The following is a 56,737-nucleotide window of genomic DNA, read 5'->3' as shown; positions in this document are numbered from 1 at the left end:
CGTCGACCTCCACGAGGCGGATGCCGGGGGACTCCAGCCAGCGCAGGATGCACTCCGTCTCCTCGGCGGTGGCGGCGTGGGTGGGGCCGGGGCCGGGGATGACGGTTTCGGCGGTGGCGACCAGTGACTCCACATAGGGGACGGGGTGGGTGCCGCGGGCCATGACGCCGGCGGCGGCGAGGCGGCCGTAGCGGATGACGTGGATGTCCCAGCCGCCGTCGAACGCGGGGCTCGCGGCGACCATCTGCGGGATGCCGGTCAGCGCGGCCAGGCGTTGCATGCGCGCGGCGGCGCGGATGAACGTGGCCAGGCGGTCGCGGTCGACGGAGGCCTCCTCGTAGCGCTGCTCGACCGACAGACGTTCCATGCGGGCGCTGACGGCGGTGTAGACGGCGCCGGCGTCGTGTTGCATGGCGCGTCTGGCGGCCTCGGTGTGCAGGGAGTAGTCGGCGGGGCTCTCGTGGCCGGCGCACGGGGCGCCGCAGCGGCCCATCTCGTGCAGGGCGCAGGCGGCGACGCGGGTGGAGGCGGTCAGGCGCTGGGTGCACTGGCGCAGGGGGACGGCCTCGTGCAGGGCCGTTCTGGCGTCGTCGGCGGCTCTGGTGCTGCTGAAGGGGCCGAGGTAGGCGGCGTCGTCGTCGCGTACCTCGCGCACGATCGAGAGCCGGGGGAAGGGCTCCTGGGTCAGCTTCAGCCAGACGACCTTCTCGGGGAAGCGGGAGCGGCGGTTGTAGCGGGGTTTGGCGCCGCCGATGAGGCGCAGCTCGCGTACCTCGGCCTCCAGGGCGGTGGCGCAGACCACGTGGCGCACGCGTTCGGCGATGCCGATCATCTCGCGCACCCTCGGGCGGGTCTCACTGGCGGTGAAGTAGGAGCGGACGCGGTTGCGCAGGTTGTTGGACTTGCCGATGTAGAGGACCTCGCCGCGCTCGTCCTCGAACAGGTAGACGCCGGGGGCGTGGGGCACCGACTCGGCGAGGTGGCGCTTGCGCTGCTGCTCGGGCGTGGGGGCGCGGACGAACGACTTGAGCTCCTCCAGCGTGTGGACCTGGAACGAGCCGGCCCGGCCGATCAGGCCGTGCAGGACGTCGACCGTGGCCCGCGCGTCCTGGAGGGCGCGGTGGCAGGGCTCGGTGGGGCTGCGGAAGAAGCGGGCGAGGGTGCCGAGCTTGGCGTTGGGCACCTCGTCGCGGGTGAGCACGCGGCGGGCCAGGTCGACGGTGTCGACCACCGGGTTGAGCGGGGGCGGATAGCCGAGCGCGGCGCAGGCGGCCTTGATGAAGCGGGTGTCGAACCCGGCGTTGTGCGCGACCAGGACGGCGCCGCTGACGAACTCCAGGAAGCTCGGCAGCACCGACTCGATGCGTGGCGCGGCCACGACCATGGCGTCGGTGATGCCGGTCAGCACCGAGATGAACGGCGGGATCGGTCCACCCGGGTCGACCAGTGTGGAGAACTCGCCGAGCACCTCGCCCGCCTTGACCTTCACCGCGCCTATCTCGGTGATCGCGTGCTCGGCGGGGGAGCCGCCGGTCGTCTCAAGGTCGAAGACGACGAACGTGACTTCGCTGAGGGGAGTGCCTAGCTCGTCGAGAGTGCCTTGAACCGCGTCCACGAACCAAGACCATAGAAGGGGGGACCGACAGTTATCCGCCCGCATCCCCTGTCCAGCCGATCGGATCGGGGTTCGGGAGCGTACCTGACCGATAAATCCTGATCTTTCGTTAGTCTCCTACCTATGTCCGGGGGACGACTCGCCAACAGGTACGCCCTGATCCGGCCGCTCGGCAGCGGCGGCATGGGCCGCGTCTGGCTGGCGCGGGACGAGATGCTTGATCGCGAGGTCGCGGTCAAGGAACTCACGCTGCCCGAACACCTGGCCCCGCGCGAGCGCCACGAGGCCGTGACCAGGGCGGTACGCGAGGCGCAGGCCACCGCCCAGCTACGCCACCCCGGGATCGTCGCGCTGCACGACGTCATCGTCGAGCACGACCGGCCCTGGCTGGTGATGGAGCTGCTGCGCGGCCGCGACCTCGGCGCGCTGGTGGCCGCTCAGGGGCCGTTGCCGCCCGCCCAGGTCGCCCGCATCGGCGCCGAGACCCTCGACGCGCTGTCGGCCGCCCACGCCCGCGGCCTGCAGCACCGGGACGTGAAGCCGGGCAACGTGTTCCTGACCGACTCGGGCCGCGTGGTGCTGACCGACTTCGGCATCGCCCGCCAGGAGGGCCAGGCCACGCTGACCGAGCAGGGGCTGATGATCGGCTCGCCCGGCTTCATCGCGCCGGAACGCCTGGAGGGCCACCCGGGCGGCCCCGCCAGCGATCTGTGGTCCCTGGCCGCCACGCTCTTCCTGGCCGCCGAGGGCAGCCCCGTGTACGACGGGCCGGTGGCCGAGCGGATCAAGAACACGCTCACCAGGCCGCCCAGGCCCGCCCGCGGCCCGATCGGCCTCCTCCTGGCCGCCATGCTCGCCCGCGACCCCGCCGCCCGCCCCGACGCGGCCACGGCCCTGCACGCGCTGCGGCAACTGGCCGCCGGCCAGAACCCCGAGCTGCCCAGGGGCCACGACGCCACCGTGCCCACGCGGCGCAAGGGCCGCGGCCGGGCCTGGATCTGGATCGCCGCCGCGGCCGCCGTGCTGCTGGTGGCGGGCGTGGGCGGCTTCTTCCTGCTGCGGCCGGGGGACAACGCGCCGCCGAGCGCGTACAACGTGCCGCTCGACCTGTGCAAGCTGCTCACCCCCGAGGAGGTGGGCACGCTGCTCGACACCCGCCAGGCGCCGGCGGTCAAGCCGTCCGCCGACGAGGTGGGGCCCAAGTGCGGCTGGACGCTGCAGGGCGCCGGTCTCGGACTGCAGGTGCAGAAGGACTCCGACACCCCCGACCCCTGGCGGATGACCCCCGCCACGGCCGGTCGCCTCCTGACCAACCAGGAGCGCTACTGGAACCGTTCCGCCAAGCTCCAGTGGACCTGGCCGGAGATCGGGGTCAAGCAGAGCCTGCCCGCCAGCCGCGGCGCCATCAGGAAGGTCGCCGCTCCGGGAGAGGGCGGCTTCGCCTTCGAGCTGTCCGGCAAGACCGGGAGGGTCCACAGCTCGTTCGTGTTGTTCCGGACGGCGAACCTGGTCGTGCAGGTCGAGTACACCACGATCAACAACAAGCCCACCGACGTGGAGATCAGGAACACCGCGCAGAAGGCCGCGCAGCTGATCGAACAGGGGCTGCGCCGTGCGGGCTGACGGCTCCGGCTCCTATCTCCTCGCCGGCCGCTACCGCCTGCTGGAGCGGCTCGGCGAGGGCGGCGCCGGCACGGTCTGGCGGGCGCTCGACGAGACCCTGCACCGTTCCGTCGCGGTCAAGCAGGTCAGGGTGCCGGGCGGGCTGAGCCCGCACGAACGCGCCGAGTTCGCCCACAACGCCATCCACGAGGCCAGGGCCGCGGGACGGCTGCGCGACCCGGCCATCGTGCTCATCCACGACGTGGTGCTCGACGGCGACCAGCCGTGGATCATCATGGACCTGTCCACCGGCCGCTCGCTCGACAAGGTCGTCAAGGAGCACGGCCCGCTGCCGCCCGGCCTGGTGGCGGCGATCGGGCTGCGCGTGCTGTCGGCGCTGGAGACGGCGCACGCCGCCGGGATCGTCCACCAGGACGTGAAGCCGGCCAACATCCTGCTCGACGCCGACGGCACCGCGATGCTCACCGACTTCGGCATCGCCGCCCCCGTCGGCGGGCGCGGCGACCGCTACGGCAGCGCGGGCTCGCCCGGCTACATGGCGCCGGAGCGGCTCAACGGCCACGCCTCCGGGCCCGCCTCCGACCTGTGGTCGCTCGGCGCGAGCCTGTACACCGTGGTGGAGGGGCGCCCGCCGTTCGAACGGGCCATGCCCGCCGCGGTGGCCGCCGCCGTACTGCTGCACGAGCCGCCCTTCCCCACGCGCGCGGGCAGGGATCTGGGCGGGCTGCTCATGGCGATGCTGGCCAAGGAGCCCGCCGCCCGGCCCACGGCCGCGCAGGTCCGCGCCGCGCTGTCGGGTGGGCCGCCGCCGCGGGTCCAGGCCTCCGGGCCGCGCCGGCGCCGGTGGGCGTTGCCGGCCGCGCTCGCCGCCGTTCTCGTGCTGGGGGCCGGGGCCTGGTACGGCGTGGCCGTCCTGACCGCTCCGGACACCGGAAAGTACGCCACCTCCCCCGACCCGTGCACCCTGCTCCCCGCGGCCCAGGTGGCCGAACTGCTGAAGACGGCGGCCAAGGCCGAGCGCACCCGCGAGGGCGAGTGCCGCTGGCGGGTCTGGCGGGGTTCGCGGCCGGCCCGCGAGCTGACCGTGCGCACCCGTGCCGAGCAGCCCCGCGGGGGCCTGGACGGGCCGGGCGCGGCCCGCACGCTGTTCGACGCCGACCGGGTCAACAGCAGCGCCTCGAAGGGGACCACGTTCCGGCTGACCACCGGCGACGTCGCCGACGTACCCGGTGTGGGCGAGGCGGCGTTCGCGCAGTCGACGTTCAAGAAGCACCTGACGGGAAGCAACGGGCAGGGCACCGCGCGGGTGCTGTTTCGCGACAGCAACCTCATCGGGGAGGTCCTGGTCTACGAGCAGGACGCCCGCGAGGTCGGCGCGGAGGACAAGGACCTGGCCGCGCGGGCCGCGAAGGCCGTCGCGGGCGCCCTGAAGGGCTGATGCGTATGGGACGGAGCGTAAGGGGCTGATGCCTGCAAGTGCCTTGCAAGCCCCATGACTAGCATGTTTCCCCACCGTTCCCGGGCAAGTCAGGAGTGACGCAGTGAACCCCGGTAGCCAGTTCGAGCCGCCGACCAACCCGTACCGCGGACCGTTCGAGCAGCCGACCATGCCGCCGGCCCAACTGCCGCCGCCCCGCCGCAGGGGCTGGATCGTCGCGCTGGTCGCCGCCGTGGTCGTGGTGGTCCTGGGGGCCGGGGCCGTGGCGGCGCTCGTGCTCACGGGCAAGGCCTCGCTGCCCGGCACCCGGCCGCCCGCGGCCAAGCCCACGGGCGTGCCTTCCGGCTCGGGCTCGGGCAAGCCGGCGGCGCCGGCCGCGCTCGACGTGTGCGCGATGGTGCCGCGGAAGGAGGCCGAGCGGCTGGTGCCCGGCGCCACGGTCAGCGGCGACTCGCGCGACGCCCCCGACTCCTACACGATCTCCTTCACCTGCAACTGGACCAACCGCCGCATCTCCTACAACGAGTTCTGGCGCAGCCGCGAGATCGACATCCGTGTCGAGCAGCACAAGGGCGAGGGCGCCAAGACCGGCCGTGCCATGGCCCAGAGTTCCTACGAGCTTGACCTCAGCGGCGCCAAGTACCGCGAGACCGCCAAGCCGGAGCTGCGCAAGGACGAGAAGGAGTACATCTCTCCGATGCGGGAGATCCCGGGTGTGGGCGAGGGCGCCTTCGTCCAGTACACCTGGCGGCGCTCCGGTGACCTGCTGTGGTACTCCTTCGGCGAGGCCCAGGCCAGGAACGGCGACATGACCGTCAAGGTCAAGTTCCAGGCCAGCCAGCAGCCCAAGGACGCCAAGATGCTCACGAACGAGGGCACCAAGTCCATCAACGAGGAGAACGCGCTGCGCGAGGCGAGCGCCCTGGTCGGCCACGTGGTGAAGGGCATGGCGGCCTGGCAGGCGGCCAACCCGAACGTGCTCGCCCAGCCCAAGCCCAAGGTCTCCGCGTCGCCGACCGCCCGGCCCACGCTGTCGCCCACCCCGGTGGCGGTCTTCCCGCCGGTGTGCCAGAAGGTCGCGCAGGTCGCGCTGGAGCTCGTGCCGGAGGGCGAGACCCGCGCCCGCGGCGCCGAAGCAGGCCAGGAGCGCCAGAGCGAGTGCCGCTGGCTGAACAAGAAGATCCCCATGGAAGGCGCGGGCTACAAGCTGCGCAGCGCCATGATCACGGTCCACGAGTTCACCAACCGGGCGGGCGCCGAGGACCAGGGCGCGGCCAGGGGCATGTACGCGCAGAAGCGCGGCGCCAACCAGGAGATGGGCTTCGGCGGCATCACCTGGAGCAAGATGACGGACATCAAGGACCTGGGCGACGGCGCCTTCAGCCAGTACGTCAAGTACAAGAAGGGGCTGCTCCACAACGGCAGCGGCACGATCGTGCTGCGCGTCGGCGCCAAGGTGGTGCTCGTGGACTACGCCGGCGTGGACGTCCCCGAGGGCGCCGCGCCCAACACCGCCAAGGCGCGGCTGCTGGCCGACCAGGAGGCCCGCGAGGGCGCGCTCAAGCTGGCCCGCGCCTTCGTCGCGGCGATGAAGGAACAGCCGATCGGCAGTTGAGGTTCCTGCAACTGGGTTGCAAGTGCGATGACTACGGTTGTCAGTCAAAAGTCACGCTTTGCCCAGCACAGGGGCCTGGGCAAAGCGTGACTCGTCTCATCGCCTGACGACGAAGGGCTCCAGCAGCCCCGGCACCGCGACGGACGCCGTGCGCAGGCCCTCGTCCTGGGCGACGTCCAGGACGTCGTAGTGGCCCTTGCCCGCCGCCGTGGTCGCCGAGACCGTCAGCAGCCCGGCCCGGCGCTGGAAGAACGACTGGCGTACCGTCCACCCCACGATGCCCGAGCGGTCCAGCGCCACCGTGCTGCGCAGCGCCGAACCCGACCGGGTGAGCAGGTGCCTGGGCCCCAGCCCGTGCCCCAGCCCCCGGTACGCGTCCACCGCGAGCCCCAGCGCCACCGGCAGGGCCGCGACCGGCGCCGCCCAGGCCCAGACCGGCACCCACGCGAACACCGCGTCCAGGACGCCCACAGCGGCGGCCAGCACCACCACGTACGCCACGGCCCAGCGCAGCCGCCTGAGCCTGGCCGCGCGCGGGTGACGCAGCAGCACCGGGTGCTGCTCGCCGGGGAGCGCGCCGTAGACGGCCGAGGCCACCAGCCAGGCCAGTTCGCGCGGCATGGGCGGGGTGAGCGCCGCCACGTCCTCGGTCTCGTTCTCCTCGGCCTTGCGCAGGCCCGTGGCCACGGCCTTCACCTTGGCGCCGCCGCCCAGCCTCAGCAGCAGCGGCTCCGCCACCTCCACGCCGCGCAGCCGCCGCTCCTCCAGCGTCAGCGAGCGGGTGGTCAGCAGGCCGCGGTGCAGGCGCAGCCGTCCGGGCTCGCGCTCCAGCCGGTAGCGTCCCCACGTCTCGGCGAAGAGCCCCAGCGCCCCCACGACGCCCACGAACGCGTTGGCGCCCACGAAGGCCAGCGCGGCCGGCCACGGGTGCTCCCGTACCCACGACCACGCCTCCTTCAGCGTGCCTTCCTTCACCAGGTCGAAGCCGAGTACGTCGAGCAGCTTGTAGAGCGCTCCGGCCACGATCGCGCCGCCCACGAACGTCCAGATGCTCAGCGGGGCGTACCTGATCCAGGCCCAGTCCAGCCGCGCCACCGCCACGTCGGGCCCCGCCGTCTCCGCCGGGCGCTCTCCCTCCAGCAGGGTACGGCGCAGCGCCTCCGCCTCCGGCCTGACCAGCGGGTCGAGGGTCAGCTCCTTGGTCTCGCCGGTGTGCTCGCCGGTGCCGACCTTGACCACGGCCAGCCCGAACGCCCGCCGTACCGGATCGGCGGTGATGTCCACGCTGCGCACGCGCTCGAGCGGCACCGACCGGTGGCGGCGCTCGGCGATGCCCGAGCGCAGCTCCAGGCGCTCGCCCGTCAGCCGCCAGCGGGTCGTGCGCAGGCGCAGCACGTCGTAGACCGCCACGGCGGCCATGATGACGACGGCGGCGAGCGCGCCGACGCCGGCCACGGCGCCGAACGACCAGTCCTGGCCGAGCAGGATCCGGCCGAGCACCACGACCACGGGCACGATGATGGCCACCGACATCACCGTCGAGGCGGCCACGCTCCTGCCCGCCAGCTTCCGCCAGCCGTCCTGCTCGGGCAGCACGTCCTGCTCCTGCGCGGTGGTCATGTGGCGTCTCCCGGGGTGGCCTGGGTGATCGCGGTCAGGCGCTCGGCGAGCCGCGCCGCGAGCTCGTGGTCGAGCGCCTCGATCTTGATGTGGCCGGCGGCCGAGGCGGTGGTCACCGTGACGTCGGCCAGCCCGAACAGCCGTTGCACCGGCCCCCGCGCGGTGTCGACCGTCTGGATGCGCGACATCGGCGCCACCCGCCAGGTGTGGGTCACCCAACCCTGGCGGGTGTAGACCGCGTCGTCGGTGACCTCCCAGCGCTGCACCCGGTAGTACGCACGCGGCGCCACCAGGGCCAGCACCAGGCAGATCAGGACGAACGCGGCCACCACCAGCCCCAGCCACAACGGCCGGTCGGAGAAGAACCAATACGCGGCCCCGGCGGCCGCGGCGATCGGCACCGCCAGCAGCAGCGACTGAACCGTCCACCAGGAGACGGCCCTCGGGTCGGCCTGGTGGCTCGGCGGGCGCAGGGCGAGCGTGCTCATCTCACGCCTCCCTCTTCTTGGCCGCGCTCGTGGCGGCCAGGAGCGCGCCGCCGAGCACGCCGAGGACGATGCTGGCGAACACCTCGTATCCGCTCAGGAACGACAGCCTGTTGACCAGCAGCAGGTCGTGCGCCCAGCTCCACCAGCCGAACAGGGTATTGATCACGCCGCCCGCCCCCTGCAGCAGGAGGAGCCAGCCGGCAATCTCGAGGACCACTCTCATGGCTCCAGCCTGGCCCCGCGCCCGTTGACGCCGCCTCGGCCGTAGGTTGAGCGAGACATCGACTTTGGTCGCTGTCTTTCTGTCGTAGGAAGGCTCTAACCTCGGGAAACGATGAAGGAGTCGGACGTCGCCCGGGCACCCGGGCAGGAATATCGATGGGCGCTGCCCTCGGTCCTGCTCGGCGACGGCGAGGAGGGGCGGCCGGTCAAGCGCTCGACGCGCGACTGGATCGTCGACACGCTCATGTTCGTGCTGGCCTGCGGCCTCACGCTGCTCACCCTGCCCGAGATCAGCCGGCTTCCCGAGCCGCTCCAGGCCACCGAGCAGGTGCTCGGCGCGCTGGCGTGCGCGGCGCTGTGGCTGCGGCGGCGCTGGCCGGTCACGCTGGCGCTGGCGCTCACCCTGCTGTCGACCGGGCTCGTGCTGGTGGGCGGGGCCTCAGCGGTGGCGCTCTTCACCGTGGCCGTGCACCGGCCGTTCAAGATCTCCGGTCCGGTGGCGCTGGCGAACCTCGTCACGCTCTTCCCCTTCGCCTACTTCCGGCCCAGCCCCGACCTCGGCTTCTGGGGCAACTTCATGCTCGGCGCCTCGATCGTGACCGTGCTGTTCGCGTGGGGGCTGGTGGTGCGCGCCAGGCGGCAGCTCGTCTGGTCGCTGCGCGTCCAGGCCGACACCGCGGCCGAGCAGGCCAAGCATCTCGAACGCGAGCGCATCGCCAGGGAGATGCACGACGTGCTCGCCCACCGCCTGTCGATCCTGAGCCTGCACGCGGGCGCGCTGGAGTTCCGCCCCGACGCCAAGCCCGCCGAGATCGCCAAGGCGGCCGGCGCCATCCGCGAGAGCGCCCACCAAGCCCTGCAGGACCTGCGCGGCGTGATCGGCGTGCTGCGCCACGCCGCTGGCGACGACCCCGTCCCCGACCGCCCACAGCCCACGCTCGCCGACCTCAACGCCCTGGTCACCGAGTGCCGCCAGGCCGGCATGGACGTCGCGCTGATCCTGCCCGACCGGGAGGGCGTCCCCGACGCGCTGGGCCGCAACGCCTACCGCATCGTCCAGGAGGCGCTCACCAACGCCCGCAAGCACGCCGCCGGCGCGCCGGTGACGGTGCGGGTCTCGGGCGGTCCCGGCGACGGCCTCACGGTGGAGGTGCGCAATCCGGTCGGGGTACGGCTCGGCCCGCGCATCCCCGGCGCGGGGGCCGGGCTGATCGGCCTGACCGAGCGCGCGGAACTGTCCGGCGGCCGTCTGGAGCACGGCCCGCGACCCGATGGGGATTTTCTGGTGAAGGCATGGCTACCGTGGACGACATGACCACCGCACCGATCCGCGTCCTGATCGTCGACGACGACGCCCTGGTCAGAGCGGGGCTCTCGATGATCCTTTCGGGGGCGGGCGACATCGAGATCGTGGGCGAGGCGGCCGACGGCGCGCAGGTGCCGCCGAGCGTGGCCGAGCACCGGCCCGACGTGGTGCTCATGGACATCCGCATGCCCGGCGTCGACGGCCTGGCCGCCACCGAGGCCCTGCGGGCCACCGCGTCGCCGCCGGAGGTGGTGGTGCTGACCACCTTCCACGCCGACGCCCAGGTGCTGCGGGCGCTGCGGGCCGGGGCCGCCGGGTTCCTGCTGAAGGACATCCCGCCCGGCGACCTGGTGTCGGCGATCCGCAAGGTGGCGGCCGGGGAGCCGATCCTGTCGCCGGTGGTCACCCGGCAGCTCATCTCGCATGTGTCCGACGGGGGCGTGGGGCAGCGTACCGACCGGGCGCGGGTCCTGCTGGCGCGGCTGAGCGAGCGCGAGCGGGAGGTGGCCGTCGCGGTGGGGCAGGGCAGGTCCAACGCGGAGATCGGGGCGGAGCTCTACATGAGCGTGGCCACGGTGAAGGCGCACGTGTCGCGCATCCTCACCAAGCTGGAGCTGAACAACCGGGTCCAGATCGCGCTGACCGTCTACGACGCGGGCCCCTGATCCCCGGCGAGTATCCGCTCGATGGCGGCGCGGTGCATGACCAGGTCATCGGGGTTCTCGGGGTCGGCCTGCTCGCCGAAGTGGATGCGCCGCTGCCAGACGCGGGCCATGATGATGCCGTGCCGGAGGGCGGCGTACATCTCGTAGAAGTCCATGTCGCGAGGCTCGTAGCCGGTTAGTTCCTGATATTTCCGGCAGACGTCGTCGCGGCGCATGAAGTCTGGCATGCCGGGCAATTCCAGCATCTCGGCGATGTCCTGGAAGAAGCGGTGCAGGAAGATCATCCAGCCGAGGTCCAGCTCTCGCGGGGCCGCGGCGGCCATCTCCCAGTCCAGCACGGCCACCGGGCGGAAGTCCCGGTACATCGCGTTGCCCGGCCGGGCGTCGCCCCAGGTCAGCACGTCGGGGCCGGGGTCCTTCGGCCAGTGCGCCTCCAGCCAGTCGAAGGCGCGTTCCAGCACGGGGATGCGGCGCCTGCCGTGCGCCCAGGCGTAGTAGGCGCGCTGGTCCTCCACGTGCGCCCGCAGCCCGGCGGCGCCGAGGAAGGCCAGTTCGGCGGGGCGGATGGGCGCCTCGTGCACCGCCGCCAGGATGGCCACGGTCTCGTCCTGAAGCGTCCGCGCCCTCTCGGGGCCGGCCTCCAGCAGCCAGCCCTCGCAGGTGTACGGCATGACGTCGGGCGGGACCAGCCCCTCTTCGCGTTCCATCACGAAGAACGGCATGCCGAGCGGCGCCGGGTCCGGCTCGAACCACAGCGCCCGGGGCGCCGGCACCCCCGCGCGCTCGCGGACCAGCCGCATGACCTCGAACTGGGCGCCGAGATCGTAGGCGGGGAAGACGGGCACCGCCTCGGTGGTGGGCGCCATGCGAGCGACGCACCGTGTGGGCTTTTCGGCCCATTGTGCTGTGAAAAATAACGTTTCGCTGGACATTCCGTTGCCCGAGGGACGCTCCAGCCCCGACACCGGTACGGCCCGGCCGAGCTTGGCCCCGAGCCACGCGGACACCCGATCGTGCAGTTCCTCCAGGTCACGCGTGGAGGTACGCATCTGCTCCGTCACCCTGGACCTCCCTGGCCTGGCACAGTCGTATACCGCCAACCAAGCGCTTGTCCAGATGCAACGCACAGTTACGGTTAGGTACGCGGCAGCCGTACCCTTGACTGAAAGAGCAAGGCGCGAAGGGACACAACGGGATGAGTTCAGCCGGTGAAGGCCTGTCTCGCCCGCTCCCTGAGCAGGTAAGACTGAACGTCGTCGACCTCGCGGCGCAGGTCCTGGGGTCGATGCCGGCCGCCATCGTGCCTCCGCCGCTACGCGGGATCGCCAGGTTCGATCCGCGCAAGCGCGCGAAGCTCGGCAGCGCGCCCATCGCCGCTCAACTGGAGAGCGACAAGGAGTTCCGCGAGGCCGTGGCCGAGTCGGTCGCGGCCGGCTGGCCCGAGCTCGTCGCCGCGCTGGCCGAGGGCAACGTGCCGCCCGCCGCCGACCCCGTGCTGGTGGCCGCCGCCGCCTACCTCACCCGCCCGCCCGGCTGGGCGGAGATGGTGGAGATGGCGCGGGCCGACCTGGAGCAGTCCGCCGTCGCGGCCGAGGGCTCGGCGCAGGAGCAGCAGGTCGTACGGCTGCGCGAACAACTCGCCGGGGCGAAGACCGCCGCCAAGGAGGAGTCCGACCGGCTGCGCGAGCAGCTCAAGACCGCCCGCGCCGAGAACTCGGACCTGCGCCGCAAACTCCACGAGGCCCGCGAGCGCGCCAAGGCGGCCGAGCAGCGCGTGACCGCCGTGGAGCAGGCCGCCGTCGAGGTGAAGACGGCCGCCACGGCCGCGGGCAGCGCGGGCGAGGCCGAACTGCGCCGGGTGCGTGAGCGGCTGAGCGACGTGGAGAAGCAGCTGGAGGCCTCCCGCCGGGCCGCGCGCGAGGGCAGAAGCATCGAGGACGCGCGCATCAGGGTGCTGCTCGACGCGCTGCAGGACGCGTCGGCCGGTCTGCGCAGGGAACTGGCCCTGCCGACCACCATCAGCCGCCCCGCCGACTCGGTGGCCGCGGTCTCGCCCGGTGCCCCCGGGGTGCGGGGCGTACCGGCGCGTGCCCTGGCCGACGACGATCCGCAGCTGCTCGACCAGTTGCTGGCGTTGCCGCAGGTGCATCTGATCATCGACGGCTACAACGTGACCAAGACCGGCTATGGCAACTTCACCCTCGCCGACCAGCGGGCCCGCCTGATGACCGGCCTCGGCGGGCTGGTCGCCCAGACCCGGGTGGAGGTCACGGTGGTCTTCGACGGCGCCGAACTCAACTCGCCCGTGCAGGTGGTGGCTCCGCGGGGGGTCCGCGTCCTGTTCAGCGCCCCGGGCGAGATCGCCGACGACGTGATCCGCCAGCTGGTCCGCGCCGAGCCGCCGGGGCGCGCCATAGCCGTGGTGTCGTCGGACCGTGAGGTGGCCGAGTCGGTCCGCCGCATGGGCGCCCGCCCCGTCCCCTCCGCCCTGATCCTGCGCCGCCTCGGCCGCGTCTGACCCCTCCCAAAGCCGCTCGCGCCCGCGCGCTCCGGGCTTTGGGCTCCGCCCGTCGGCCTGTGCTCGGCGCAGTGCTCCTCGTCCTCGCGTTCCGGGTTTCGGGGTTCTTGCCGGGGTCACGTGACGCCTGTGTCTTGCGCCTTGGTTTTGGGGTTTGGAGCTCTGGGGTGGGGGCGGCCGGGGGTGTCAGACCGGATTGGTCTGCCGGGGTGCGCGGGCGCCCCGGCCGGGCGTACCTTCCGATCTGCGCCCATCGGCGCGGCCGGCCGCTCGACGGGCACCCCCAGCGGTCCCGGGCATCCGGACGGCGGCCGGTCGCGCGGTGGGGCCGCCCGTTGTTGTGCCTGGTGGTGGGTGGGGGAGGTGGGAAGGGTGGGGTGTGGGTTACAAATCAGGCTAAAGGCTGAGAACACACCCAGCACTTCTGTACTATTTGCCCCCAGGTGTGATCACTGGGAGGCGACGCTGTGAGGTTTGGCCGGGTTTCGTTGGCGACTGGTCTGGCGATCGGGCTGCTGGCGTCGCCGGTCGGCGTGGCCGTGGCTGATCCCAAGCCCACGATCAAACAGGCCAAGGCGAAGCTCTCCCGCCTCAACAACAAGGCCGACCACGTCGTCGAGCGCTTCAACACCGCCACCGAGCGGCACAAGACGGCGAAGAAGAAGTACGGCCGGCTCAACTCCTCCTACAAGGACAAACTGGCCACCGTCGCCCGCCTGCGGGTCCAGGTCATCACCATGGCGGTCAACGACTACCAGCTCGGCGCCGACGTGACCTCGTGGCCGGCGATGATGGGCGAGGGCGACCCCATGAGCATGCTCAACGGCATGGCCCTCACCGGCCAGCTCCAGGCCGAGCGGGCGGAGAAGCTGGCCGCGTTCGACCGGGAGAACAAGGGCCTCAAGACCGAGCGCGACCTGGCCCAGGACGCGCTGGTCGCGGCCGACAAGGAACGCGACGAGGTCGAGAAGGAACGGGCCGAGATCCTCAAGCTGATCCAGGAGCAGAAGAAGCTCCTGCGCGAGCTCGGGGCGTACAAGACCGGCGATCCCAACAGCACCGGCATCAAGTACACGGGCCCGGCCACCGGGAACGCGGCGGCGGTGCTGAAGTTCGCGTTCGGGCAGGTCGGCAAGCCGTACATCTACGGCGGCACCGGTCCGCGCGGGTACGACTGCTCGGGCTTCACCCAGGCCTCCTGGCGGGCGGCCGGCGTCTCGCTGCCGCGGACGACCTGGCAGCAGTGGGCGTGGGGGGCCAAGCGCCGGGTCTCGCTCGACGCGCTGCGCCCCGGTGACCTGATCTTCAGCGAGGGCCTCGGCCACGTCACCATCTACGCGGGCAACGGCAACATCGTGCACGCGCCCCAGACGGGTGACGTCATCAAGGTCGTCAAGTTCTCCTCGTACGGCAGGCGCGTCGTGGGCGCGATCCGGCCCTGAGGCCCCGGCCGGCGTTACGGCCCGCCGTACCCGAGCATGGTCCGCAGAAGCTCCTCCACGGCCGGTGAGCGGCCGGGCGCGGGCAGGACGGCGGCGAAGACGCGGCGCGCGGGCAGGGCGGGCTCGGGACGTAGGAGCCTGATGTCCGGGCGCAGGGCCGCGCCGCCCGCGATCGACGGGAACACCATCACCCCGACGCCCGCCGCCACGAGCCCCTGGCGCCCGTTCCAGTCGTCGCACAGGTGGCTGACGCGCGGCGGCGCCCCCAGCGCCGCGGCGAGCTCCGACAGCGGCCCGAGGCAGTCGGGGTGGCTGCCGTCGATCCACGCCTGCCCGGCCAGAGCGCGCAGCCGCACGCTCTCCCCGGCCGCCAGCGGGTGACCTTCCGGCAGCGCGACCAGCAGTTCGTCGTCGAGCAGCGGCACCAGGTCCAGGCCGGCGGGCGCGGGGTCCCACGAGGTGACCAGCGCGAGGTCGGCCTCTCCGGCGAGGACGGCGGACGCGCCGCCGCCGACGGTCAGGGACAGCTCGACCGCCGGGTGGCGGGCGGCGAAGACGCGGAAGCACTCGGGCACGAACGCGGTGGCGGCGCTCGGGAAGGCCTGTACGCGCACCCGCCCCCGCTCGCCCGACGCGTGCGCGGCCAGCCGGGTCTCCAGCAGCACGATCCCGTCGAGCACGTACGCGGCCTGCTCCAGCGCGGCCTGCCCGGCGCCGGTGGGCCGTACGCCGCGCGGCAGGCGGTGGAACAGCAGCACCCCCGCCCGGCGCTCCAGCGCGGCGATCTGCCGGGAGACGGCCGGCTGGGTCATGGAAAGCGCCTCGGCCGCCGCCGAGAACGACCCGAGCCGGCCCACCTCTGACAGCACCTTCAGCGACCAGACGTCAAGCATGCATGGAGCTTATGCCTTTCATGCCGAACCCGCAGTGGTACGCATGGCTCGCGCGCAGCACGATCGGGGCATGGACACCTGGATTCTCTCCGCGCTGCCCGCGGCTCCCGCCCGCGTTCTCGACGCCGGTTGCGGCGACGGCGCGCTGGCCGGTGCGCTGATCGCGCGCGGCCACGACGTCACTGCCATCGACCTCGACCCGTCCGCGGCGCTCGCGGCGGGCGTGCCCGCCAAGCGCGCCGACCTGACGGTTTATGAGGACGACCCGTTCGACGTCATCGTGCTGTCACTGTCGCTGCACCACATGCACCCGCTGGGGGCCGCACTCGACCGGGCGGCCGCGCTGCTGAAGCCGGGCGGGCTGCTCGTGGTGGACGAGTTCGCCTGGGACTGGGCCGACGAGGCCGCCGCCACCTGGTTCTACGACGCCGGAACCCTGCTCGGCCGCTTCGACGGGCCCGAGCGCGACCCGGTGACCCGCTGGCGCGAGGCGCACGTCGATCATTCGCCCGCGGGGGACATGCTCGACGCCATCGCCGCCCGGTTCGAGATCCGGCGGACGCGGCGCGTGCCGTACCTCTTCCGCTATCTCGGCGGCGAGCACGCCGCGCGGCTGAAGGAGATCGAAGAGGTACGGCACACGCCGACCGGCTTCCGGCTGACCGCTGTGACGCGTGTGACAGGAGGGGCGGAAGGGACCTGACTCACCCCTGGAGCTCCAAGTGTGAGGAGGGTCACATTTGAGTAACGGGACCCCGCTGTCCAGCAGGAGTTCCCGTCCTGACAGGGTCCTTTATCTGATCTTTACAGCTTTGCCAGGACTTTGCCGGGTCATGAACCCGGGAGTACGTTCTGGCGTCGCGGCGAACAAGCCATGGCGCCGCGAACCGGCATCGGCCCCGTCCGGGCTCGATGAGGACCCATAGAGATCCGCCGGTCGCCCCCGTCCGACAAGGGGCCGCGACCTGCCGAGTCCGTGCAGCCAGGAGGCACGGAGCCGGGGAACCACCGATCCCATTCCCCCGGGATCAAGGGGTGAATCGGCGCGTTCAGCGTGCCGTAGGGCGACTTCCAGGCCCGAATCCGTCAGCTAACCCGGTAGGCGTTCGTGGAAGAACCAAGGAGAAATCCTGTCTACCTCCCTGCACAACCCCCGTCTTGTTCTCGGTGGCGCGGCGCTCGCCATGACCGTGACGGCCGGAGGGTTCGCCCTCCATGCCCCGGCGGCCCAGGCGGCGACCACGGCCAAGACCACCACCTCGGCCAAGACGGCGACGCAGTCGACGACTGCCCGGCAGAAGAGCAAGGCCCGCAAGGCCGTCTCCGCGGCAAGGGCGCAGATCGGCGACCCGTACCGCTACGGCGGAACGGGACCCGGCGCCTTCGACTGCTCCGGTCTCGTCCAGTTCGCCTGGAAGAAGGCCGGAGTCAAGATCCCCCGCGTGACGCACAGCCAGTACGCGCGCATCAAGAAGAAGATCTCGTGGAAGTCTCTGCAGCCGGGTGACCTGCTGTTCTTCCGCGGTCGAGGCCACGTCGGCATGTACGTCGGCAACGGCAAGATGGTCCACTCGCCGAGTTCCGGCAAGCGGGTGCGCATCGAGCGGCTCAGCGGATGGCGCAAGTCGTCCTTCGCGGGAGCCGTCCGGCCCGGTCTGTAGTCGTCCGGACCGAAAGGCCCCGTCCCCTCCCGGGACGGGGCCTTCGCGCGTCCGGCTACCATCAGGGCCGTGGTCGTGAGCCGTCGCGCCGCGCTCGCGGCCCTCCTGGTCTTCGCGCTGGGCTGCGCCCCCGAGCGGGCTCCTGACGCGGGAGCGGACCGCGGCGACCTTCAGCGGCGCGCCGAGCGGGCGGCGGCGCGCGTCGCGGCGATCCTCGGGCAGCCGGTACGGCCCAGCGTCGAACTCGCCGAGAACGCGGCACACGCGGCGCGGACCGCGGGCGTGGGCTCGGTCGAGGGCCTGGCCGCGATCGCCCACGACGGCAGGGTCATCGTGATCCCGGAGAACTACGCCAAACTCACCCCCACCGGACGCGACGTCGTCCTCGCCCACGAGCTGACTCACGTCGCCGCCGGCACCGGCGGGCTGCCGGCCTGGCTGTACGAGGGGTTCGCCGACTACGTGGCCTACAAGGACGCGGGCCTGGCCGTGCCCGTGGCGGCGGCCGAACTCGCCACCGAGGTACGTGCCGGACGGGTGCCCGGGAAACTGCCCGGGGCGGACGCGTTCGCGCCCGGGGCCGCGCGGCTGGCACAGTCCTACCAGGAGGCCTGGCTGGCGTGTCGCTTCCTGGCCGCGCGCTTCGGCGAGGACAGGCTGGTGAGGTTCTACCGCGACGCGCGGCGGCTGGGCGTGGAACGGGCCGTGCCCCTGCCGTCCGGCGAGCTCGTCGCCGGATGGCGCGCCTATCTACGGGAGGAACTCGAGTGACCGATCAGCGGGACAAGGCCCCCGCGCGGATACGGCGGCAGGCCGGGATCGCCGCCGTCGTGCTCGGCGCCGTCGTGGTCGCGGTCGCCGCGTTCACCACGCCGTGGCGGGCGCTGCCGCCGGGAGCGCCCCAGGTCGCCCCCGATCCGGCCCGCGACTTCTCCGCCGCCGAGATCGCCAGGTCGCAGGCGTTCGACGCGGCCACCAGCGTGCCGTCGTACCTGTCGTTCGGGCTCACGATCCTGTTCGCCGGGCTGCTGGTCGCCACGCCGCTCGGCGCGAAGGTCCTCCGGCGGCTCAAGGGCCCGTGGTGGCTGCGGGTCCTGCTGGGCGTCCTGCTGCTCACGGTGCTGGTCGAGGTCGTGCGCTGGCCGCTCGGAATGTGGTTCGAGGTACGGCTGCGCGAGTTCGGCCTGTCCACGCAGGACTGGGCGGGCTGGAGCGGCGACCGGCTGAAGAACATCGCGGTCCGGGTCGTGCTGCTGTCCATCATGATCGTGGCGGTGGTGGGCCTGGCGCGCAGGTTCCGGCGCTGGTGGGTGCCCGCGGCCGTGGGCGCCGCCGCGCTGACCGTCGCCGCCTCGTTCGTGTATCCGGTCGTCTTCGAGCCGCTGTTCAACGACTTCCGGCCCATGCCGCCGTCCCAGTTGCGTACCGGCCTGCTGGCCATGGCCGAGCGCGACGGCGTACCGGTCGAGGACGTGCTCGTCGCCGACGCCTCCCGCCGCACGACCGCGCTCAACGCCTACGTCTCCGGCTTCGGCGCCACCCGCCGCATCGTCGTCTACGACACGCTGCTCAAGGCGCCGGAGCGGGACGTCGAACTCGTCGTCGCCCACGAACTCGGCCACGCCAAGTACGACGACGTTCTCAACGGCACGCTCATCGGCGCGCTGGGCGCCGCGTTCGGCGCCGCCCTGCTGTTCGCGTTCTTCCCGCTGGTACGGCGGCGCGCCCGCGTCACCGCCATCACCGAACCCCTGGCCGTGGGCGCCGTCATGGGCCTGATGAGCCTGGCCACCGTACTGTCCGGACCCGCCCAGAACGTCGTCAGCCGCCACGTCGAGGCCCGCGCCGACGCCCACGCCCTCGACCTCACCCGCGACCCGGCGATTTTCACGGCCATGCAGAAGCGGCTGGCCACGACCAACATCTCCGACCTCGCGCCGGACGCCGTCGAGTACGTCCTGTACGCCTCCCACCCCACCGCGCCGCAGCGCATCGCCATGGCCCGCTCCTGGGCGCTGCTGAACGGCGTTCCGGAGCCGTGAGGCGCGTCCTCATCGTCACGAACGACTTCCCGCCACGTCAGGGTGGCATCCAGTCGTTCGTGCACGGGCTGGCGGTGCGCACACCCGGGGCCGTCGTCTACGCGCCCGCCTGGGCGGGCAGCGCCGAGTTCGACCGGCGGCAGCCGTACCCGATCGTCCGGCACCCCACCTCGCTCATGCTGCCCACGCCCGGCGTCGCGCGGCGGGCCGCCCGGCTCGTGACCCGCCTCGGCGCCGACACCGTGGTCTTCGGCGCCGCGGCCCCGCTGGGGCTGCTCGCGCCCCGCCTGCGCGCGGCGGGGGCGCGGCGGGTGGTGATGCTGACGCACGGCCACGAGGCGTCCTGGGCGAGCACACCGCTCCTGCGCGGCGTGCTGCGCCGCATCGGCGCGCACGCCGACGTGGTGACCTACCTGGGGGAGTACACGCGCGCGCGGCTCGCCGGGGTCGTTCCCGCGGCCAAGCTGGTACGGCTGGCGCCCGGCGTCGACACGGCGGCCTTCCATCCCGGCGTGGCGCCCGCGGGCTCCTTCGGGGGGCCGGTGGTCGTGTGCGTGTCCCGGCTGGTGCGGCGCAAGGGGCAGGACCAGCTGATCAAGGCCTGGCCCAGGGTGTTGCGGGCGGTGCCGGACGCGGTGCTGCTGCTGGTGGGGGACGGGCCGGACCGGCGCCGCCTGGAACGGCTGGCGGCCCGGACCCGGTCGGTGGTGTTCGCCGGGGCGGTGCCGGGGGAGAGCCTGCCGGGGTACTACGCGGCCGGTGACGTCTTCGCCATGCCCTGCCGTACGCGGTTGCGGGGGGCGGACGTGGAGGGGCTCGGAATCGTCTTCCTGGAGGCGTCGGCCAGCGGGTTGCCCGTGGTGGCGGGGGCCTCCGGCGGGGCGCCGGATGCCGTACGCCAAGGGGAGACCGGGCTGGTCGTGGACGGCGGGTCGGTCGGCGCGGTCGCTCAGGCGCTGGTCGAGCTGCTGGAGGATCGGGAGCGGGCGGGGAAGATGGGGGCGCTGGGGCGCGAGTGGATCACGTCCGCTTGGTCGTGGGAGCTGGTGGCGAGGCGTTTCCGCGACATTCTCTCCGGGTGACGTCGGGGTGATGCTCTTCTGCGTCAGCCTGTGGCTTGCCATGACAGCATTCTGATGTCATGATGACGTCATGGACCTGACGCCCCACATCGACACCCTCCGCAGGGAGCTCACCGCCGCCGCCGACGTGGGCGGCGCGGACATGCGGGCCGCGGCCGAGTCGCTGACCTCGGCGCTGGAGTCCTCCGTGCGGCTGACGCTGCTGGAGGTGCTGTCGGACGCGGCGGAGTCGGTGACCAGCCAGATCGAGCCCGGCCTCGTCGAGCTGCGGATCCGCGGCAGGGAGCCGGAGCTGGTGGTCACCGTCCCACCCGGCCCCGACCCGAACTGGGGCGCCGCCCCCGGCCAGGCCCCGGGCGCCTACGGTCCAGGCGGTCCAGGCGACCCCGGCCCCGGTGGCCAAGGTCCGGGCGCCTACGGTCCTGGTACCTACGGTGCTGGTGCCTACGGCCCTGGTGCCTACGGTCCCGGTGGCTCCGGCCCCGGCGGTGGCCTCGGTCCCGGTGGTGGCTACGGGCCCGCCGGTGGCTACGGGCCTGGTGGTGGCCACGGGCCTGGTGGCTACGGCCCGCCCGGACCGCCCGGCTGGCCCGACGCCGCGTGGCCCGGCCCGACCCCGCCCATGCCCCCCACACCCCCGGTCCCGCCTTCGCCCCCCGAGCCGCCCGGCCCTGGCGACGGCGACGCCGGAACCGCCAGGATGACCCTGCGCCTGCCCGAGCCGCTGAAGTCCCGCATCGAACAGGTCGCGGGCCAGGCGGGCATGTCGGTGAACGCCTGGATGGTCCGTGCCCTGAGCCAGGCCGTCTCCGGCCAACCGGCGGCCCCGCCCTCCGGCTTCCCCGGCCAGCGCATCACCGGCTGGGCCCGCTAACCCACACCTTCTTGCCGGGGCCGTACCCCAGCCGGGGGTGCCGTGCCCCCGCTTGGGCAGTACCCCAGTCAGGGACCTACCCGAGCCGGAGACCTGCCCGAGCCGGGGACCTACCCGAGCCAGGTCCGCCCGCAGCGGCCACCCGCGGGCAGCACTCCCCGTCCGAGGCCTGTCCCGGGCGGGCGTCGCATCATCCCCTCGCCGCGCCTGACCACGAGGGTGTTCTGACCACGCCGATCGGAGATCTCGCCATGCCCACTTTCAGCACCCCGGACCCCATCGCCCTCCACGTGAACTTCCCGGCCGGTGACCTGGTCGTCACCGCGTCCGACCGTACGGACACCACTGTCGAGGTCACCCCCGAACACCTGGACCAGGGCGGCGTGGCTGACTACGCCGAATCGGTCAAGGTCACCCACCGCGACGGCGTCGTCCAGGTGAAGGCCCCCGACGGCTCCCGCCTGCGCCGCACTCCGAGCCTGGACATCGTCGTAGAGGTCCCCACCGGCTCCCGCGTGGTGGTCGAGACCGCCTCCGCCGACGTCAGAATCCGCGGACGGCTGGCCGGAGTCGAGTTCTCCAGCGCCTCCGGTGACCTGGACGCCGCCCACGCCGCCACCGCGATCGCCAAGACGGCGTCAGGTGACGTCAACTTTGACGTCATCGATGGCGTCGCCGGCATCAACACCGCCTCAGGCGACGTACGCATCACCGAAGCCCGCGGCCCCATCACCGCCACCGTCGTCTCCGGCGACCTGGTGATCGGAAAGGCCTCCTCCGACGCCTCCATCACGTCGACCTCCGGCGAAGTGTCCCTCCGCTGCGTGACCAGCGGCAAGATCGGCATCCGGACCACCTCGGGCGACGCCACGGTGGCCGTGCACGAGGGCACCGCCGCCTGGCTCGACATCAACTCCCTGACCGGCCGCGTAACCTCCGCCCTCACCCAGGACGCCACCGAGCCGTCCCCCGCGGAGCAGACCGTCGAGATCACCGCCCGCAGCCTGAGCGGCGGCATCGCCATCACCAGAGCGGAGTCCACCCGATGAACGAACACATGATCACCGAGTACGTCCGCACCCGCCACGCCGACCTCATATCCGAAGCCGCCGCCGAACGCACCGCCACCCACCACAACCGCCAGACCCCTTCCCAGCCCCCCGCCCTCCGACCTAGAACCACCACCTCAGGCGTCGCCACCTCACGAGCTGCCGCCTCCGGCGCCGCGCACGGCCTCCGCCACCGAGCGGCCCGCGCCCTCCACACCCTCGCCAACGCCATCGACCCCCACCCAACTCCCCACTAGCCTCCGCCCAACCCCGCCACCACGTTCTGGTCTGAACCCCACGCTCTGAACACGGTCTCACTCCGCACCCCGGACCTGTCCATGTTCTGGGCCCCGCCCACGCCTCCCCCTGGTGCTTACCTCTGGCCCGTTCGCCCGTCCTACGGGGCCGCTTCGGAGGTCAGGGTGGCGCCGCCTCGCGGGGGCGGTGGTCAGGTGGGGAGGCCTACGGCGCGTTCGCCGCTGCGGCGTTGCTGGATCACCACGGCCACGACGAGGAGGGCGCCCTGGGCGACGTTCTGCCAGAAGGTGCTGATGCCGTGGAAGGTGAGGCCGTTTTCCAGGGCGCCCAGCAACACCACCGCCAGGAGCGTGCCGCCCACTCCGCCCTTTCCGCCCTTCAGGGCGCAGCCACCCAGGGCCGCGGCGGTGATGGCCTTCAGTTCCAGGCCGGCGCTGCCCGAGGTGGGGTGGCCGGAGCCGATTCGGGCGGTGAGGATGATGCCGGCTATCGCGGCTACCAGGCCCGCCAGGGCGTACACGGCTATCAGGTATTTGTTGATGTTTATGCCTGCGAGGCGGGCGGCGGTGTCGTTGCCGCCTATGGCGTAGAGGTTGCGGCCTATGTCGGTGTATTTCAGGAGGATGTGAACGGCCAGGGCTACCAGGATGAGGATCCACACCATCGTGGGCAGGCCTGCCAGGCTGCCCCGGGAGATGAAGATGAACAGGTCGTCGCCCAGCACGTAGCCCTGCGCGGCGCCGCCGGACAGCAACTGGGCCAGGCCCTTGTACGCGGCCAGCGTGGCCAGGGTGGCGATGACGGCGTTGACGCGGCCGTACACGATGATGATGCCGTTGATGAGACCCAGCAGCAGGCCCACGGCCAGGGCGGCGGCCATGCCGAGCGTCGGGTCGCGGCCGGTGGACATGAAGGCCATCGCGCTGACCACGGACGCCACGCCGGTGGCCGAGCCGACGGAGATGTCGAGGGCGCCGCAGATGATCACTACCGTCTGGACGACGGCCAGCAGACCGGCGATCGTCACGGCGTCGCCGATCACCCGGATGTTGCTCCACGCCAGGTAGCCGGGGTCCAGCACGCCGAACAGCGCGCCCACGGCCACGATGGCCAGCACGAGGATCAGGTTCTGGGCGCCGATGGCGGCGACGGCTCCCGCCCACCGGCCGCGGTTCTCGCGTGGGTCGGTGGGGGCCTTGTGGGCGCTGGTCTGGGAGGTCATCGCGCGCCTCCGGGCATGGGGTCGGCGTGCTCTGCTGCGGTGGTCATGGGTGTGCGGGCCTCGGCGGGAAGTGGCGGTCAGGTGTACGGCGGTGCGCCGCGCTGAGCGTGGGTGCTGGACGCCTCGGGGGATCTCCGAAGGCGGCGGGGGTGTGCGGGCCTGGGGGAGGGGTGGGCGTTGGGGGTGTGGTTGAGGGGCGAGTGGGGCCCGGGGTGGGGTTAGGAGGGGGTGGGGGTCAGGTCGTCGGTCATGGCGAGGGAGAGGATGGCTTCCTCGGTGGCGCGGGTGCGGGGGAGTTCGCCGGTGATGCGGCCGTTCTGCATGACCAGGATGCGGTCGGCCAGGCCCAGGACCTCGGGGAGTTCGGAGGAGACCACGAGGACGGCCACGCCGGAGCGGGCCAGGTCGGCGATGATGTGGTAGATCTCCGCCTTCGCCCCCACGTCGATCCCCCGGGTCGGCTCGTCGAGGATGAGCACCTTGGGGCGGCGGGCCAGCCAGCGGGCCAGGACCACTTTCTGCTGGTTGCCGCCGGACAGCTTGCGGACCTCGTGTTCCAAGGACGGGGTGCGGACGCGCAGGCGGGTCACGAACTCGGCGACGGCCCGGTTCTCGGCGGCGCGGCGGACGAAGCGGAACGTGCGCAGGCGGTCGAGGATGACCAGGGAGGTGTTGTCGCGTACGCTCCGGTCGAGGAAGAGGGCCTGGGCCTTGCGTTCCTCGGGGGCGTAGCCCAGCCCGGCCCGTACGGCGTCGCCCGGGTGGCGCAGTCGCAGCACCCGCCCGGCCACGCTGACGGTCCCGGAGCGGATGGGCAGGTCGCCGGCCAGGGCGCGGGAGAGTTCGGAGCGGCCGGCGCCGACCAGCCCGGCCAGGGCGACGACTTCGCCGGCCCGCACCTGGAAGGTGATGCCGCGCACGTCGTCGGTGGTGACCTCGTGGACGTCGAGGATGACGTCGCCGGCCTCGGTGCCGGGGCGTTCGAACATGGACGACAGGTCCCGCCCGACCATCATGCGCACGATCTCGCCCTCGCTCGCCTCGGCGGCCTGCCGTACGCCGGCCAGGGCGCCGTCGCGCAGGACGGCGATGCGGTCGGCCAGGCGGAAGATCTCCTTGAGGCGGTGGGAGACGTAGACGATGGCCAGGCCCTGTTCGCGCAGCCGGGTGATGAGGGCGAAGAGGGCTTCGGTCTCGTGTTCGCCGAGGGAGGAGGTGGGTTCGTCGAAGGCGATGACGCGGGCCTCGCCGGTCAGGGCGCGCAGGATCTCGACGAGCTGGCGTTGCGGGGGGGTCAGGGCGGAGCCGAGGGTGTCGGGGTCGAGGGCGTGTTCGAAGCCGAGCCGTACCAGCTGGGACTGGACGCGCTCGCGCAGGGCGGCGCGGTCGAGCAGGCGGCCGCGGCGGCGGGGCAGGGCGCCGGCGTGGACGTTCTCGGCGACGGAGACGTGCGGGATGATCTCCGGCTCCTGGGGGATGACGCGGATGCCGTGGCGGCGGGCGTCGGCGGGGGAGTGGAGGTCGAGGGGGTGGCCGTCGAGCAGGACGCGGCCGCCGTCGGGACGGTGGTCACCGTTGACGATCTTGATCAGCGTGGACTTGCCGGCGCCGTTCTCGCCCATGAGGGCGGTGACCTGGCCGGCGGGGAAGTCGCAGGTGACGCCGCGTAGTGCCTGGACGCCGGAGAAGTGTTTGGCCAGCTCCTCTACCCTGAGCACGCGATCACCGGGTCTCCCCAGGCGGCCGCGTCACCGGTGGGGCCGTCGCCCGCGTCGGTGACGACGAGCCTGACGAGACGGGCGCCGGTGACGTCGGCGGCGAGCTGCAGCGCCGCCATGGCGCCGGTCCGCACCCCGGAGGCGGCGGCCTTGCGGCCGTCGGCCCAGATCTCGAAGGTGACGGTGCCGCCCGTGCCGGCGGTGTCGTCGACGCCCACGTGCGCGGTGAGCTTGGTGCAGCGCCCGCCGAGGTAGTAGTCGAGGGTGCCGGGGGCGTGGGCGGTCAGGCCCTTGGCGTAGGTGGCGCCGTTCACCACGACCTTGCGCCGCTCGACCGCGCCCTTGCCGTTGGCCATGCTGAGCCAGCGCAGGTCGCTGACGTAGGCGGTGCCGGTGGGGGCGGGCGGGGGCACGACGAAGACGGAGGCGGCGCGCAGCTTGGCGGCGCTCGCCTCCAGCCAGTACGCGTTGCGGGGCAGGTCGGCCGGGGTGGTGAGGTTCCAGGCGGTGGCCAGGCGCTGGCCGGGCCCGAGGACCTTGGCGGCGGCCGGGGTGGCGGCGGCCGACAGCCAGCGGTCGGGCGCGCGCAGCGCCGCGGTGACGTCGGCGGCGTTGGTGAGCCCGTGGTTGGTGACGACGGTGGTCACCTGGGCGGTGGCGCCGGGCTCGATGAGCGCGGCGGCCCCCTGGTAGGGGGCGGGAACCTGGAGGTCGAACTCGAGAAGCGGCGGGTAGGAGGACCAGGCCGCGTCCCGGGAGATCTGGTAGAGCATCGCCTGCCTGGCGGGCACGTTGGCGGCCAGGACGCCCGCGGTGTGGGCGTCGGCGCCGGTTAACAACTCGCGTACGCGGTAGGCGGGCGCCGCCGCCGGGAGCCCGATGTCGGTGACCGTGGTGGCGATGCGCTGCGGGTGCCCGCTGTCGTTGTAGAGCGCCACCGCCATGTCGCCGTTGGGCAGGTGTTTGGCCACCACCCAGCGGCCGTCGTCGACGCGCACGACCCGGCTGCCGTCGCCGAGCAGGGCGCCTTCGGGCACCTCGTCGGCCGCCGCCGGGTTCGCGAGCGTTGCCAGAGCGGTGGCCGCCGCCGCGGCGGCCACCGATAACCGTGTCAGGCGCTGCACTTGACTCCCTCGGCCTGCCAGTTGGTCGCATCCACCATCTTCGTCGGTGCGAAGGCCTCGGCCGGCATGGCGGTGCCGTTCTTGATGTTGTCGAACATCGTCTGCACGGCGAGCTTGCCGACCTCGTATCCGTTGATGAACAACGCTGCCTTCATACCTGAAGGTTTGCCGCTGTTCCAGTCCTTGCACGCGAGATAGGCGCCCAAACCCACCCCGATGATGTTCTCCGGTTTGATTCCGGAGTTCTGCATGGCGGTGACGCCGCCGCTGACGTTCTCGTCGTTGCAGCCGAGCATCACCCAGTTCTTGACCGCCCGGTTGCCGCTGATCGTGGCCGCGACCTTGTCCTGGGCGCCGGTCGGGGTGTTGTCGGTGCCGACCTCGATGACCTTCACGCCGGTGACGCCGGCCGCCGCCTCGAACGTGGGCACCGCGGCCTTGACGCGGTCGGTGCAGACGGTCACGTCCTGCTGCCAGGCCGTGATGATCGCGGAGTCCTCCTTCTTCCATCCGGCCTTCTTGAACTCCTCGCCGGCGCGGGTGCCGACGGACTCGCCCATCTGGGTGCCGGAGAAGCCGACGCGCGGCACGAGCTTGGACTTGTCGCAGGCGGCCGGGTCGGGGCCGTCGACGCAGACCTGGTCGTCGGAGGTGAGCAGCGGTACGCCGCCGTCCTTGGCGAGCTGGACGATCTGGGGGCCGACGGCGGGGGCGGGCACCACGATGATGATGCCGCCGACCTTCTTGCCGATGGCCGCCTGCGTCTCGGTGACCGCCTTGTTGGTGTCCTCGCCGAGGTCGACGACCTGCAGGTCGACGCCCAGCTCAGCGGCCTTGTCCTTGGCGCCCTGGGCCTCGCCGATGAAGTACTCCTGGTCGCCCTGCTTCTGGAGGTAGGCGATCGAGATCTTGCCGCCCGCCGGCGCCTTGCTCGCGCCCGCGGTGGTCTCCTCCTTGCCGGACGAACACGCGGCCAGCACCAGCGCGGCGACGAGCAACGCGGCGGCGGTTCTGGTGGACGGCAGGATCATGGGGGGTGCACCTGCTTCCTTGCGTTGACTGAGATCTTTTTCCGTTTGTCAGGCCGGCTAAACTCACCCCTTCGTGGCACCGCCGGTGAGTCCCTTGACGAACTGCTTCTGCAGGGCGAGATAGAAGATCAGGACGGGCAGCGTCGACAGGAACATGAGCGCGAACACGCCGCCGTAGTCGAAGGAGTACTGCCCGAGCGAGCGGTAGATGCCGGTGGTGACCGTGGTGCCCTGCCCGGGGCCGAGGATGATGAGCGGGCTGAGGAAGTCGTTCCAGATCCACACCGACAGGAAGATCAGGACACTGGCGGTGGCCGGGCGCAACAGCGGGAAGACGATGCGCCAGAACGCCTGCCCGCGCCCCGCGCCGTCGATCGCCGCCGCCTCCTCCAGGTCGGCGGGGATGCCCTTGAGGAACCCGGTGAACACGAACACCCCGAACGGGATGTAGTAGCCGACGTTGAACAGCACCAGCCCCTGGACCGTCGTCATGAGGCCGAGGGCCCGCAGCACCTGGGTGATCGGGACCAGGATGACCTGGGGCGGGATCATCAGGCCGCACAACAGGAGCACGGTGACGAGCCGGCCCCAGCGGCCCGCCGTACGGGCGAGATAGTGGGCGAGCATCGCCGACAGCAGCGTCAGCGCGATCACCGACAGCGTCGTGACGATGACGCTGTTGGCCAGGCTCGCCCAGAACAGGTTGGTCGGGTCGGTGAGGACCGCGCTCAGGTTGTCCAGCGTCGGCGGGATCGGCAGCGCGATCGCGCCAGCGCCTGGGATGAGCGCGCTCGGCTTGACGACGTTGACCAGCGCGACGTAGAGCGGCACGAAGAAGACGCTGGTGACCGCGAGCGTGACGAGCGGGCGTCTCACAGCTGCACCTCTCTTCTCTGGAGTACGCGCAGCGCGACGACGGAGGCCACGGCGATGATCACCAGCATGACCACGGCCATGGCCGAGGCGTAGCCCTGGTGGTTCTCGACGAAGCCCTCCTGCATGATCGTGAAGGCCACGGTGGCGGTGGTGCCGGTGCCGGGCCCGCCGTTGGTGATGACCTTGACGTGGTCGAAGATCTTGAAGGTGGTGATCAGCAGGACCACGGTGTTGACGGTCAGGGCGGGGGCCAGCAGCGGCCAGGTGATGCGGCGAAAGCGCGTCCAGGGTCCGGCGCCGTCGATGGAGGCGGCCTCGGCCAGCTCGTTCGGCACACCCTGTAGTCCGGCCAGGTAGACCACGACGCAGAAGCCGAGCATCTGCCACGAGACGATGCCGCCCAGGGAGAACAGGGCGTAGCCGGGGTCGGACAGCCACCCCGGCGGGTCGGCGACGCCGAGGAAGCGCAGCGCCTGGTTGAGCGGGCCCTCGTCGTCGAGTACCCGTGTCCAGATCACGCTGACCACGACGGAGCTGAGCACCATCGGAGTGAAGTAGACGCTGCGCATGGCGTTGTAGAACCATCCGCGGCGATCCAGCAGCACCGCGATCGCCAGCCCGAGGAGGTTGGGCGCGACCAGGACCATGACGGTCAGGATCGTGGTGACCCGCAGGGAGGTCAGGAACGCCTGGTCGGTGAGGAGCAGCTCGTAGTTGCGCCACCCCACCCAGGTCCAGCCGGGGCGCAGCAGGCTGTAGTTCGTCATGCTGTAGCCCACGCTGAGCAGGATCGGCACGAGCACGAAGCACACGTAGATGAGCAGTCCGGGCGCGCCGAAGCTGAGAAAGTACCAGGCCCTCCTGTACGCGACTCTCAAGAGGACTTGTCCCACTCGTCGTCGAGGTAGCTCAGCACGTCGTCCACGGTCTTCTTGCCGCTGACGAGGTCCTGGGCCGAGGACCACCACTTCTCCTTCATGCCGGGCAGCATGGCGTCGTCACCGGCCTCCCAGCCGAACGACGGCACGATGGCGCCCGCCGTCTTGGCGTCCGACCAGGCCTTGTACGACTCCGTGAACACGGGCCCCATCGACGGCGGCGTGTAGCCCTTGATCGCCGGGAAGAGCGCGTCGGCCTTGACCGAGGCGTCCAGGTTGGCCTTGTCGAGCTGGAAGGCCAGGGCGAACTTCTTGGCCGACTCCAGATCCTTGGCGGCGGCGCTGACCGTGAGCCCGCCGCCGGTGAACCCGGCCAGCTTGTCGGAGCCTGCCTCGCCGGGCCAGTTGAAGCGGCCGATCTCGATCTTGTTCTCCGGGTTGTCGCCGGCGCCGGGCGAGGCGAACCAGCTGCCCATCGGGTACATGGCGCCCTTGCCTTCGAGGAAGGCGGTCTGCGTGGCGCCGTAGTCGCGGGAGAGGTCCTTCTTGTCGATGTAGCCCTTGGCCGCGAGGTCGGCGAACTTCTGGGTGGCGGCCTTGAAGCCGGGGTCGGAGAACTTGACCTTGCCCTCGCGCCGCTGGCGCATCCAGCCGGGGTTCTCGGCGTACACGTCGGTGGTCAGGACGCCGGTCCAGGCCAGGGTGGAGGCGAAGGCGTCGGGGCCGCCGCCGGTCACGAACGGCGTGATGCCCTTGGCCTTGAGCTTGGCCGCGGCGTCGAGCAGTTCTGCGTAGGTCTTGGGCGGGGCGGTGATGCCGGCCTTCTCGAACAGGCCCTTGTTGTAGTAGACGTTCGAGTGCGTCTGCGTGTTGGTGGGCAACTGCACGACCTTGCCGCCGGTCGCGCCGCAGGTGGCGCACTCGAAGTCCTTGAGGTCCTCGGGCGTCCAGGAGTAGAGGTTCGGCGCGAAGCCGAGGATGTCCTGCAGGCCGATGTGCACGTCGGGGAACTGGCCCGAGGCTATGAGCTGCTTGGCGAACTCGTCGCGGCTGCCCGCCGCGGGCGCCACGACCTTCTTCACCGTGATGCCGGGAACCGCGTCGGTCGCCCGCTTGATCTGCGCGTCCCAGTAGGCCGCGTTCAGGTTGGGCGACTCGAACAGCAGAAACGTGACTTCCTTGGCGCCTGCCGGGGCCGGCGATGACGGCGCGGCCGCCTCGTTCACCGAACACGCGGTGAGCGCGAGCAGGGCCGCTAAGCCTGCTGCGAGGGTCCTGTACACCCTTGCCGCCTTCCTCGCCGGGCGTGACGAACCGGCGGGTTGACTGTGCGGCCCATTCATCGGAGCACTGCTAGTCAGGGCCGCTGAATGATACGACCTCTAGTAGCTGTGATCCGTCTCAAGTTGTCAATATCGGCCCTGCAACCGTTCTCAAACAGAAAAGTGATCGGAGGGGTTACGCGGTGTAGAGGTCCTCGACCGTGTCCGCGAAGTCGCGCATGACGATGTTGCGCTTGATCTTCAGCGTCGGCGTCAGGTGGCCGCTCTCCTCGGTGATGTCGATGTCGAGCACCACGAACTTCTTGATCTGCTCGGCCCGCGAGACCATCAGGTTGGCGGTGTCGACCGCCTTCTGCACCTCGGCCAGGATCCGCGGGTCGCGGCTCAGCTCGGCCCCCGTCGCGCTTTCCGCGCCGTTCTCCTTCTTCCAGTGCTCCAGCGCCTCGGGGTCGAGCGTGATCAGCGCGCCGACGAACGGCCGGTCGTCGCCCACGATCATGGCCTGGGAGACGAGCGGGTACGCGCGCAGCGCGTCCTCCAGCGGACCGGGGGCGACGTTCTTGCCCGCCGCGGTCACCAGGATCTCCTTCTTGCGGCCGGTGATGCGCAGGTAGCCGTCGTCGTCCAGTTCGCCCACGTCGCCCGTGTGGTACCAGCCCTCGGCGTCGATGGCCTCGGCCGTGGCCTGGTCGTTGTTCCAGTAGCCCGCGAAGACGTGGCGGCCCCTGACCAGGATCTCGCCGTCCTCGCCGATGCGCACCGTGACGCCGGGCAGCGGCTTGCCGACCGTGCCGATCTTGTTGCCGCCGGGCAGGTTGACCGTCGAGGGGGCCGAGGTCTCGGTCAGGCCGTAGCCCTCGAGCACCTCGATGCCCACGCCGCGGAAGAAGTGGCCCAGGCGCTCGCCCAGGGCCGAGCCGCCGCAGATCGCAGTGGACAGCCTGCCGCCGGTGGCCGCGCGCAGCTTGGAGTAGACAAGCTTGTCGAACACCGCGTGCCTGAGCCGCAGCCCGAACCCGGCCTTGCCGGACGCCTTGCTGTAGGCGACCGCCACGTCCACCGCGCGGGCGAAGATCTTGCCCTTGCCGCCCTGGATCGCCTTCTGCTCGGCGCCGTTGTAGACCTTCTCGAAGACCCGCGGCACGCCCAGCAGCAGCGTCGGCTTGGCCGAGACCAGGTCCGGGGCCACGTTCTTCATGTTCGGCGTGTGCGAGAGGACCGTTCCGGTCTCGATCGCGACCACCTGGATCAGCCGGGCGAAGACGTGGGCCAGCGGCAGGAACAGCAGCACCCCCGGCTCCTCGGTCATGAACACCGTCTCCAGCGGCCCGCCGGCCACGTTGCGCGCGGTGAACAGCATGTTGTCGTGGGTCAGGCGGCAGCCCTTGGGCCGCCCGGTGGTGCCCGAGGTGTAGATGATCGTGGCCAGGTCCGCGCCGGTCAGAGCGGTACGGCGGCGCTCGATCTCCTCACCGGTCACCCCGGAGCCGTCGAGCTCCTCGTCCATCCGCCAGATCGGCTTCAGCTCCGGTGCGGCCTCGCGTACGGTCTCCACGTGGTTGTCCAGCTCGGCGAAGACCGCCTTGGCGCCGCTGTCGGACAGGATCCAGCGCACCTGCTCGACCGACGAGGTCTCGTAGATCGGGACCGAGACCGCGCCCGCGGCCCAGATCGCGTAGTCGGCGAGCGTCCACTCGTAGCGGGTGCGGGAGATGATCGCGACCCGGTCGCCCGGCTCGATGCCCGCCGCGGCCAGGCCCTTGGCCAGCGCCACGACCTGGTCCCTGAACTCGGCCGCGGTCACGGCCGGCCAGTCGTCACCCGATTTGCGCCGTAGCACCACCGCGCCCGGCTCCTGTTCGCCTCGCCTGAACACGGTGTCGGTCAGGCTGGCCGAAGCCGGCACATCCACCAGGACGGGGACGCTGTACTCGCGCACGGATCAAACTCCTCTTCGGGGACCGGCGAGACGTTACCGCGTTAAGTTACGCACCGGTAGCTTCGTCATACAGGCGTTATGAAGGGCAAACCTCATGCTAGCCGCCGCCGCTCATAGGATTTCCCGCATGCGGGTCCATGTCGTGAGCGATGTCCACGGAAGCGCCGAGGCGCTGGCCCGATCGGGCGATGGGGCCGACGCCCTGATCTGTCTCGGCGACCTCATCCTCTACATCGACTACGACGACCACGCGCAGGGGATCTTCGCCGACCTGTTCGGCGCCGAGAACGCGGCCGCGTTCATCGCGCTGCGCACCGCCAAGCGCTTCGACGAGGCCAGGGCCATGTCGGCGGAGCTGTGGAAGGGCCTCGGCGGCGACCCGCGCGAGCACATCGAGTCCAACGTGCGCAGGCAGTACGCCGCGCTGTTCGCCGCCATGCCCGAGCCCGCCTACCTCACCTACGGCAACGTGGACGTGCCGCGCCTGTGGGCCGACTACCTCAAGCCGGGGCACCGGGTGCTCGACGGGCAGGAGGCGGAGATCGGGGGATGGCGCTTCGGGTTCGTCGGGGGCGGGCTGAAGACGGCGTACCGCACGCCGTACGAGATCGAGGACGAGGAGTACGCGGCAAAGGTCGCCGCGCTCGGCGAGGTGGACGTGCTGTGCGCGCACATCCCGCCCGCGGTGCCGCAGTTGCTGTACGACACGGTCGCCAGGCGCTTCGAGCGCGGCAGCGAGGCGACGCTCGACTACATCCGGCGCGTCCAGCCGCGCTACGCCCTGTTCGGGCACGTCCACCAGCCGCTCTACCAGCGCACCAGGATCGGCCGCACCGAATGTGTGAACGTCGGCCATTTCCGGGGAAAGGGACAGCCGTTCGTGCTGGAGTGGTGAGCGGACCGATACTGTGGTCGCATGGCTGATCGCACCACTTCGAGCATCACCATCTCCGCCGACAGGGCCGCGGTCATGGCGGTCATCGCGGACCTGCCCGCGTACCCGGAATGGGCCGGTGCGGTCAAGAGCGCCGAGGTCCGCACCACCGGCGCCGACGGGCGGCCGGCCGACGTGCGCTTCGTGCTCGACGCCGGCGTGATCAGCGACTCCTACACCCTCGGCTACACCTGGGACGACGACACCGGTGTCAGCTGGCGGGTCGTCGAGCAGGGCAAGATGATCTCCGAGCTCAGCGGGAGCTACCGGCTCGCCGAGACGGGCGGCGGCACCGAGGTGACCTACGAACTCGCCGTCGACCTCAAGGTCCCGATGATCGGCATGATCAAGCGCAAGGCCGAGAAGGTGATCGTCGACACCGCGCTCAAAGGCCTGAAGAAGCGGGTCGAGGCACGCCCGTGAGTCCTCGCGTCCTGCTGTTCACCGGCAAGGGCGGCGTCGGCAAGACCACCGTCGCCGCGGCCACCGCCACGCTCGCCGCCAGCCGCGGGCTCAAGACGCTGGTGATCTCCACCGACACCGCCCACTCGCTGGCCGACGCCCTGGCCGTCCAGCCCGGCGAGATCGCCCCCGGCCTGCGCCTGCACCAGGTCGACACCCAGAAGTCCCTGGAGGAGCACTGGGGCGAGCTGCAGGACTACGCCCGCGGCGTGCTCGGCGAACTCGGCCTCGACCAGATCACCGCCGAGGAGATCACCGTCCTGCCCGGCGCCGAAGAGGTCATCGCGCTGCTGGAGCTGCGCGAGCACGCCCGCTCCGGCGGCTGGGACGTCATCGTGGTCGACTGCGCGCCCACCGCCGAGACGCTGCGCCTGCTCGCCCTGCCGGAGGCCCTCGACTGGCACGTCAGCCGCCTGCTGCCGGTCGGCCGCCGGATCATGAAGGTCATCTCGCCGTTCATGCGCAGCGTCGCCCACGTCAGCGCGCCCGGCGACGACGTGGTCAGCGCCGGCGAGCGCCTGCACCGCGGGCTCATGGAGATCCGCGAGCTGCTCACCGGCCCCGGCGCGTCCGTGCGCCTCGTCCTCACGCCCGAGTCGGTGGTGCTCGCCGAAGCGCGCCGCACCCTCACCTCGCTCAACCTGTACGGCTACCGCGTCGACGCCGTCATCGCCAACCGGGTCTTCCCCGCCGGCGACGCCGACGAGTGGCGCGCCCAGTGGGTACGCGCCCAGGCACGGCTGCTGGCCGAGGCCGAGGAGTCGTTCGCGCCCCTGCCCATCCACGTGGTGCCCTACCTGCCTTCGGAACCCGTCGGCGCCGACGCCCTCACCGCCCTCGGCGAGAGCCTCTACGGCGAGAGCGACCCGTTCGCCCCGCCGGCCGTCGAAGCGCCGCTGGTCCTGACCGCCGACGAGCTCAGCCTGGCGCTGCCCGGGGCCACCAAGGGCGAGGTCGACCTGGCCCGCAAGCGGGACGAGCTGATCGTGACGGCGGGGCCGTACCGCCGGATCATCGCGCTGCCCGCGGCGCTCGCCCGCAGGAAGATCGGTGCCGCGGCGCTCCAGGACGGGTTCCTGAAGGTACGGTTCGTCTCAGAAGCGAATCCGACGCAGCGAACGGAGTGGACGACCGACGGAGGAGGTCGGCCGCGTAGTGAGTGAGGAGGATGAGCGACTCTTCGGCAGGGAGGGCCAGATGACTGAGACGAGCAACGACAGGGACCCGATCGGATCCGTGGCGGACGAGGCGCGCAAGCTGTTCGGCGTGATCCAGGACCGCGCGACCAGGCAGGTCGGCAAGACCGTCTTCAACTCCGTCGCCAGCACCGTCACCGGTGGCGGGCGCAAGGAGAAGGACGTGTGGGGCGAGGCAGTGTCCGAGCCTCATGACGAGTACATCTGCCGCGCCTGCCCGGTCTGCCGGGCAATCGCGGCGCGGCGGGAATCCGGCTCCGACGTGGCCGGGCACCTGGTGGCCGCGGGCGGCGAGCTGTTCGCCGCGGTCCGTGGCGCGTTCGACGCGCTGAACAGGCCCACCCCCGGGGCAGCCGAGAGGACTCGCGACCGCACGCGCGACGAGCGCGGCGGCGACGACGTGGAACACATCGACCTGGGGTGAGCATGCTGACTATCGGGGTGGACATCGGCGGCACGAAGGTCGCCGCCGGCGTGGTCGACGAGGACGGCGAGGTCGTCGCGCACGCGCTGCGCCCGACGCCGGCCGACCAGCCGGACCTCGTCGCCGAGACCGTGGCCGACGTGGTCAAGGAACTCGCCGAGGGCCGCGAGATCGAGGCGATCGGCGTCGGCGCGGCCGGGTTCGTCGACGAGACCCGCTCGATCGTGCGCTTCGCCCCGAACCTCGCCTGGCGCGAGGAGCCCCTGCAGAAGAAGATCACCGGCCTGGTGGGCCTGCCGGTCGTCGTCGAGAACGACGCCAACGCGATGGCGTGGGGCGAGACCAACTTCGGCGCCGGACGCGGGCAGACCCACGTCGTCTGCATCACCGTCGGCACCGGCATCGGCGGCGGGCTCGTCTTCGACGGCAAACTGTTTCGCGGCCGGTGGGGGATGGGCGCCGAGCTCGGGCACATGCAGGTCGTTCCCGAGGGACGGCTGTGCGGGTGCGGCAACCTCGGCTGCTGGGAGCAGTACGCCAGCGGCAACGCCCTCGTCGCCGACGCCAGGGAGATCGCCAGGCAGCAGCCCGAGCGGGCGCGGATCCTGTTCGAGCTGGCCGGGGAGAAGATCGAGGGCGAGGAGGTGACCGAGGCCGCCCGCAAGGGCGACGACGCCTCGCTGGCCGCCTTCGCCTCGCTGGCCGACTGGCTGGGGCAGGGCATGGCCGATCTGGCCGCCGTCCTCGACCCCGGCTGCTTCATCATCGGCGGCGGCGTCTCGCGCGCCGCCGACCTGTTCTTCGACCGGGCCAAGGAGACCTTCGCCCGCCAGCTCACCGGCCGCGGGCACCGTCCCGTCGCCGACATCCGGCTGGCCGAGCTCGGCGCCTCGGCCGGGGTCGTCGGCGCGGCCGACCTGGCGCGGCAGCGCTGACAGCGGCGCCGGACGGGGTTAGATTCCCCAGCGTGAGGGTCGGCACGTACAACGTGCGCGGGCTGAAGGACAGCGTGCCCGCGCTGGTCCGCGTGATCACGGCGATGCGCGCCGACGTGCTGTGCGTGCAGGAGGCGCCGCGCTTCCTCTACTGGCGCGGACAGCGCCAGGCGCTGGCCGAGGCGGCGGGCATGCGGGTGGCGGCCGGCGGCCGGCTCGGCGGAGTGTCGGTCTACGTGGGCCCGCGGGCGCGGGTCCTGCATGCCGAGCACCACGTGCTGAAGATCTTCCTCGGGCTGGAGATCCGGGGCGTGGCGATCGCCGTGGTCGAGCTGGAAGGGGTACGGCTGGCGGTCGCCTCCATCCACCTCGACCTGAGCGCCGCGGCCCGCTTCCACCACGCGGTGGAGGCGCTGAGGTGGCTGGAGAGGGCCGCGGCGCGGTTCGGGGCCGTCCCGGTGATGTGCGGGGACGTCAACGAGCAGAGTGACGCGCCCACCTGGCGGTACCTGGCCGGGCGGCTGGCGGACGCCTACGCGTGGGCGCCGCAGGGGGACGGGATGACGTTCACGGCCAGGGAGCCGCGCAAGCGGATCGACGGGGTGTTCACGGGCGCGGGGGTGCGGGTGGTGGGCTGCGGGGGTGTCGGGGCCGCACGGGACGACCTGGTCTCCGCCACCGACCACCTGCCCGTCGTCGCCGAGCTGGCCGGTCACGCCCAGGCAACGGTCAGCTGAACATCTTCCCGTGTCGTTCCGCGCACGCTGGGTGATCTTGCCCAGGTCAGACCGGGTGATACGGGACCCCGCGGTGCAAGGGCCCCGGCGCCGCCCGAGGCCGGATGGCGGGGTCCCCGGGCGGGCGTGCTCGCGCAGCCCGTACCATTTGCTCATGACCCGTCGCTCTCGGCGGCGTGCGCTCTCCCTGACCGCGGCGGTGTGTCTGGCGTCCTCGCTGGTCGCCCCGGCCGGAGTGGCGCATGCTGACCCTCGCCCTGCCACGATCGAGGCGTGGCAGCAGTCGACGAGCGCGCGGCTGGACGCCGACGGCTCGCTCTCCGACGTGCTGGCGTTGTCCGCGGGCGACATCTGGGCCGTGGGCCAGCAGGCGATCTGGGACGTCTGGAAGAACCGCGGCACCATCCGCCACTGGAACGGCAAGGCCTGGGGCGAGGTCGCCATCCGCGACTCCACCGGCGCGGGGAACCTGCGCAGCGTGGCCGCCGCGGCGCCGGGTGAGGTCTGGGCGCTGGGCGACGGGCACGACGGCCTGCCGTACCTGGCGAAGGGCGACCTCGCGGGCTTCGACCGCGTGCAGGTGCCGGGGCTCTGGAGCGGTGACTGGCTCGGCGGGCTCGACGCGCGCGGCGGCAAGGTCGTCGCGGTCGGGCGGCGCGACAAGACCGGGCTGATCGTCACGGGCCAGGGCAACTCCTGGACGGTGCAGAAGACCAAGGAGAAGGGCGCGCTCTACGCGGTCTCCTCGGGGTTCGCGGTCGGCGACACGGGGGAGCAGCCGCTGATCGTGCGGCAGTCGGGCGGGTCGTGGAAGGCGATGCCGGTCCCGTCGGTGCCTGGCGGCTACCTGCGCGACATCCAGGTCGACAACGCCAAGCGGGCGCTGGCCGTCGGCGGCGTCTACCACGGGCCCGGCAGCGTCGAGCCGCTCGTGCTGTCGTGGAACGGCAAGAAGTGGACCCGCGAGAAGCTGCCCGCCGTCGAGGCCCGCCTCTACGGCGTCACGGGCGACGGCAAGGGCCGCTACTGGATCGCCGGGTACGACGCCGCGCGCCCGACCGAGGGCTTCCTCATGCGCCAGGGCAAGGACGGCTTCCAGGTGATCAGGGGCGGCGGCACGCTCAAGGGCCGCGACGCCGTACGCCTGCAGGCCGTGACCTATCTGCCGGGCAAGGGCACGGTGTGGGCGGTCGGGCACGTCGTGGACGCCACCGACCGCTACACCGACGTCGTGGAGACGTTCGGCCTGAAGACGCCCACCCAGTCCTGAGGGCGGGCGCTACAGGACCGCGCCGTCGTCCCAGCCCGAGTCGTTGGGCGGGCCGTCGCCCATCCGCACCACCAGCGCCACGAAGCCGCCGATGAAGGCGGCCACGGCGGTGAACAGCGCCCAGCCCTCCATCTCCCACTCGGCCATCGCGGCCAGCAGCAGATAGGCGGGGCCGCCGAACAGCGCCACCCAGGCCAGTTTGGTGGGCAGGTCGAGCTTGGGCAGCGGGGGCGGGGGAGGCGGCACGTAATGCCCCTCTTCCTCCTCCTCGCGCACAGGCTCGGTCTCGCCTTCGGGCTCGGCGAGGTCGGTGTCGACCTCGCGGAACTCAGGCGGACGCACCACCCGCCGGGTCGGCTCCTCCGGCACGTTCTCGCTGTCGGGCCATGGTTGGTCGGCCGAGTCGCGCTCGGCTGTCTCGTTGAAGGACGCGACGATCTGACGCCAGACCTCGTCCTCGTCACTCTGGGGCGTCACCTACGCGCCTTCCCCCTGGGTGCGTTCAGTCCCTCTGCAAGGGTACCGAGGCATGTGTCCGGATGAAGTCGAGGCTCCCGGCAAAGATCCTGTCGGCATCATTATCCAGCGTCGCAACATGGTAGCTATCGGAGAGTTCCTCGATCGTCGCGTGTTTGAGGACTTGTCGTAGTATCCCGACCGATGTCGGCTTGACTACATGATCATCGGTGCTGTGGTACACCAGCAGCGGCTGCGTGACCTTGGTCAGGTCCGCCTGGACCAGGGACCACAACCTCGGCAGCGACGCCGCCGCCTTCACCGGGGTCCGCGTGTACGCCAGCTCCCGCACCCCGGGCTTCTTGACGTCGTTGGCCACTCCGGGCACCGACGGCAGGATCCACTTGAGCACCGGCGCCAGCCTGAGCAGCGGCACGTCGAGGGCGATCGACGGGTTGACCGCCACCACCCCCTTCACCGCCGGTCCGTGGACCTCCGCCAGCCGCAGCGCGAGGCAGCCGCCCAGCGACAACCCGGCCACGAACACCTCCGAGCACCGTCCGAGAAGATCCTGGAACGCCTTCTCCACCTCGGCGTACCAATCCTCCCAGCGGGTGCGGTTCATCTCCTGCCACGTCGTGCCGTGTCCCGGCTGGCGTGGCAGCGACACGCTCAGCCCGTGCCCGGCGAGGAACTCACCCCACGGCCGCAGCGACTGCGGCGTGCCGGTGAATCCGTGGCATAACAACACGCCGACCGGACCGGCCTCGTGGTGGTATGGCTCAGCGCCAGACATGAGCGGCATGACAGCTCCCACAACATCGGCGTGGTTGTAATTCATCCCGGAATTGCCCGATCGTCGCACGGTTATCGCCGTTGTGCGAGAGCATGTGTAGGAGCATCGGCCCTGGGATGCGAAGATGACTCTGCTCACAGAACCAGATTCGCGAAGGGGTGGCCGGGTGTTCTATTGGGTGGTCAAGGCCATCTTGGCGCCGATCCTCCACGTGGTGTTCCGCCCCTGGGCAGAGGGCGTCGAGAACGTTCCCAAGCACGGCCCGGCGATCCTCGCCGGCAACCACCTGTCGTTCGCCGACCACTTCTTCGGTCCGCTCCAGCTCCGCCGTAAGGTCATCTCGCTCGGCAAGTCCGACTACTTCACCGGCCGGGGACTCAAGGGCTTCTTCACCCGGATGTTCTTCAGCGGGGTCGGCACCGTGCCCATCGACCGCTCCGGCGGCAAGGCCAGCGAAGCCGCCCTGCGTACCGGCAAGCGCATCCTGCGCGAGGGCAACGTCCTCGGCATCTACCCCGAGGGCACCCGCTCGCCCGACGGCCGCCTCTACAAGGGCAAGACCGGCGTGGCCCGCATGGCCCTGGAGTCGCGCGTCCCGGTCATCCCGTGGGCGATGGTCAACACCTACGAGATGATGCCGCCCGGCCGCGCCCTGCCCAAGCTCGGCATCCGGCCGGGCGTGCGCTTCGGCAAGCCGCTCGACTTCTCACGCTACTACGGCATGGAGGAGGACCGGCTCGTGCTGCGGGCGGTCACCGACGAGATCATGTACGCGCTCATGGAGCTGTCCGGCCAGGAGTACGTCGACAAGTACGCCGCCAGCGCCAGGGTCGAGATCGAGCGCGCCGCCCGCGCGGCGCGCCAGCAGTCCTAGTCCCGCAGCACCGCCTGCGCCTTGAGCAGCGCCTGCGTCATCGTGCGCAGCTCGTCGGGCGTGAGATGGTCGATGAGGTACTCGCGCACCACGTCCACGTGGCCGGGCGCGGTGCGCTCCAGGCAGCGCAGGCCGTCGTCGGTCAGCACCGCCAGCACGCCCCGGTCGTCGGAGGGGCAGGTGGTGCGCTCCACCAGCCCCGCCTTCTCCAGCTGGGTGATCTGGTAGGTCAGCGCGCTCTTGGTGACTACGACCTCCCTGGCCAGCTGCGTCATCCGCAGCCGCCGGTCAGGCTCGTCGGACAGCCGCACGAGGATCTCGTACTGCGGATGCGTCAGGCCGGCCTCCGTCTTCAGCTGCTCCTCGATGCGCCGTTCGAGCAGATGCGCGGTGAACAGGAAGGCCCGCCAGGCGGCCGCCTCCGTCGCGTCGAGCCACCGTGTCTGTGTCACCCCACCATTGCACCACCCCGGGCGGGCGCCCGCGCGATCACCTCTCACGCGCGGAACGGGCCGGTCACCTCGAACGTGTGCCCGTCGGTGCCGGCCCTGGCCCCCGTGCGGCCGCGCTGGGAGGAGAAGTAGAGGCGGGTGCCGTCCGGGCTGAAGGCGGGACCGGCCGGCTCGGAGTGGCCGTGCCCCTCCAGCCGGGCGAAGGGCGCCACCTCCCCGGCGCGGGTGATCACGCTGATCTCCATGGCGCCGCCGTCCTGGTTCACGTCGCGGACCGGCTCCAGCCGGCCGGTGCCGGCCGCGTAGCTCCACACCCGGCCGTCGCCCTCGCTGGTGAACGAGCAGATCCCGTCCGCGTAGCGGCAGCCTCCCGCGCCGTCGAAGCGCAGCGCGTCGGGCACCTGGAAGCGGGTCGGCTCGACCGGCGCCGCCGGATGGGGCACCGGACGCCACGCGCCACTGGTGGTGAGCACCTCCAGCGTGCCCTCCGTGAGGTCGGCCCAGTCGCGGGGGCGGAAGCGGTAGAAGCAGCCGTCGGGCTCGGCCTCGGTCAGGTACACCACCTGGCGCTCCGGGTCGCAGGCCACCGCCCCGTGCCGGAACCTGCCCATCGCCAGGCGTGGGCGGGCGGCGCGCTCGCCGTACGGGTCGCACTCGAACACGCGGCCGTTCTCCGTCTCCTCGCACGACAGCCAGGTGTTCCACGGTGTCGCGCCGCCGGCGGAGTTGAGCGTGGTGCCCGGCAGGACGCGGTAGGCCTCGATCACGGTGCCGTTGGCGCCGAAGCACAGCGCGGAGGCCCCGCCCAGCAGGGGGACCTTCGAGTTGGAGACATAGATCCAGCCGTCGCCGTCGGGGAAGCAGGCGCCGCCGGCGGGCGCCGCGTGCCACTTCAGGCCGGCCACCTTCCGCCCGCTTCTCGCGACGATCCGGCTGGTGAACCCCTCGGGGAGCGCGAGCCCGTCGCCGTTGGGCGGCAGCAGCGGCCCGTACGGGCCGGCGCCGGCGCGGGCCGTACCCTGCCGGAGCGTGCCCACCGCCACGACGGCGCTCGCGCGGAGGGGCGTGCTGGGCAACATGCCGTCAGTCGATCGCACCGACGTGAATGGGAGGTACTCGCAAGACCAAACTCTCCGCAAACCTGGGGCCACCGGTACCGCGGAGTCGGCACATTTCGATCATGACAGCACTACGGCTGGCGCCCGCGATCAAGACACGCAGGGCCCTGGTCTACCTCGACGGGACACCGTCGGCGCCCCGCCTGGCCAGAGCGCTGCGCATGACCGGATACGACGTGCGCACCGTGGAGGCCGCCGACGCGGCCCCGCGGGAGCTGGCGGCGTTCCTGACCTCGGCCCAGCCGGACGAACTGCTGCTGGTGCGCTGGCCGTCGGGCGCCGGATGGGCGCCGAGTTCGTTCACGCGGCTCATCGTGGACTTCGGCCGCCGCCTCGGCGACTCGCCCGCCGCCGCGCTCGTGCTGGTCGTGGACTTCGGCTGGGTCGTCAACGGCGACGGCGAGGCCCGGCTGAACGTACCCGGCGACCCGCCCGTCGCCGCCGCCGCCCTGACCGCCTCCATGGCCTCCACGAGCGACCGGCCCGGTAGCGCGCCCAGCCTGACCGGGGTGCTGGCCGACGCGCTGCTGGCCGCCGATGGGCCCGTCACCATCGCCGACCTGCACGAACTGGCCACCGCCAGGTACGCGGGCTCGGGGCTGACCGCGATGCTCTTCAGCCACGGCGACATCGCGCACGTGCCGGTCGGCACCGGGCAGCGGTTCACGGCCGATCCGGCCAGGCGGCGCAGGGATGCCCAGCGGCGGGCCGTACGGCCGCGCACGCTGCTGGCCTCCGACCGCTGGACGCTCGACGACCGGCTGGGCCACCGCGTCTACGCCGAGGCGATCGCGGCGTTCCTGCGACATCGGGACACCTCGCCGCCGCTGACGATCGGCATCAAGGGGCCGTGGGGGGCGGGCAAGACCTCGCTCATGCGGATGGTGCAGGAACTGCTGGATCCGTCCGGGTCGGGCGGGCTGCGGTTGCGGCGCCGTACGGGGAGGCTGACCAACCTCGACGTGCTCGGCCGGCTGCGCGTGCGGCGGCCCGCCGACGCGTGCGCGCAGGCGCCCGCGGACGCGGGATGGCGGCCGACGGTGTGGTTCAACCCCTGGATGTACCAGAACGGCGAGCAGGTCTGGGCCGGGCTCGCACACGAGATCATCAGCCAGATCACCGGCCGGCTGCCGGCCGCCGAGCGCGAGCGCTTCTGGCTGGAGCTGAACCTGTCGCGCATCGACACCGAGGAGGTGCGCCGGCGCATGTACTGGCTGGCGCTGACCCGCCTCGCGCCCGTGGCGCTCGGGCTGCTGGCCACGGGGCTGGTCACCGCCGCCTGCGTGGCCGCCAGCGCCCTGTTCCCCTCCTTGCAGGGTACGGCTGCCGCCGTCGCCTCGGCCGGCTGCCTGGCCTCGGTGGGCGCGGGGGTGATGCGGATGGCGAGGTTCCTGGCCGAGTCGGCCGACGGCGCCTTCGGCCCGCTGGTGCGCCAGCCCGATCCGCTGTCCCGCTTCGGCGTGGCCGACCAGGGCTACCGCAACCAGGCCGGGCTGCTGCACCTGGTCCAGGGCGACATGCGGCGGGTCCTGGACCTGGTCGCCACCGAGGAACGCCCGCTGGTGGTCTTCGTCGACGACCTCGACCGCTGCTCGCCCGGCACGGTGTCGCAGGTGATCGAGGCGATCAACCTGTTCGTGGCCGGTGACTTCGGCAACTGCGTGTTCGTGCTGGGCATGGAGCCCGAGGTGGTCGCGGCGCACGTCGGGCTGGCCTACCGGGAGCTGATGGGGACGCTGCCCGACGAGCGCACCTCCCGGCTCGGCTGGCGTTTCCTGGAGAAGATCGTGCAGCTGCCGTTGAGCGTCCCGTCACTGGACGAGGGCGCGCCCGACTACATCAAGGAGGTACTGGGGCTGCGCTCGTCCGCGCCCCTCACCCAGCCCGTGCCGGAGCCGAGGGCGGAACTCGTCGACCGGCTGGAGACGGCGATCCGCAGCCTGTCGCCGACGATCGAGACGCTGGACCAGGCGGCCCGCAGCGCGCGGGCGGCGGCGGGGCCGTCCGAGGCGGCCTCCCTCGCCGCGGCCAGGGCCGCCGACCGGGTGTTCGACGAGCTCTACAGCGACGAGCGGGCCTGCCGGGCCGTGGAGACGGCGCTGCCCGCGCTCAACCTGACCAATCCGCGCGAGGTGAAGCGGTACCTGAACGTGTTCCGCTTCTACTCCTTCATCACCTACCGCCGCCATCTGGCCGGGCAGCCGCATCACGGTGACGAGTGCGTGGCCAAGGTGGCGGCGCTGACGATCAGGTGGCCGCACCTGTTGTGGGCGCTGGCGCAGGAGGCGCATCCGGGGGCCACGGTGCTCGAACGGCTGGAGGAGGCGGCGCTGGCGTGCGACGGCGACGGGTGGGCGCGCACGATGGCGGAGGCCGGGCTGGCTGAGGAGGAGGCGTTGCGCCAGCTCCTGGCCACCCGGCCGCCGATCGCCGCATTGGCTCGCACGCTGCTTTAGCGCTGGGCCTGTCTCCAGGCGTTGGGCCTGTCGCTAGCGCTGGGCCTGGAACATCCAGTGCTGCTTCTCGATGTCCTGCGTGAGCGCGATGAGCAGGTCCTGGGTGACCGGGTCCGGCTCGTCGGTGGCCGCGATGTGCTGGCGCAGACGCTGGATGACGCCTTCGAGGATGTCGGTGAACAGGGCGACGACCTTGCCGTCCTCGATCCACGCCCGCTCGGGCTGGGCCAGCTTCGTGGTGCCGGCGACGGTGGCGGCCCGGCCGTCCGGGTTCAGCCCCAGCGCCACGGCCCGCTCGGCGAGCGTGTCGGCGTGCTCGCGCGTGATCGCGACGAGTTCGTCGAGCTGCAGGTGCAGGGGGCGGAAGTGCGCGCCGATGACGTTCCAGTGCGCCTGCTTGGCGACGAGGGAGAGGTCGATGAGGTCCACCAGCGCGCTCTGGAGCGCGTCGGCCACGACCTTCTTGGCGTCTCCGGAGAGAGGTCCGGTGATCGCTGCCATATCTGAATCCTCCTTCTAAATCCGCTTCGTCTGTTTCAACAGATCTTGCTGCCCGATTCTTCCGCCGTTGACACTGTAATAATGACAGTGTAATTGTGAGGGTATGAGGGATACCTGGACCATCGGCGAGCTGGCGGAGCGGGCGGCGGACGCGCTGCGGCCCGGTCTCCAGCGCGCCAACGGCCGGATCCGCGAGGTGCCCGGCGAGCGTCTCATCCGCTGGTACACGACCATCGGCCTCGTCGACCCGCCCCTGACCAGACGCGGCCGCCTCGCCCAGTACGGCAGGCGGCACCTGCTGCAGGTCGTGGCGGTCAAACGCCTGCAGGCCGAGGGCCACTCGATCGCCGAGATCCAAACCCGCCTGACCGGCGCCACCGACGCCACGCTGGAGGCCACCGCCCACCTGGAGCCTCCGGGCAGTCACCCGGGCGGAGGCCTGGATGGCGACCTTCCCGACGGGACCCGAGACGAGGGCCCCCGCCCCCGCTTCTGGGCCTCTCGCCCCACGACAGAGCCGACCCCATACGCCCCACCGGCACCCACCACACCGGCCCCGGGCGTACCCTCCCAGGGTTCTGCGCGGGAGGCTGCCCATGGGCTCGCGGGTGATGCCGCCCGGGAAACCGCGGGGGAGGCCGTTCCGGATAGCGGGCGGGAGGCTGCCCGCCAAGCCGGGCCGGATGTTGTTCACGAAGCCGCCGGGCGACCCGGTCGGAGGTCCGGGCAAGGGAGTGGGCGGGTTTCTGGGGTGTGGCTGGCGCCTGGGGTGGCGCTGGTGCTGGATGGCGGCGGCCGTACCCCCACAGACGATGACATCGAGGCAGTCCTCGCCGCGGCCGGACCGCTTCTTCAGGTGCTACAGGAGAGGAAGCTCACATGAAGATCACTTCTCTCGATCCGGCCCGCTGCCTGCCGCTGCCCGACGCCGGGCTGGGGGCGCTGGAGACCGAGCGCGGCAACCTCCCGCTGGAGAGCGTCGACGTGGCCGCCTCGATCTCGGGGCTGGTCGCGCGGGTGGAGGTCGCGCAGGGGTTCAGGAACCCGTTCGAGGTGCCGCTGGAGGCCACCTACGTCTTCCCGCTGCCCGACCGTGCCGCCGTCACCGCCTTCCGCATGGAGGCCGACGACCGGGTGATCGAGGGTGTGCTCAAGGAACGCGGTGAAGCCAGGGCCGACTACGACCAGGCGCTGCGCGAGGGGCGGCGGGCGGCGATCGCGGAGGAGGACCGGCCGGATGTGTTCACGATCCGGGTGGGCAACATCGTGCCGGGCGAGCGGGTCACCGTCCGGCTCACGCTGAGCCAGCCGCTTCCCTACGAGGACGGCGCCGCCACCTTCCGTTTCCCGCTGGTGGTCGCGCCGCGCTACGTTCCCGGCACGCCGCTGGACGGGGCGCCCGCGGGTGACGGCGTGGTGCCCGACACCGACGCGGTCCCGGACGCCTCCCGCATCTCGCCGCCGGTGCTCCTGCCGGGCTTCCCGAATCCGGTACGGCTGTCGCTCACGGTAGACGTGGACGCCGCCGGCCTGGAGCTGCGCGAGCTGGCCTCCAGCCTGCACCTGGTCCGGCGGGAGGGCGACCGCCTCAGCCTGGAGCCGGGCGAACGGCTGGACCGGGACTTCATCCTGCGCCTCGGGTTCGACGCCTCGACAGCGCTGCAGCTCGACGGCGCCGGGACGTTCGCGCTCACCGTGGTGCCACCGCCGCCGGCCGGGACGCGTACGCCGCGGGACCTGGTGCTGCTGCTCGACCGCTCGGGCAGCATGAGCGGCTGGAAGATGGTCGCCGCCCGCCGCGCCGCCTCCCGCATCGTCGACACGCTCACCGACCAGGACCGCTTCGCCGTACTCGCCTTCGACTCCTACGTCGAGGCGGCCTTCGACGGCCTGCGCGAGGCGAGCGACCGCAACCGCTACCGCGCCGTCGAGCACCTGTCGCGGATGGACGCGCGCGGCGGCACCGAGCTCCTCGAACCCCTGCGCCAGGCGATCGCCCTCCTCGGCGAGACGACCCGCGAACGCGTGATCGTCCTGGTCACCGACGGCCAGGTCGGCAACGAGGACCAGATCCTGGAGCGGACCGGCGGCGCGCTGTCGGCCATGCGGGTGCACACGGTCGGCATCGACCAGGCGGTCAACGCCGGGTTCCTGAGCCGCCTGGCCGGTCTCGGCGCCGGCCGCTGCGAACTGGTCGAGTCGGAGGACCGGCTCGACGCCGCCATGGAGCAGATCCACCGCAGGATCGGCGCGCCGCTGGTGACCGATCTGTCGCTGAAGGGCCTGGAGACCGAGCCGGGCACCGTCACGCACCTGGGCTCGATCTTCCCCGGGGTGCCGCTGCGCGTGTACGGCCGCTACCGCGAGGCCGCCGCCGTGACCGTGCGCGGGCTGGCCGCGGGCGCGCCGTGGGAGGAGCAGGTGCCCGCGACCGTCGTGGACAACCCCGCGCTCAGGGCCGTCTGGGCCCGCGCCCACCTGCGCGAGCTGGAGGACCGCTACGCGATGGGCGAGCACGAGCTGGAGGGCCAGATCGTGCGGACCTCTCTGGAGTACGGCGTGCTGTGCCGCTTCACCGCCTACGTGGCCGCCGACACCCGGCAGGTCGCCGAGGGCGGGCCGGAGCACCGGGTGGTACAGCCGGTCGAGATGCCACGCGGCTGGGACATGCCCGCCGCCGCCCCGATGGCCGCGGCCGCCTTCACCATGCCGGCGCCCGGTTCGCCCCTGTCCGGTCCGGTCGCCGAGATCCACGAGGCCTCCGACGGCATCGCGAGCTACGGCGGCGCGGGCGGTTCCGCCGGTCCGCGCGGCTTCACCACGCCTCCTCCCACGGGCGGCGGCCAGGCGATGAAGCGCGGACGGGGCTTCGCGCGGGCCATGCCCGCCGCCCGGCCCATGGCACCGGGCGCGGTGCGTCACTCCCTCGACGCGGTACGCCCCCAGCTCGTGGCCGAACTGGACCGCCTGAAGGCGGCACGAGGCGTACCCGACCCGCTGTACCTGGCCGACCTGGCCTCCCGGCTGGCGGTGCTCGCCGCCTTCCTGGGCGGGCACGCGGAACTGGCGGCACTGGCCCGCGAGCTGGAGTCCGCCGACCGGCCGGGCGCCGACGTGGCCGCCCTGTGGGCCCGCGCCATCGAGGTACTCACCTCCCTGACCTCGGACGGAGGCAGCTCGGGCGGCACCTCCAGAACCGCCTTCTGGAAGCGCCCCTGACCACCCGCTGAGGGCGCCGGGGCCACAACCCGGCGCCCACGGGCCGGGGGTCTCCGCGCTCGCGACGCATCGTGCCCTGCGTTCTGGGTGCACCCGGTGGGGCCGGTGGGATTTGTAGGTTCTGTGATCGCGGGACAGCCGCCCCGGGTGGTGCGGTGTCCGGAATGCCGCAGGTCGGTGCTGTGGCCAACCGGTGGCCGCGGGTCGCCAGCGGACGGCTCCGCTGCGATCGCGGAGAAGGGTGGGCTGACTGCTTGGCGGGCCGGTCCGTGGGGCGCTTGTGATCGGCTGGGGCTTGGTTGGGGTGATCTTTCGGGTTATAACCCGAACCATGGAGTTTCAGGGGCGTGTAGGGCGGACGTTCGCCGGTTCCGAGTCCTGGTGGCCGCCGCGCCCGTCGCCGGGGCCCGGGGCGCCCAACATCGTGCTGGTCCTGGTGGACGACGTGGGCTTCGCCGACCTGGGCTGCTACGGGTCGGAGATCCCCACGCCCCACCTCGACGAGCTGGCCGCCCACGGCACCCAGTGGACCGACTTCCACGTCACCCCCATGTGCTCCCCGACCAGGGCGGCCCTGCTCACCGGTGTCGACCCGCACCGCGCGGGCGTCGGGCATGTGGCCAACTCCGATCCCGGGTTCCCCGGGTACGCGGGGGAGCCGGCCCGCGCGGCGTTCACCATGGCGGAGATCTTCAGGGACGCGGGCTGGCTCACGCTGGCCGTCGGCAAGTGGCACCTGACCAAGGACTCCGACATGTCCGATGCCGGTCCCCGCCACGCCTGGCCCCTCCAGCGGGGTTTCGACCGCTTCTACGGCTTCCTGGAGGCGTTCACCAACTTCCACCACCCGCACCGCCTCATCCGCGACAACTCGGCCGTCGAGGTCGACCGTTATCCGGACGGCTACCACCTCACCGACGACCTCACCCGCGAGGCCGTCGCGATGGTCAGGCAGGCGGGCGACCAGCCGTTCTTCCTCTACCTGGCCCACGGCGCCGCCCACGCGCCGCTGCAGGCCCCGGAGGCCGACATCGCGCGGTTCGCCGGTCACTACGCGGCGGGATGGGACGCCATCCGGCAGCGGCGCTTCGAGCGGCAGCAGAAGCTGGGGCTCCATCCAGCGGGCACCGTCCTGCCGGAGCGCAACGCCGAGGACGGCGACGACGTCCCGGCCTGGGACTCACTCGACGAGGACACCCGCCGCCTGTTCCAGCGCTACATGGAGGTCTACGCCGCCATGATCGCCGGGATCGACCGCAGCGTCGGCGCCCTGCGTCAGACCCTGCGCGAGCTGGGCAAACTCGACAACACCATCTTCGTGTTCACCTCCGACAACGGCGCCTCCCGCGAGGGCGAGCGGCACGGGACCACCCAGTACCTGCGCACGCTGCTGTCGGCCAACAGCCGCCACGACCGCGAGGACCCCGCCGCCGACCTGGCCAGGATCGACCTCATCGGCGGCCCCCGCACGCTGTCGCACTACCCGCGCGGCTGGGCCATGGCCGCCAACACCCCCTTCCGCCTGTACAAGCGCAACGCCCACGCGGGCGGCCACGCCGTGCCCCTGCTCGTCTCGTGGCCGGACGGGCTGCCCGGACGCGGCGATCTGCGCCACCAGTGGGCCTACGTCACCGACGTGCTGCCGACGCTGATCGAGCTGACCGGGGTGGAGGCGGCCGAGGGGCTGCCGCGCTCGGGCTCCTCGCTGGTGAAGGCGCTGCGCGATCCGCTGGCCGTACACGATCATGTGGAGCAGCACACGGAGCTGCAGGGACACCGCGGACACGTGCGCGGCGAGTGGGAGATCGTGACCAGGCACGCGCCGCTGACGCCGTTCGGCGAGCACGAGTGGGAGCTCTACCACCGCCCGTCGGACCGCACGCAGACGCGCGACCTCGCCGCCCGCCACCCCGCGATCGTGCGCGAACTCGCCGCGGCGTGGGAGCGCGCCGCTCGCGACGGCCAGGTCTACCCGCTCGACGAGGGCTCGCGCCTGCGGTACCTGCTGCGCCCGCCGTGGCAGCAGGACCCCTCCCCGGTACGGCTGACGCCCCCCGTCCCCACGCTGGAGCGCTGGCGGGCACTGCAGCTGATCCAGTGGCGCTCGTTCACGATCACGGTGACCGTCGCGGAGCCGGGACAGGGCGTGCTGGTGGCGCACGGCGGCCAGGGCGGCGGCTACCTGCTGTACGTGGAGGACGGCGAGGTTGTCTTCCTCCACAACGGCTACGGAGAGTTACGCGAGCTGCGGGCCGGACCGCCGGGGGAGCGGATCGAGGTGGAGGTGCGCGCGCCGGGCGACTGGGTGTGGGAGGCGGCGGTCCGGGTGGACGGCCGGGAACGCGGGAAGCTGGCCGGACTGCCGATGCTGGCGGCGTTCTGCCCGATGGAGGGCATCGACGTGGGGGCCGACCGGCGCTCGCCGGTATCGTGGGAGGTGTTCGAACGCCATGGGCCCTTCCCGTTCAGCGGGCGGTTGCGTGAGGTGTGTTATACACCGGGTGACTTCGCGCCGGACGCGGGGGCGAACTTCGTGGATCTGGTCAGGGAGATCGGCTTACGCTTTGAATAGGGCGAATAGGCTGTTGAGGTGAAAACCCTCGTCCTGGACGGTGGCCTGGCCACCCACCTCGAAGCGCTCGGCGCCGACCTGCGCGACGAGCTCTGGTCGGCACGGCTGCTCCTGGAGAACCCCGACCTGATCCGCGCCGTGCACGCCGCCTACTTCGCGGCCGGCGCCGACGTCGCCACCACGGCCAGCTACCAGGCCTCGGTGCACGGCTTCATGGCCCGCGGGCTGGACGGTGCGGAGGCCGCGCGGCTGATCACGTTGTCGGTGGAGCTGGCCGCGCAGGCCCGCGACGAGGCCGGCGGCGGCCTGGTCGCCGCCTCCGTGGGCCCCTACGGCGCCTACCTGGCCAACGGCGCCGAGTACACCGGCGACTACGACCTCGACGAGGACGGCCTGCGCGCCTGGCACGAGCCGCGCTGGGAGATCCTGGCGGCCGCCGAGCCCGACATGATGGCCGTCGAGACCATCCCCTCCTATCCGGAGGCGCGCGCGATCGCCCGCCTGCTGCGGGAGACGCCACAGGTCAAGGTCTGGGTGAGCTTCTCCTGCCGGGACGAGGCGCACCTCAACGACGGCACCCCGATCACCGAGGCGGCCGCGCTGTTCTCCGGCAACCCGCAGGTGGTGGCGGTCGGCGTCAACTGCACCGCGCCCCGCCACATCCCCGGCCTGATCTCCCGGCTGACCGAGCTGCCGGTCGTCGTCTACCCGAACTCGGGCGAGACCTGGGACGCCGAGAACCGCCGCTGGCTGGGCCTGTCCGACCCGATGGAGTTCGGCCAGGCGGCCAAGGAATGGCAGGAGCTGGGCGCCTCCCTCATCGGGGGCTGCTGCCGTACCACTCCCGAGCACATCAGGCACGTGGCCGCCGGCGTCGGCTGACGACGCCTGACAGGGGCGGCTCCGGGTCGTCAGGTCCGCGTCAGCTCCGCGCCGCATCGTTGGGGACGCAATCGATCCCAACGATCCGGGGGAGTTCCCGATGTCTCATCCACGCCGATGGTGGATTCTCGGCGTTCTGTGTACGGCGCTGCTGGTCCTGACCGTCGACAACATGATCCTCACGCTGGCGATCCCCTCGTTCATGCGTGAGCTGGGAGCCGGCCCCGCCGACGTCCAGTGGATCCTGGACGCCTACATCCTGGTCTTCGCCGGGATGCTGATCACCGCCGGCAGCCTGTCCGACCGCTTCGGCCGCCGCAGAATGCTGATCCTCGGGCTGGTCGTCCTCGGCGCCGCGTCCCTGCTCGCCACGTTCGCGAGCGAGCCCTGGCAGCTGATCGCCTGCCGCGCGGTCATGGGCCTCGGCGGCGCGCTGGCGATGCCCAGCACCATGTCCATCGTCATCGTCGTCTTCGAGGAGTCGGAGCGGCGCAAGGCGATGTCGGTGTGGGGCATGGTCAGCATCGTCGGCCTCGTGGCCGGCCCCACGCTCGGCGGGCTGCTGCTCCAGCAGTTCTGGTGGGGCGCGGTCTTCCTGGTCAACGTGCCGCTCGTGGTGGCCGCCCTCATCGGCGTCTTCGTCGTCGTGCCGGAGTCTCGGGGGCCGGCACGACGCGCTGATCCGGCGGGCGTGCTGCTGTCGGTCGTCGGGATGGCGGCGCTGGTCTGGGCGATCATCTCGCTGCCGCACGAGGGCTGGTCGGCGCCGGTGATCGTGGCGCTGGGGGGCGCCGTGATCATGCTGGGCGGGTTCGCGTGGTGGGAGGCGCGCACGGAGCATCCGATGCTGCCGCTGGGGACCTTCCGCAACCGCGACTTCACCGTGGCCGCCCTGTCGGTGGTGCTGCTGGTGTTCTCCACGGCCGCGATGCAGCTGGCCCTGACCCAGTTCCTCCAGCTCGTCCTCGGCTACGGGGCCATGACGGCGGCGCTGGCGTTCGTGCCGATGGCCATCGCGGTGCTCGTCTTCAACGTCGTCGGCGCCACGCTGGGCAAGCGGCTCAGCAACAAGACGCTGATCGTGGCGGGCATGCTGGTCGTCGCCGCCGCGCAGGCCGTCCTGGCCTCCATCGGCCCCGGCGACGGATACCCGCTGCTGGCCGTGTCGCTGACGCTGATGGGCGTCGGCACCGGCATCGCCAGCCCGTCCATCTACGCCACGCTCATGGGCGCCATCCCGCGCGAGCACGCGGGGGTGGGCTCGGCGGTCAACGACACCATCCAGCAGGGCGGCACGGCCATGGGGGTCGCCGTGCTCGGCAGCGTGCTCTCGCTCGGGTACACCTCCGCGCTGCCGGAGTCCGCGCCGGAAGCCGCCCGGGTCTCGCTGACCGACGCGCTGGCCGTGGCCGCCGCGACCGGCTCCGACGGGCTGGCGCAGGCCGCGCGTGAGGCGTTCCTGTCGTCCATGTCCCTCGTGAGCCTCGTGGCCACCGTGCTGTCGGTGGCCGGGACCGTCTTCGCCCTCGTCGGGCTCCGCCGCCCCGCCGCTCCCGCCGCTCCCGTCGAGCAGGGAAAGGAAGAGGACTATGCGACACCTTGACGTCACCGCCTACCGGAGCGCCGAGAAGCTGCTGCCCCACCACCGGCACGAGCTCGTCACCGGCGCCAAGGTGCGGCCCATGTGGATCGGCGGCGGGCCGCGCTTCTGGTACCGGGCCGCCGGCCGGTTCCTGCTCGTGGACCCGGCCGCAGGGACCCGCGAGCCGGCCTTCGACCACTCCCGCCTGGCCGACGCGCTGGCCAAGGCCTCGGGGCGGGAGGTGGACGCGGCGGCGCTGCCGTTCACCGCCATCGAGCTGGACGGGGGAGCGGCCGGGTTCGGCGCGTTCGGCGAGTACTGGCGCTGTGCCCTGGACACCTACGCGGTGGAGCGCGCCCGGCCGCGACCGGCGGCGGCCTTCGTCGAGCTCGCCGCGCCCGGCGGGGCGCGCGCGCTCTTCCGCCGCGACCACAACCTGTGGCTGCGCGAGCTCGACGGCGGCCGGGAGCGGGCGCTGACCTCCGACGGCGAGCCGGACCGCGAGTACGGCACCGGCCCCGACTGGTGGCAGAACTCCGTGCTGGTACGCCGGCTCGGATTCCCCACCATGCCGCCCGCCGCCGCCTGGTCCCCGGACGGCACCCGGGTGGTCACCCACCGCACCGACCAGCGCGGCGTGCGCCGCAACGCCTTCGTCGAGGCGCTGCCCGCCGACCAGGGGGCCCCGATCCTGCACACCCAGCGCTACGCCCACCCCGGCGACGAGCGGATCCCGCTGGCCGAGCTCGTCGTCCTCGACATCACGACCGGCTCCGTCGTCCGCGCGCAGGCCGAGCCGCTGCCGATGTCGGTCGTCTCGCCGATCATGACGCGCTGGGTGTGGTGGTCGCCCGACGGCCGCGCCGTGTACTACCTGCACCAGACCCGCGACGGGCACGGCCTGTCGCTGCGCCGCCTCGACCCGGTCACCGGCCGGGTGGACACGCTCCTCACCGAGACCGGCAGGACCCGCGTCGAGCCGAACCAGTGGGCGGAAGGCCAGCCGCCCATGGCCGAGGTGATCTCCGGCGGAGATGAAGTGCTGTGGTACTCGCAGCGCGACGGCTGGGGGCACCTCTACCTGTACGGCGCCGACGGCACGCTCCAGGGCCATATCACCTCGGGCACCTGGGCGGTACGCCAGATCCTGCACGTGGACGAGTCCCGCCGGGTCGTCTACTTCACCGCCTCCGGCCTGGTCGCCGGCCACCCGTACCGCCGTACGGTCTGCCGGATCGGGCTGGACGGCAACGGGTTCGCCCGGCTCACCGCCGACGACCTGGACCACGAGGTCGTCGTCGCGCCGGACAAATCCTGCTTCGTCGACTCGGCCTCCACCACCGGCACGCCGCCGGTGACGACCGTGCGCCACTGGGACGGCCACATCCTGGCCGAACTGGAGCGTGCCGACATCACGGCCCTGCGCGCGACGGGCTGGACCCCGCCCGAGCCGTTCCGCGTCAAGGCCGCCGACGGCCGTACCGACCTGTACGGCCTGCTCCACCTGCCCCACGGTTTCGACCCCGAGCTGCGCTACCCGGTCATCGACCACCCCTACCCCGGGCCGCAGACCAACCGCGTCCAGCCCACCTTCGACCAGGGCTACTACGGCTACGAGGCCGAGGGCATGGCCGCGCTCGGGTTCGTCGTGGTCGCGCTCGACGGGCGCGGCTCACCGGGCAGGGACAAGGCGTTCTCCGACGCCTCGCTCGGCAACCTGGGCGACCCCGCCGACCACGCCGCCGCGCTGCGGCAACTGGCGGAGACCAGGCCGTGGATGGACATGGACCGTGTGGGCGTCGCCGGCGCCTCCGCCGGCGGCCACCAGGCCGTGCGCGCCATGCTGGAGTACCCCGAGCTGTACAGGGCCGGCGTCTCCAGCTGCGGCAACCAGGACCTGCGCTACACCCACGCCGGGTACGGCGAGCTCTACCACGGCATGAGGGGCGAGGCCGACTACGCCGGAGTCTCCACCGTCGACCACGCCGAACGGCTGCGCGGCAAGCTGCTGCTGATCCACGGCGCCATGGACCCCAACGTGCTGCCCGACCAGACGATGCGGCTGGCCGAACGGCTGATCATGCTGGACAAGGACGTCGAGATGCTGATCGTGCCCGGGGCCGAGCACCTGTTCTTCGGCTACGAGCACCACGTCACCCGCCGCAGGTGGGACTTCCTGGTGCGGCATGTGATGGGCGCCGAGCCGCCGGAGCACCGGATCGCGCCGATGGTGTTCGACGCGGAGCTGCTGGCCGCCTGGTTCTGACGGCGGTCACAGCCGCGACAGCGCCTCCTGCCGCGACAGCCCGGCGCCCCGGCGGTACGCGCGGTCGTACTCCGGGGCGCCGAGGCGTTCCCGCAGTTCCCCGGCCAGGGCGGCCAGTTCGGGCTCACCGCGGTCGAAGGCGCCGCGGACCGCCGCGCTCAGGCCCAGCGCGGTGGCGGCGCCCGCCGGATCGCCCTCCAGCAGGAGCAGCCGGGCCAGCAGTTCCGCGCCGCTCGCGGCGGCGCCCTGCGCGGCGGTGCCGCTGACCGCCGAGGGCAGCAGCGCGCGGGCCCGCTCGGCCTGCCCGGCCGCCAGCAGGATGGCCATCCGGTCCGGCGCCACCAGGTCCACGATCGCCTCCTCCTCGACCGACAGCTCGCGGGCGAGCGCCTCCATGTCGTCGAGGGCGCGTTCGGCCTGGTCCAGCTCGCCGGCCCGGCGGTGCAGGTCGGCGACACGGCGGTGCAGCTCCATCTCGGAGTGCCGCCGCACGCCGCCTTCCGCGCGCCGCCGTACCGCCTCGATCTCGCGCCAGGCGGAGGCGGCGTCGCCGGCGCGCACGAGCTCGGCGGCCAGCCAGGTACGGTGCCAGATCTCCTCGCCCGCGCCGAGCTCGGTGGCCACGCGCACGCCGCGCCGGTAGTGCTCGAGCGCCGTGCCGTGGTCGCCGTCGACGGAGGCGGCCTGGGCGGCGGCGAGCAGGGTCCAGGCCATGCCGTAGCGTTCGCCCAGCTCCTCGAACCCGCGCAGGGCCTTGGCCCGCGCCCGGGTGCCGGCCCGCCAGTCGCCCCGCTCGACCAGGACGAAAGCCTCGACCCAGTGCGCGCACGCCCGGACCCAGGGCTCGCGGTGCTCCAGCGCGCGCCGCAGCTCCCGTTCCGCCAGATCGTCCAGGCCCTGGGTGAACGCGGTGCCGAGGATGACCGGCACGAGCACCCAATACTCCTCCAGGGCGCCGGTGCGCACGCAGTCGCCGATCAGCGTGCGGATCCGCTCGGCGCTGGGGAACCACGAGCGGTCGTTGGCCAGCTCGTGCATCGCGGCGATGGCCGCCCGCGGTCGTTCCGGGACCGCCTCGCCGAGCTGGAGCGCCTCGGCCATGAAGCTCTCGGCCCTGGCGTCG

General features: G+C 72.1%; 50 protein-coding genes and 1 riboswitch (2 of these 51 running past the window's edge). Of the genes, 30 read left to right on the top strand and 20 right to left on the bottom strand.

All coding sequences use genetic code 11. From position 1 onward, the window contains the following. On the bottom strand, positions 1 to 1,615 hold the 5' portion of the coding sequence (locus ACFWY5_RS10080) for a DEDD exonuclease domain-containing protein (RefSeq protein WP_379631174.1). It extends 92 nt beyond the left edge of the window; the window shows 1,615 of its 1,707 coding nt (coding positions 1-1,615); the start codon lies at positions 1,613 to 1,615; its stop codon lies off the left edge, out of view. A 123-nt stretch (positions 1,616 to 1,738) separates the two neighbouring features. Between ACFWY5_RS10080 and ACFWY5_RS10075 the strand changes: the two genes are divergently transcribed. The 3 genes from ACFWY5_RS10075 (at position 1,739) to ACFWY5_RS10065 (ending at position 6,291) form a co-directional block, all read left to right on the top strand. Further along, positions 1,739 to 3,238: a protein kinase gene (locus ACFWY5_RS10075; protein ID WP_379631172.1), complete on the top strand. Its 1,500-nt coding sequence runs from the start codon at positions 1,739 to 1,741 to the stop codon at positions 3,236 to 3,238. Continuing rightward, positions 3,228 to 4,676 carry a serine/threonine-protein kinase gene (locus tag ACFWY5_RS10070; RefSeq protein ID WP_379631170.1) on the top strand — a complete coding sequence of 483 codons (1,449 nt, stop codon included), beginning with the start codon at positions 3,228 to 3,230 and terminating at the stop codon, positions 4,674 to 4,676. Before ACFWY5_RS10075 ends, ACFWY5_RS10070 begins: the two co-directional genes overlap by 11 nt. Positions 4,677 to 4,779: 103 nt before the next feature. Then, positions 4,780 to 6,291 carry a hypothetical protein gene (locus ACFWY5_RS10065; RefSeq protein ID WP_379631168.1) on the top strand — a complete coding sequence of 504 codons (1,512 nt, stop codon included), beginning with the start codon at positions 4,780 to 4,782 and terminating at the stop codon, positions 6,289 to 6,291. A 96-nt stretch (positions 6,292 to 6,387) separates the two neighbouring features. Here the strand turns inward: ACFWY5_RS10065 and ACFWY5_RS10060 are convergent, their stop codons facing one another. The 3 genes from ACFWY5_RS10060 to ACFWY5_RS10050 are packed head-to-tail and all read right to left on the bottom strand — an operon-like array spanning position 6,388 to position 8,622. Continuing rightward, positions 6,388 to 7,911 carry a PH domain-containing protein gene (locus ACFWY5_RS10060; RefSeq protein ID WP_379631166.1) on the bottom strand — a complete coding sequence of 508 codons (1,524 nt, stop codon included), beginning with the start codon at positions 7,909 to 7,911 and terminating at the stop codon, positions 6,388 to 6,390. Continuing rightward, complete coding sequence (locus tag ACFWY5_RS10055; protein ID WP_379631164.1) at positions 7,908 to 8,399, bottom strand: PH domain-containing protein; 492 nt, start codon at positions 8,397 to 8,399, stop codon at positions 7,908 to 7,910. The genes ACFWY5_RS10060 and ACFWY5_RS10055 overlap by 4 nt, the downstream gene beginning before the upstream one ends. A 1-nt stretch (position 8,400) precedes the next feature. Beyond that, complete coding sequence (locus tag ACFWY5_RS10050) at positions 8,401 to 8,622, bottom strand: hypothetical protein (protein ID WP_379611615.1); 222 nt, start codon at positions 8,620 to 8,622, stop codon at positions 8,401 to 8,403. Between the two features lie 111 nt (positions 8,623 to 8,733). Here ACFWY5_RS10050 and ACFWY5_RS10045 point away from each other — a divergent pair, with 111 nt between their 5' ends. After that, positions 8,734 to 9,936 carry a sensor histidine kinase gene (locus tag ACFWY5_RS10045; RefSeq protein WP_379611616.1) on the top strand — a complete coding sequence of 401 codons (1,203 nt, stop codon included), beginning with the start codon at positions 8,734 to 8,736 and terminating at the stop codon, positions 9,934 to 9,936. Continuing rightward, on the top strand, positions 9,933 to 10,592 hold the full coding sequence (locus ACFWY5_RS10040) for a response regulator (RefSeq protein ID WP_379611617.1): 660 nt from the start codon (positions 9,933 to 9,935) through the stop codon (positions 10,590 to 10,592). The genes ACFWY5_RS10045 and ACFWY5_RS10040 overlap by 4 nt, the downstream gene beginning before the upstream one ends. Here ACFWY5_RS10040 and ACFWY5_RS10035 read toward each other — a convergent pair. Continuing rightward, the gene (locus ACFWY5_RS10035) at positions 10,574 to 11,653 is read right to left on the bottom strand and encodes a phosphotransferase family protein (RefSeq protein WP_379631162.1); all 1,080 of its coding nucleotides are present in this window, start codon (positions 11,651 to 11,653) and stop codon (positions 10,574 to 10,576) included. The two genes, ACFWY5_RS10040 and ACFWY5_RS10035, sit on opposite strands and share 19 nt — an antisense overlap. Positions 11,654 to 11,787: 134 nt before the next feature. On the opposite strand from ACFWY5_RS10035, the gene ACFWY5_RS10030 reads away from it, so the two are divergent. After that, complete coding sequence (locus ACFWY5_RS10030) at positions 11,788 to 13,110, top strand: NYN domain-containing protein (RefSeq protein WP_379611619.1); 1,323 nt, start codon at positions 11,788 to 11,790, stop codon at positions 13,108 to 13,110. A gap of 488 nt (positions 13,111 to 13,598) precedes the next feature. Then, complete coding sequence (locus tag ACFWY5_RS10025) at positions 13,599 to 14,552, top strand: NlpC/P60 family protein (protein ID WP_379611621.1); 954 nt, start codon at positions 13,599 to 13,601, stop codon at positions 14,550 to 14,552. 14 nt (positions 14,553 to 14,566) lie between these two features. On the opposite strand, the gene ACFWY5_RS10020 is transcribed toward ACFWY5_RS10025, so the two are convergent. Continuing rightward, the gene (locus ACFWY5_RS10020; RefSeq protein ID WP_379631160.1) at positions 14,567 to 15,445 is read right to left on the bottom strand and encodes a LysR family transcriptional regulator; all 879 of its coding nucleotides are present in this window, start codon (positions 15,443 to 15,445) and stop codon (positions 14,567 to 14,569) included. Between the two features lie 70 nt (positions 15,446 to 15,515). Between ACFWY5_RS10020 and ACFWY5_RS10015 the strand changes: the two genes are divergently transcribed. The 8 genes from ACFWY5_RS10015 to ACFWY5_RS09980 all read left to right on the top strand — a co-directional run bounded on the left by ACFWY5_RS10015 (position 15,516) and on the right by ACFWY5_RS09980 (position 22,410). Then, positions 15,516 to 16,148, top strand: coding sequence for a class I SAM-dependent methyltransferase (locus tag ACFWY5_RS10015; RefSeq protein ID WP_379631157.1), 633 nt, complete (start codon positions 15,516 to 15,518; stop codon positions 16,146 to 16,148). Positions 16,149 to 16,401: 253 nt separating this feature from the next. Beyond that, positions 16,402 to 16,565: riboswitch (cyclic di-AMP (ydaO/yuaA leader) on the top strand. Between the two features lie 64 nt (positions 16,566 to 16,629). After that, positions 16,630 to 17,106, top strand: a complete 477-nt coding sequence (locus ACFWY5_RS10010; protein ID WP_379611624.1) for a C40 family peptidase — start codon at positions 16,630 to 16,632, stop codon at positions 17,104 to 17,106. Positions 17,107 to 17,175: 69 nt separating this feature from the next. Then, entirely contained in the window at positions 17,176 to 17,877 is a 702-nt protein-coding gene (locus ACFWY5_RS10005) for a hypothetical protein (RefSeq protein ID WP_379631155.1), read from the top strand. Beyond that, entirely contained in the window at positions 17,874 to 19,148 is a 1,275-nt protein-coding gene (locus tag ACFWY5_RS10000) for a M48 family metallopeptidase (protein WP_379631153.1), read from the top strand. The genes ACFWY5_RS10005 and ACFWY5_RS10000 overlap by 4 nt, the downstream gene beginning before the upstream one ends. After that, positions 19,145 to 20,230, top strand: a complete 1,086-nt coding sequence (locus ACFWY5_RS09995; RefSeq protein WP_379611627.1) for a glycosyltransferase family 4 protein — start codon at positions 19,145 to 19,147, stop codon at positions 20,228 to 20,230. The genes ACFWY5_RS10000 and ACFWY5_RS09995 overlap by 4 nt, the downstream gene beginning before the upstream one ends. 70 nt (positions 20,231 to 20,300) lie before the next feature. Continuing rightward, positions 20,301 to 21,104, top strand: coding sequence for a hypothetical protein (locus tag ACFWY5_RS09990; RefSeq protein WP_379631151.1), 804 nt, complete (start codon positions 20,301 to 20,303; stop codon positions 21,102 to 21,104). A gap of 251 nt (positions 21,105 to 21,355) precedes the next feature. After that, positions 21,356 to 22,153 (top strand): DUF4097 family beta strand repeat-containing protein, encoded by a 798-nt coding sequence (locus ACFWY5_RS09985; protein WP_379631149.1) that lies wholly within the window; start codon positions 21,356 to 21,358, stop codon positions 22,151 to 22,153. After that, complete coding sequence (locus ACFWY5_RS09980) at positions 22,150 to 22,410, top strand: hypothetical protein (RefSeq protein WP_379631147.1); 261 nt, start codon at positions 22,150 to 22,152, stop codon at positions 22,408 to 22,410. The genes ACFWY5_RS09985 and ACFWY5_RS09980 overlap by 4 nt, the downstream gene beginning before the upstream one ends. Positions 22,411 to 22,601: 191 nt before the next feature. Here the strand turns inward: ACFWY5_RS09980 and ACFWY5_RS09975 are convergent, their stop codons facing one another. The 8 genes from ACFWY5_RS09975 to ACFWY5_RS09940 form a co-directional block, all read right to left on the bottom strand. Next, a complete protein-coding gene (locus tag ACFWY5_RS09975) occupies positions 22,602 to 23,633 on the bottom strand; it encodes an ABC transporter permease (protein WP_379611631.1) in 1,032 nt (343 codons plus the stop codon). Between the two features lie 218 nt (positions 23,634 to 23,851). Then, positions 23,852 to 25,351 (bottom strand): sugar ABC transporter ATP-binding protein, encoded by a 1,500-nt coding sequence (locus ACFWY5_RS09970; RefSeq protein WP_379631145.1) that lies wholly within the window; start codon positions 25,349 to 25,351, stop codon positions 23,852 to 23,854. Beyond that, positions 25,339 to 26,475, bottom strand: coding sequence for an NPCBM/NEW2 domain-containing protein (locus ACFWY5_RS09965; protein WP_379631143.1), 1,137 nt, complete (start codon positions 26,473 to 26,475; stop codon positions 25,339 to 25,341). The genes ACFWY5_RS09970 and ACFWY5_RS09965 overlap by 13 nt, the downstream gene beginning before the upstream one ends. Continuing rightward, positions 26,463 to 27,506 carry a substrate-binding domain-containing protein gene (locus ACFWY5_RS09960; RefSeq protein ID WP_379611636.1) on the bottom strand — a complete coding sequence of 348 codons (1,044 nt, stop codon included), beginning with the start codon at positions 27,504 to 27,506 and terminating at the stop codon, positions 26,463 to 26,465. The genes ACFWY5_RS09965 and ACFWY5_RS09960 overlap by 13 nt, the downstream gene beginning before the upstream one ends. Positions 27,507 to 27,569: 63 nt before the next feature. Beyond that, positions 27,570 to 28,382: a carbohydrate ABC transporter permease gene (locus ACFWY5_RS09955; RefSeq protein ID WP_379611637.1), complete on the bottom strand. Its 813-nt coding sequence runs from the start codon at positions 28,380 to 28,382 to the stop codon at positions 27,570 to 27,572. Continuing rightward, positions 28,379 to 29,260, bottom strand: coding sequence for a carbohydrate ABC transporter permease (locus ACFWY5_RS09950; RefSeq protein ID WP_379631141.1), 882 nt, complete (start codon positions 29,258 to 29,260; stop codon positions 28,379 to 28,381). Before ACFWY5_RS09950 ends, ACFWY5_RS09955 begins: the two co-directional genes overlap by 4 nt. Next, on the bottom strand, positions 29,257 to 30,543 hold the full coding sequence (locus ACFWY5_RS09945) for an ABC transporter substrate-binding protein (protein WP_379611640.1): 1,287 nt from the start codon (positions 30,541 to 30,543) through the stop codon (positions 29,257 to 29,259). Before ACFWY5_RS09945 ends, ACFWY5_RS09950 begins: the two co-directional genes overlap by 4 nt. A 175-nt stretch (positions 30,544 to 30,718) precedes the next feature. Continuing rightward, complete coding sequence (locus tag ACFWY5_RS09940) at positions 30,719 to 32,482, bottom strand: AMP-dependent synthetase/ligase (RefSeq protein WP_379631139.1); 1,764 nt, start codon at positions 32,480 to 32,482, stop codon at positions 30,719 to 30,721. Positions 32,483 to 32,609: 127 nt separating this feature from the next. Here ACFWY5_RS09940 and ACFWY5_RS09935 point away from each other — a divergent pair, with 127 nt between their 5' ends. From ACFWY5_RS09935 to ACFWY5_RS09905, 7 genes are all read left to right on the top strand, one after another. Next, positions 32,610 to 33,377, top strand: coding sequence for a metallophosphoesterase (locus ACFWY5_RS09935; RefSeq protein ID WP_379611642.1), 768 nt, complete (start codon positions 32,610 to 32,612; stop codon positions 33,375 to 33,377). Between the two features lie 21 nt (positions 33,378 to 33,398). Beyond that, the gene (locus ACFWY5_RS09930) at positions 33,399 to 33,839 is read left to right on the top strand and encodes an SRPBCC family protein (RefSeq protein ID WP_379631137.1); all 441 of its coding nucleotides are present in this window, start codon (positions 33,399 to 33,401) and stop codon (positions 33,837 to 33,839) included. Next, positions 33,836 to 35,041: an ArsA family ATPase gene (locus tag ACFWY5_RS09925; protein WP_379631135.1), complete on the top strand. Its 1,206-nt coding sequence runs from the start codon at positions 33,836 to 33,838 to the stop codon at positions 35,039 to 35,041. The genes ACFWY5_RS09930 and ACFWY5_RS09925 overlap by 4 nt, the downstream gene beginning before the upstream one ends. A gap of 34 nt (positions 35,042 to 35,075) precedes the next feature. After that, complete coding sequence (locus ACFWY5_RS09920; RefSeq protein WP_379611645.1) at positions 35,076 to 35,498, top strand: DUF5304 family protein; 423 nt, start codon at positions 35,076 to 35,078, stop codon at positions 35,496 to 35,498. 2 nt (positions 35,499 to 35,500) lie between these two features. Further along, positions 35,501 to 36,433 (top strand): ROK family glucokinase, encoded by a 933-nt coding sequence (locus tag ACFWY5_RS09915; RefSeq protein ID WP_379611733.1) that lies wholly within the window; start codon positions 35,501 to 35,503, stop codon positions 36,431 to 36,433. Positions 36,434 to 36,465: 32 nt separating this feature from the next. Further along, positions 36,466 to 37,170: an endonuclease/exonuclease/phosphatase family protein gene (locus ACFWY5_RS09910; RefSeq protein WP_379631133.1), complete on the top strand. Its 705-nt coding sequence runs from the start codon at positions 36,466 to 36,468 to the stop codon at positions 37,168 to 37,170. Between the two features lie 154 nt (positions 37,171 to 37,324). Next, positions 37,325 to 38,440: a hypothetical protein gene (locus ACFWY5_RS09905; protein ID WP_379611647.1), complete on the top strand. Its 1,116-nt coding sequence runs from the start codon at positions 37,325 to 37,327 to the stop codon at positions 38,438 to 38,440. A 9-nt stretch (positions 38,441 to 38,449) separates the two neighbouring features. Here ACFWY5_RS09905 and ACFWY5_RS09900 read toward each other — a convergent pair whose 3' ends face one another. Then, positions 38,450 to 38,917, bottom strand: coding sequence for a hypothetical protein (locus ACFWY5_RS09900; RefSeq protein WP_379631131.1), 468 nt, complete (start codon positions 38,915 to 38,917; stop codon positions 38,450 to 38,452). Between the two features lie 25 nt (positions 38,918 to 38,942). Beyond that, a complete protein-coding gene (locus tag ACFWY5_RS09895) occupies positions 38,943 to 39,701 on the bottom strand; it encodes an alpha/beta hydrolase (RefSeq protein WP_379611650.1) in 759 nt (252 codons plus the stop codon). A gap of 157 nt (positions 39,702 to 39,858) precedes the next feature. Between ACFWY5_RS09895 and ACFWY5_RS09890 the strand changes: the two genes are divergently transcribed. Continuing rightward, positions 39,859 to 40,566, top strand: coding sequence for a lysophospholipid acyltransferase family protein (locus tag ACFWY5_RS09890; RefSeq protein WP_379611651.1), 708 nt, complete (start codon positions 39,859 to 39,861; stop codon positions 40,564 to 40,566). On the opposite strand, the gene ACFWY5_RS09885 is transcribed toward ACFWY5_RS09890, so the two are convergent. Continuing rightward, positions 40,563 to 41,018, bottom strand: a complete 456-nt coding sequence (locus ACFWY5_RS09885) for a MarR family winged helix-turn-helix transcriptional regulator (RefSeq protein ID WP_379611652.1) — start codon at positions 41,016 to 41,018, stop codon at positions 40,563 to 40,565. The genes ACFWY5_RS09890 and ACFWY5_RS09885 overlap by 4 nt on opposite strands. A 44-nt stretch (positions 41,019 to 41,062) precedes the next feature. Beyond that, positions 41,063 to 42,097, bottom strand: coding sequence for an alkaline phosphatase PhoX (locus tag ACFWY5_RS09880; RefSeq protein WP_379611653.1), 1,035 nt, complete (start codon positions 42,095 to 42,097; stop codon positions 41,063 to 41,065). A 101-nt stretch (positions 42,098 to 42,198) separates the two neighbouring features. Here ACFWY5_RS09880 and ACFWY5_RS09875 point away from each other — a divergent pair, with 101 nt between their 5' ends. Further along, positions 42,199 to 44,592, top strand: coding sequence for a P-loop NTPase fold protein (locus tag ACFWY5_RS09875; RefSeq protein WP_379631129.1), 2,394 nt, complete (start codon positions 42,199 to 42,201; stop codon positions 44,590 to 44,592). Between the two features lie 33 nt (positions 44,593 to 44,625). Here ACFWY5_RS09875 and ACFWY5_RS09870 read toward each other — a convergent pair whose 3' ends face one another. Then, positions 44,626 to 45,093 (bottom strand): Dps family protein, encoded by a 468-nt coding sequence (locus tag ACFWY5_RS09870; RefSeq protein WP_379631127.1) that lies wholly within the window; start codon positions 45,091 to 45,093, stop codon positions 44,626 to 44,628. A gap of 103 nt (positions 45,094 to 45,196) precedes the next feature. Here ACFWY5_RS09870 and ACFWY5_RS09865 point away from each other — a divergent pair, with 103 nt between their 5' ends. From ACFWY5_RS09865 to ACFWY5_RS09840, 6 genes are all read left to right on the top strand, one after another. Further along, entirely contained in the window at positions 45,197 to 45,976 is a 780-nt protein-coding gene (locus ACFWY5_RS09865; protein ID WP_379631125.1) for a helix-turn-helix domain-containing protein, read from the top strand. Then, entirely contained in the window at positions 45,973 to 48,312 is a 2,340-nt protein-coding gene (locus ACFWY5_RS09860) for a VIT domain-containing protein (protein WP_379631123.1), read from the top strand. The genes ACFWY5_RS09865 and ACFWY5_RS09860 overlap by 4 nt, the downstream gene beginning before the upstream one ends. Positions 48,313 to 48,643: 331 nt before the next feature. After that, positions 48,644 to 50,884, top strand: coding sequence for a sulfatase-like hydrolase/transferase (locus ACFWY5_RS09855; RefSeq protein ID WP_379631121.1), 2,241 nt, complete (start codon positions 48,644 to 48,646; stop codon positions 50,882 to 50,884). Positions 50,885 to 50,902: 18 nt separating this feature from the next. Beyond that, positions 50,903 to 51,766: a homocysteine S-methyltransferase gene (mmuM, locus tag ACFWY5_RS09850; RefSeq protein WP_379611660.1), complete on the top strand. Its 864-nt coding sequence runs from the start codon at positions 50,903 to 50,905 to the stop codon at positions 51,764 to 51,766. Between the two features lie 100 nt (positions 51,767 to 51,866). Then, positions 51,867 to 53,369 (top strand): MFS transporter, encoded by a 1,503-nt coding sequence (locus ACFWY5_RS09845; RefSeq protein WP_379631119.1) that lies wholly within the window; start codon positions 51,867 to 51,869, stop codon positions 53,367 to 53,369. Next, complete coding sequence (locus tag ACFWY5_RS09840) at positions 53,356 to 55,614, top strand: DPP IV N-terminal domain-containing protein (RefSeq protein ID WP_379631117.1); 2,259 nt, start codon at positions 53,356 to 53,358, stop codon at positions 55,612 to 55,614. Before ACFWY5_RS09845 ends, ACFWY5_RS09840 begins: the two co-directional genes overlap by 14 nt. Before the next feature lie 6 nt (positions 55,615 to 55,620). Here the strand turns inward: ACFWY5_RS09840 and ACFWY5_RS09835 are convergent, their stop codons facing one another. Then, positions 55,621 to 56,737 carry the end of a BTAD domain-containing putative transcriptional regulator gene (locus ACFWY5_RS09835; RefSeq protein WP_379611663.1) on the bottom strand. The gene runs 1,952 nt beyond the window's last position, so the window shows 1,117 of its 3,069 coding nt (coding positions 1,953-3,069); its start codon lies off the right edge, out of view — the gene reads right to left on this strand; its stop codon occupies positions 55,621 to 55,623.

The sequence above is a fragment of the Nonomuraea sp. NPDC059007 genome (genome assembly GCF_042740555.1).
In the GTDB taxonomy this organism is placed as follows: domain Bacteria; phylum Actinomycetota; class Actinomycetes; order Streptosporangiales; family Streptosporangiaceae; genus Nonomuraea.
This window is presented reverse-complemented; position numbering and strand designations above follow the sequence as displayed.

What these genes read in the sequence shown, in the direction of transcription:
- ACFWY5_RS10075 (WP_379631172.1), top strand. Translation starts at nt 1,739, where the DNA reads ATGTCCGGGGGACGACTCGCCAACAGGTACGCCCTGATCCGGCCGCTC.
- ACFWY5_RS10060 (WP_379631166.1), bottom strand. Translation starts at nt 7,911, where the DNA reads ATGACCACCGCGCAGGAGCAGGACGTGCTGCCCGAGCAGGACGGCTGG.
- ACFWY5_RS10055 (WP_379631164.1), bottom strand. Translation starts at nt 8,399, where the DNA reads ATGAGCACGCTCGCCCTGCGCCCGCCGAGCCACCAGGCCGACCCGAGG.
- ACFWY5_RS10050 (WP_379611615.1), bottom strand. Translation starts at nt 8,622, where the DNA reads ATGAGAGTGGTCCTCGAGATTGCCGGCTGGCTCCTCCTGCTGCAGGGG.
- ACFWY5_RS10045 (WP_379611616.1), top strand. Translation starts at nt 8,734, where the DNA reads ATGAAGGAGTCGGACGTCGCCCGGGCACCCGGGCAGGAATATCGATGG.
- ACFWY5_RS10040 (WP_379611617.1), top strand. Translation starts at nt 9,933, where the DNA reads ATGACCACCGCACCGATCCGCGTCCTGATCGTCGACGACGACGCCCTG.
- ACFWY5_RS10030 (WP_379611619.1), top strand. Translation starts at nt 11,788, where the DNA reads ATGAGTTCAGCCGGTGAAGGCCTGTCTCGCCCGCTCCCTGAGCAGGTA.
- ACFWY5_RS10020 (WP_379631160.1), bottom strand. Translation starts at nt 15,445, where the DNA reads ATGCTTGACGTCTGGTCGCTGAAGGTGCTGTCAGAGGTGGGCCGGCTC.
- ACFWY5_RS10015 (WP_379631157.1), top strand. Translation starts at nt 15,516, where the DNA reads ATGGACACCTGGATTCTCTCCGCGCTGCCCGCGGCTCCCGCCCGCGTT.
- ACFWY5_RS10010 (WP_379611624.1), top strand. Translation starts at nt 16,630, where the DNA reads ATGACCGTGACGGCCGGAGGGTTCGCCCTCCATGCCCCGGCGGCCCAG.
- ACFWY5_RS09990 (WP_379631151.1), top strand. Translation starts at nt 20,301, where the DNA reads ATGGACCTGACGCCCCACATCGACACCCTCCGCAGGGAGCTCACCGCC.
- ACFWY5_RS09985 (WP_379631149.1), top strand. Translation starts at nt 21,356, where the DNA reads ATGCCCACTTTCAGCACCCCGGACCCCATCGCCCTCCACGTGAACTTC.
- ACFWY5_RS09980 (WP_379631147.1), top strand. Translation starts at nt 22,150, where the DNA reads ATGAACGAACACATGATCACCGAGTACGTCCGCACCCGCCACGCCGAC.
- ACFWY5_RS09975 (WP_379611631.1), bottom strand. Translation starts at nt 23,633, where the DNA reads ATGACCTCCCAGACCAGCGCCCACAAGGCCCCCACCGACCCACGCGAG.
- ACFWY5_RS09960 (WP_379611636.1), bottom strand. Translation starts at nt 27,506, where the DNA reads ATGATCCTGCCGTCCACCAGAACCGCCGCCGCGTTGCTCGTCGCCGCG.
- ACFWY5_RS09935 (WP_379611642.1), top strand. Translation starts at nt 32,610, where the DNA reads ATGCGGGTCCATGTCGTGAGCGATGTCCACGGAAGCGCCGAGGCGCTG.
- ACFWY5_RS09930 (WP_379631137.1), top strand. Translation starts at nt 33,399, where the DNA reads ATGGCTGATCGCACCACTTCGAGCATCACCATCTCCGCCGACAGGGCC.
- ACFWY5_RS09920 (WP_379611645.1), top strand. Translation starts at nt 35,076, where the DNA reads ATGACTGAGACGAGCAACGACAGGGACCCGATCGGATCCGTGGCGGAC.
- ACFWY5_RS09915 (WP_379611733.1), top strand. Translation starts at nt 35,501, where the DNA reads ATGCTGACTATCGGGGTGGACATCGGCGGCACGAAGGTCGCCGCCGGC.
- ACFWY5_RS09905 (WP_379611647.1), top strand. Translation starts at nt 37,325, where the DNA reads ATGACCCGTCGCTCTCGGCGGCGTGCGCTCTCCCTGACCGCGGCGGTG.
- ACFWY5_RS09895 (WP_379611650.1), bottom strand. Translation starts at nt 39,701, where the DNA reads ATGCCGCTCATGTCTGGCGCTGAGCCATACCACCACGAGGCCGGTCCG.
- ACFWY5_RS09880 (WP_379611653.1), bottom strand. Translation starts at nt 42,097, where the DNA reads ATGTTGCCCAGCACGCCCCTCCGCGCGAGCGCCGTCGTGGCGGTGGGC.
- ACFWY5_RS09875 (WP_379631129.1), top strand. Translation starts at nt 42,199, where the DNA reads ATGACAGCACTACGGCTGGCGCCCGCGATCAAGACACGCAGGGCCCTG.
- ACFWY5_RS09870 (WP_379631127.1), bottom strand. Translation starts at nt 45,093, where the DNA reads ATGGCAGCGATCACCGGACCTCTCTCCGGAGACGCCAAGAAGGTCGTG.
- ACFWY5_RS09865 (WP_379631125.1), top strand. Translation starts at nt 45,197, where the DNA reads ATGAGGGATACCTGGACCATCGGCGAGCTGGCGGAGCGGGCGGCGGAC.
- ACFWY5_RS09860 (WP_379631123.1), top strand. Translation starts at nt 45,973, where the DNA reads ATGAAGATCACTTCTCTCGATCCGGCCCGCTGCCTGCCGCTGCCCGAC.
- ACFWY5_RS09855 (WP_379631121.1), top strand. Translation starts at nt 48,644, where the DNA reads ATGGAGTTTCAGGGGCGTGTAGGGCGGACGTTCGCCGGTTCCGAGTCC.
- ACFWY5_RS09845 (WP_379631119.1), top strand. Translation starts at nt 51,867, where the DNA reads ATGTCTCATCCACGCCGATGGTGGATTCTCGGCGTTCTGTGTACGGCG.
- ACFWY5_RS09840 (WP_379631117.1), top strand. Translation starts at nt 53,356, where the DNA reads ATGCGACACCTTGACGTCACCGCCTACCGGAGCGCCGAGAAGCTGCTG.